Raw genomic sequence first — 57,057 nt, 5'->3', positions numbered from 1 at the left:
TACCACCCCCGTGGTCGGCCCCCGAACCGGCGACGACGAGACGACCGCTCCCCAGCTTCTCGGCTCATCGTGTGGCTGTGACGAGAACGGGATTCCCGACCTCGGACGGGTGAAACCCGAAAAATCCCGGCCACGTCGACAGGAGCGTCACACGGGACGGGCGGTCGCTCGCGTGCGGCGAGCGAGGCGACCCCGGTGTCACCGTGGATCATTGCGGCACAACGGGTCCGGTCACATCGAACCTCGTACGCCACAATTGCGTTGAGTGACCAGACGTGACGCTCGGTGAGAAGGGTTCGCTGATGACGACGACCGTGGCGGTCAAGGACGAGTTGGCGCGGGCCCGTGCGGCGGAGCCGGCCGCCCGGCTCGCGGAGGTGGTCACCGTGCTGCGGTTCGCCGGCACGGTGGACCGTGAGGCGTCGGCGGCCGGGATGCGCGTCGTCATCGAGGCCGAGCTGGACTCCGGGGCCGTCGCACGCCGTCTGTGCGGGGAGATCCGCGGGCTGTTCGGCATCGCCGCGCACGAGTCCACCCCGGTCGGTGTGCTGCGCCGCAGCCGGGGGTGTCTGGTCCGGGTCGTCGGTGACGGCAGCGAGCTGGCCCGCCGGGCCGGCCTGACCGACGGCCGGGGCCGCTGGCTGCGCGGGCTGCCGCCGACCGTCGTCGGGGGTGACCTGGGCGTCGTCGCGGCGGCCTGGCGCGGTGCGTTCCTGGCTCGAGGGGTGCTGGGAAACGGTGGCGGGCCGGCGCTGGAGCTGCTCTGTCCGAGCCCGGAGTCGGCGATGGCGATGGTCGGCCTGGCCCGGCGGCTGGGCGTGCGCGCCGTCGCCCGTGAGGTGGGCGGGGCGGACCGGGTGAGCATCCGGGACGCCGACGCGGCGGTGTCCCTGCTCGGCATGATCGGTGCGGCGGAGAGCGGGCCGGCCTGGGCGCGGCACCGCCCGCACGTCCGGGCCCGGGTGCACGGCAGCCGCTCGGCCGGGTTCGACGACGCCAACCAGCGCCGGTCGGCCGACGCGGCCGCGCAGGTGTCGGCGCGGGTGGAGCGTGCGCTGGAGATCCTGGGCGACCGCGTGCCGGAGAACCTGCGCGCGGCGGGGCGGCTGCGGGTGGACAACGCCGAGGTCTCGCTCGACGAGCTCGGTCGCCTCGCGGACCCGGTGATGACCAAGGACGCCGTGGCCGGGCGGATCCGCCGGCTGCTCTCCATGGCCGACCAGCTCGCCCGGCAGGAGGGCATCCCGACCACCGAGCACGCCCTGGTCGGGCAGTGACGTACGCCCCGATCGGGCGGTGAACCCGACCGGCCGGTAACTCCGGAGGGTGTCCGGGCGAGTACCGGTCATGCGGGACGAGACGGTGGCCGACGCGGTGCGTGCGCGGCGACGGTGCGAGGCGGGGCTGCTCCGGGCCGGAGGGCGCGAGCTGCTCTGCGACGCCCTCGTCGAGGCGACCTGGTACGCCGACCTGTTCCATCCCTGGGACGGCTGCGGCGCCGAACCGTGCGCCCGCGCCGCGGCGCGGCTGTCGATCCTCGAACGCCGGCTGGAGCGTGCCGCCCGCCCCGCCGTGCCGGCCGAGTGACGGGCGGCCTGGTCCGTTCCGATGTCCGCGAGATGGCCGGTTCCGCACCCGAGATCACATTGACGATCTGAACACTTGCGCAGATGATTCGCCGGGGTCGGCCGCGCGGCCGGCCGGGAGGCGGAGTGCACATGACGGGGCGTGGACGGGCCGGCGCGGGCCGGGTCGCGGCGGTACTGGCGGCTGTGACGGTGCTGCTCGCCGGCTGCGGCGGAGCGGCGACGGACCAGGGCGCGGCGCAGCCGGACGGTGAGCTGACCGTGGCCCTGCAGTTCCCGCCGCGTGCGGCCTACGCCTTCGACGCCGACGACGGCGCGCGGTTGCAGTCCCTCGGCGTCGCCGAGACGCTGACCTCGGTCGACGGGAACGTCGCGCCGGTGCCGTCGCTGGCGACGGCCTGGCAGCAGAGCGCCGACGGCCGCAGCTGGCGGTTCACGCTGCGCCCGGGCGTCCGGTTCCACGACGGTGCCCCGCTCGACCCGGCCGCCGTCGTCACCGCGCTGCGCTACGTCGCCGGGGTGAGCGCGCCGCCGCGGGCGATCCGCGGCATCGGGTTCGCCGTCGCCGCCGACGGCCCGGACGCGGTCCGGATCACCACCTCCGCGCCGGACCCGGTGATGCCGCTGCGGATGAGCAGCGGCAACCTCGGCATCCTGTCCCCGGCCGCCTACGCCGGCGGCGGGGCACCGGAGGTCGTGCGCACCGCGACCGGGCCCTACGTCCTGGACGCGGTGAACGGGACCGACTCCGCGGTCCTGGTCCGCAACGACGCCTACTGGGGCACCCGCGGTGGGGCGGGGCGCGTCACCGTCCGGTACGTGACCGACCCGCAGACCCGCGCACTGGCGGTGCAGTCCGGTGACGTCCAGTTCGCCGAGGGGCTGCCGAACGCCTCCCTGCCGCAGCTGCGTTCGTCGGGGGCCGAGGTCGTCGAGTACCCGAACGCGCGCACGGTGGAGCTGCTGCTCAACCAGTCCGCCGCGCCGTTCTCCGACCTGCGGGTGCGGCAGGCCGTCACGAAGGCGATCGACCGCCCGGTGCTCGCGGCGCAGGTGCTCGGCGGCGCCGCGGACCCGGCCGCGGACCTGTTCGGCGCCGCGGTGCCGTGGGGCGTCACCCAGCCCCCGCCCGCGGCCGACGTCGAGGGAGCGAAGACCCTGCTCGCGCAGGCCGGCTACGGGCCGGCGCGCCCGCTGACCGTGCGGCTGCAGACGTTCCCGAACCGTCCCGAGCTGCCGGTGCTGGCCACCGCGATCCAGGCCATGCTCGCCCGCGCCGGGGTCACCGTGCAGATCCAGGTCGGCAACTACGACGCCCAGGAGCCCGACGTGCTCGCCGGGCGGTTCGACATGTTCCTCAACTCGCGCAGCTACCTGTCCGACTACCCGGACGCCACCAGCACGCTGAGCTCGGACTACACCTGCGAGGGCAGCTACAACATCGACCACTTCTGCTCCCCGGCCTACGACGCGCTGATCGCCCGGCTGCCGACCGTCACCGACGTCGCGGCCCGCCAGCAGCTGTTCGCACAGGCGGCGCGGATGCTGACCGATCAGGCGGTCGGTGTGATGGTGGTGCACCCGAAGAACACCGCGGTGCTGAGCGGGGCCACCGGCTTCGTCCCGGACCCGCTCGGGGTGCGGCCGGTGCTGCCGCCGCTGCAGCGCACGGGGTGAGCGTCGGGGACCCCCGGTGACGGGGCTGGTGTGGCGACGGTTGCTCCCGCTGCCGCCGGCGCTGCTCGTCGCGTCCGTGCTGGTGTTCGCGCTGCCCCGGCTGACCGGGGTGGACGTGACGCGGGCGGTGCTGCGGGCGCGGGTGTCGGCCGACGTGCCGGACGCCGCGACGCAGGCCCGGGTGGCGGCCGAGTTCGGCCTCGACGCGAGCGCGACCGTGCAGTACCTGCGCTGGCTGGGCGCCGCGCTGCGCGGTGACCTGGGCCTGGGCTTCGTCAGCCGGGAGCCGGTGCTCGGGCAGGTCGGCGACGCGCTGGCGGTGTCCGGACTGCTGACCGCGCTCGCGCTCGGGCTGGCCGTGCTCGTCGGCGTCCCGGCCGGGGTGGTCGCGGCGGACCGGCCGGGCGGGCTGCTCGACCGGGCCGTCGGGGTGCTCGGGGTGGCCGGGGTCGCGGTGCCGGAGTTCGTGCTGGCACCGTGGCTGATCCTGGTGTTCGCGGTCGGCGCCGGTGCGCTGCCCGCGCTGGGCTGGGGCGGGCCGCAGCACGTCGTCCTGCCGGTGCTGACGCTCGCGGTGTACCCGGCGGCGCTGGCCGCGCAGCTGGTGCGCGCCGAGACCGCCGACGTGCTCACCCGGCCGCACGTCCCGGTCGCGCGGTCCAAGGGGCTGACCGCGCGCCGGGTGCTGTGGCGCCACGGCGCGCGCCTGGCGACGACGTCGGTGACGTCGCTGTCGGGCATGTTCGTCGCCGGGCTGCTGGGCGGGTCGGTGGTGGTCGAGGTCGTCTTCGGCGTCCCCGGCCTGGGGCGCCTGCTCTACGACGCCGTGCTCGCCCAGGACCTGCCGGTGATCCAGGCCGGGACGCTCGCGCTCGTCGCCGTCGCCCTCGCGGCCGGTGTCCTCGTGGAGCTGGCCGGGCTGGCCGCGGACCCGGTGGCGCGCTCGCGGGAGACGGCGTCGTGACGCGCTGGTGGGCCGTCGCCGCCGCACTGGTCGCGGCGGTGGTGGTGGTCGTGCCGCTGACCGGCGACCCGGACGCCCCCGACTTCGCCGCGATCCTCGCCGGACCGTCGCCCGCGCACCCGCTGGGCACCGACCAGCTCGGCCGCGACCTGCTGCTGCGCCTGCTGGCGGGCGCGCAGCTGACGCTCGGGATCAGCGTGGTGACGGTGCTGGTGACCGGCGCCGTCGGGATCGCGGCGGGCATGGTGGCCGGCTACCGGGGCGGGCCCGGCGCGCGGGTCCTGCTGCGCACCGTCGACGTCCTCGCCGCCCTGCCGGCCGTCCTGTTCGGACTGCTCGCGGCCGCGGTCCTCGGACCGGGGATCGGCTCGCTGCTCGTCGCGGTCTGGCTCGTCGGGTGGACGCCGTTCGCGCGCCAGGCCTACCAGCTCACCGTCGCCGAACGGGGTCGCGACTACGTCGAGGGCGCCGTCGCGCTGGGGGCGGACCCGATCCGCGTGCTGACCCGCCACGTCGCGCGCAACCTCGCCCCGCCGCTGCTCGCGCACGCGTGCGTCCGGTTCGCCGCGACGCTGCTGACGGTGTCCGGGTTGTCGTTCCTCGGCCTCGGGGTGGCGCCGCCGACGGCGGAGTGGGGCGCGATGGTCGCCGAGGGCCGTGAGTACCTGTTCGTCGCCCCGCACGTGGTGCTCGTACCGTCGGTCGCGGTGGTCGCGGTCGCGGTGCTGGTCACCGTGGCCGGGCGGCGGATCGTCACATCCGATCGGACACGGAGGTAGATGGTGGATCCCACGATCCGGGGCGACGGCTACGTCCTCGCCCCCGCGGCGTTCGACGGGGCCGAGGTGGCCGAGCTGCGATCCGGGCTGGAGGCGGCGGTCGAACGGGCCGTCGCGCTGACCGGCGACGTCACCGAGGCGTCGACGAGCGACCTCGGGCACCGCATCCAGACGGTGCACGACGGCGGCACGCCGACGTCGGTGCACTGGGAGCCCGGCACCGGGGTGCCGACGGTGCGCAACCTGCGCCCGGTCACCCACCTCGACGCGCGCCTGGAGCGGTACTGGAGCGACCCGCGGCTGACCGGGCCCGCCGCCGACCTGCTCGGCGTCGACGGCGTCGCGCCGCTGACCTCGAAGATCAGCGTCAAGCGGGCGCGGGTCGGCTCGGAGTACATCTGGCACCAGGACCACTCGTTCCTGTCCCGGTTCCTCGGCGGCCGCGCCGCGTCGGAGGTGGTGACCGCGATGGTGTTCCTCGACGACGCCGACGCGGGCAACGGCGCGCTGTCGCTGGTGCCCGGCAGCCACCGCGACGGGCCGCGCCCGGACGACGAGCCCCCGCGCGCCCACGACGCGGACCCGGTGACGGTGACCGCACCGGCGGGCTCGGTCGTGGTGTTCCCGACGCTGATGCTGCACAGCTCGCGGGCCAACCGTTCCGATCGGGACCGCCGCGCCCTGCTCTACCTGTTCCAGCCCGCCGGGCGCCCGCCGCTCGACGAGTCCACCCGGGCCTGAGGCGCGACCGCGCGGCCGTCGTGCAGGTGCACGACGCGGTCGGCGGCGCGCAGGACGTCGAGGTCGTGGCTGACGAGGACGACGACGGTCCCGTGCTCGCGGCGGTGCCGGTCCAGCTCGGTGAGCAGCGTGTCCCGGTGGCGCGTGTCCAGCGCCGACGTCGGCTCGTCGCAGACCAGCACGCCGGGCCGGGCCAGCAGCGCCCGGGCGACCCCCGCACGCTGCAGCTGACCGCCGGACAGCGTGCCCGGCCGGCGTGCCGCGACCGCCGCGGTGACGCCGAGGCGCTCCAGCACCGCCCGGGCCTCGGCGCGGGCGTCGGCGGGGGAGAGCCCGCGCAGCAGGACCGCGGGCCGGGCCACCTGCTCGTCGACCGCCCGGTGCTCCAGGAACGCCGGACGCGCGTCCTGGTGCACGTACTGCACGGCCCGTCGCTGCGCGCGGTCCCGGCCGGCGAGCGCCGCGGGCAGCCGTGCGCCGTCGACGGCGACGGTGCCGGTGACCGGGGTGACGAGCCCGGCCACGGCGCGCGCGAGCGTCGTCTTCCCCGCACCGGACGGCCCGGCGACGGCGACGCAGGTCCCGGGCCCGGCGCGCAGGTCCACCCCGTCGAGCAGGACGGCGCCGCCGGGGGCGACGACCCGCAGGCCGAGCGCCTCGAGCCCGTCACCGGAGGCGGGCCCGGCCGCGGCCGACGGGCGCTCGGGGTGGTCGGGGCCCAGGACGTCCTCGACGGAGCCGTGGCGCACGACCCGGCCGTCCGCCAGCGCCACGGCCCGGTCGGCGAGACGCCGGGCGACCGACCGGTCGTGGGTGAGCAGGACGAGCGCGGTCCCGGCACGGGCCAGGTCCGCGAGGTGGCCGAGGACCTCGTCGGTGGTCCCCGGGTCCAGCCCGGTGGTCGGTTCGTCGAGGACGATCACGTCGGGTGCGGTGACCAGGGTCTGCGCCAGGGCCATCCGCTGCTGCTGGCCGCCGGAGAGCTGGTGCGGGAACCGCTGCCCCAGACCGGGTGCGAGCCCGGCCCGGGTCAGCGCGGTCGCCACCGCGGCGGCGCGTGCGGCCCGGTCGCCGGGATGGACGAGCGCGGCGAGCTCGTCGAGGACCCGCCCGACGCGCCGGACCGGGTCCAGCACCGTCCCGGGGTGCTGCGGCAGGTGCCCCACCCGGCCGGCCCGCCGGCGTCGCCCGGCACCGAGGAGGTCGGCGCCGGCGACCCGCACCCGTCCGGTCAGCACGACGCCGGGTGCGGCCTCACCGAGGACGGCCAGGCCGAGCGTGCTCTTCCCGGCCCCGGACGGGCCGAGCACGGCCAGCACCCGGCCGGGGCCGAGCGTCACGTCGATCCCGTCGAGCAGGACGGCGTCCCCGGCCCGGGCGGTCAGGCCGTCGATCTCCAGGACGCTCACGCCGTCGCCCCCGTACGGTCGCAGAGCTGGTCCACGAGCAGGTTGACCCCGGCCGCGAGCGAGACGAGCAGCCCCGCCGGGACCAGCAGCGTCGCCGGGGCGAGGAACAGCGACGACGTGTTCTGCTCGATCACCACCGCCCAGTCCGAGGAGTCCGGCCCGAGCCCGATGCCGAGGAAGTTCGCCCCCGCCAGGAGCGTCAGGACCAGCACGAACCGGGTCCCGGCGTCGACCAGCACCGGTCCGGTGACGAACCGGGCCGTCTCCAGCAGGTGGACCCGCCACCACGGCTCGCCGTTCATCGTCATCGTCTCCAGCGCGACCCGGCGGGCCGGCGCGGACGCCGCGCTGCGCACCAGCCGTACGACGGCCGGCAGCTGCACGACCGCGGCCGCGAGCAGCAGCCACACCACGCCGCGACGGTCGGTGGCCGCGAGCACGAGCAGGATCAGCAGTGACGGCAGCACCAGCAGCACGTCGAGCACCCGCAGCACGGCCGCGGCCGCGCGACGGCGGGTGGTCGCGGCGAGCGCGAGCCCCAGCGGCGTCCCCACGGCGTAGGCGACGGCGAGCGCGCCGGCGGTGAGCAGCACGACGGAGGTGCCTCCGGTCAGCGCGAGCGCGAGCACGTCGCGGCCCAGCGCGTCGGTGCCGAGCATGCCGCCGTCGCCGGGGGGCAGCAGCGCGGAGGCGCCCGGCGGGGCGGCGATGCCGAGCACGGCGACCAGCGCCGGCCCGGCCAGCGCCGCGAGCAGCGGCACACCGGTCAGCACCACGGCGACCACCAGGACGACGGTGGACGCGCGGGACGGAGCGACAGCCGTGGTCACGGGGCGTCCTCCCGCACCGGGACCAGGCGGGCCGAGACGACGTCGAGGACGAGGTTCACCAGGATCGTCGTCGCGGCGAAGAGCAGTGCGTAGCCCTGCACCAGCGGCAGGTCGCGGGCCTGGACGGCGTCGACGAAGCCCGCCCCGACCCCGGGCAGCGCGAACAGGGCCTCCACCACGACCACCCCGCCGAGCAGTCCGTCGACGATCCGGGCCAGCTGCTGCAGTGACGGCAGCGCGCCGCCGGGCAGGACGTGGCGCAGCAGCACCACCCGCTCGGGCAGGCCGAGGCGGCGCAGGTGCGTCACGTGCGGGGCTCGGTCGGTCTCGACGACGCCGAGGCGGATCTGGCGGGCGAGGCGCCCGAGCTGGTTCGCGGCCAGGACGAGCACCGGCAGCACCAGGACGCCCGGGCTCAGCAGGCTCCCGCCGCCCGCCGTGGCCGGCAGCCAGCCCAGCTGCAACGAGAACAGCGCGACCAGCACCAGGCCGAGCGCGAACTCCGGCACGGCCTGCAGCGCGGAGACGGTCCCGGTCAGCGCGCGGTCGGTGCCCGAACCGGGCCGCCGTCCGGCGATCACGCCGAGCGCCACGGCCGCCGGGACCAGCAGGGCGAGCGCGAGCCCGCCCAGCAGCACGGTGCCGCCCAGTCGTGCGGCCAGCTCCCCGGCGACCGGCTGCCCGGTGACCAGCGACCGTCCCAGGTCGCCGGTCAGGAGCCCGCCGGCCCAGTCGAGGAACCGCTCGGTCGCCGGGCGGTCCAGGCCCAGCTCGGTCCGCAGCACGGTGACCTGGTCGTCGGTCGCATCCGGTCCGAGCACGACGTCGGCGGTGTCGCCGGGCAGCAGCGTCGTCAGCGCGAACACGATCACCGAGACGGCGGCGAACTGGGCCAGGGCCACCGCCACCCGGCGGGCGAGGAGACGGGCGGACCCGGGGCGACGGTCCGGCGCGGCGGTCGCAATGACCGGGAGGCCGGTCACCCGAGGCGTGCCTTGTCGAACCGCGCCCAGGCATGGCTGTTCGGACGGGCGTTCTCGACGCCGGAGAGCTCCGCGGCGATGCCGACGTTCCAGTTGCTCGTGCCCCAGACGAGGTTGCCGGAGTCGGCGCGGACCAGCTGCTGGGCCCGGACGAGCGCGGCGGTGCGGGCCTGCTCGTCCCGGGCGGCGGTCGCCGCGGCGTAGAGGCGGTCCACCTCCGGGTTCCGGTAGCCGGTGTAGTCGTTGCTCGTCGACGTGGTCAGCCGGCGGCGCCCGATGTAGTCCGGGATCGGCAGCGTGCCGGTGCGGCTGAACGCGGCGACGCCGCTGCGCCGGATCTCGGAGAAGTAGGTCTTCGAGTCCAGCACCCGCGGTGCCGCCGCCAGCCCGATCTCGCCGAGCTGCGCGGCGATGAGCGTGGCCGCGGGGGAGAAGTTCGGGTCGGTGCTGCTGGTCTGCAGCTCGACCCGGGTGCCGGTGGCACCCGCCTGCGCGACGAGGGCGCGGGCGCGGTCGACGTCACGGGCGACCCGGGGGACGTCGGCGGGGTAGTACTGCAGGCCCGGGCCGAACAGGTCGTCGCCGACCTGGCCCGACCCGAGCAGCACGACCCGGACCAGCGCCTCCCGGTCGATCCCCAGGCGGACGGCCTCCCGCAGGCGGGGGTCGGAGAACGGCGGCCGGTCGACCCGCAGGTTCAGGAACTGGCTGGTCGACTCCGGCGCGGACAGCACCCGCGCGGCGGAGTTGCCCTCGAGCTGGCGGGCGCTGGCCGGGCGCAGGTCGTGGGCGTAGGCGACCTGGCCGGACAGCAGCGCGCCCAGGCGGGCGTTCTCCTCGTCGATCGGCAGGAACTCCAGCTCGCGGCTCGCCGGAGCGCCGTCGAAGTACCCGTCGTGGGCGGCGTAGAGCGCCGGGCCGCCGGGGGTGAAGGAGACGAAGCGGAACGGCCCGGTGCCCACCGGCCGGGAGAACTCCGTGGTGCCCTGCGGCACGATCTCGGTGCCGGGAGCGCCCCAGGACAGCGGGAACAGGAAGTTCGGCGCCGAGAGCACGATCTCCAGCTCCCGGTCCGACACCGTCCGGCTCGCGGCGAAGTCGACGCCCTTGAACAGTGACGCGGCGGTCGCGGTGGTGGCCGGGTCGACGATCCGGCGGAACGTGTGGAGCACGTCCGCGCCGGTGAGCGGACGTCCGTCGTGGAAGCGTGTGTCGCGCAGCCGGATCCGCCAGCGGGTGCCGGTGGCGTCGGGCTCGTAGGACTCGGCCAGCCGCGGCGTTGCGGTCATCTCCTGCGACCAGCCGGTGAGCGTGTCGAAGCACGCCTTGGCCCGCGCCTGGTCGACGAACTGGGGCACCAGGTGCGGGTCCAGGTTCTCCGTCGACCCGCCGCCGGCAAAGGCCACCCGCAGCCGTTCGCCGCCGCCCCCGCCGGCGCCGCCGGAACAGGCCGCGAGGGGTACCGCGGCCGCGGCGGCGAGCACACCGCCCAGGACGGTGCGGCGGGACAGTGCGGGTCCCGGCCTGCCGGTGGGTCGCATCGGGGTGCCCTCCTCGGGGTCGTCAGGCGCTGGTGGATGTGCGGGGTTCGAGCAGCCCCCGCCGTTGCATCACGGCGATCACGGCGCCGCCGGCCGCACCGACGGCCAGCAGCACGGCGAACGGGAGCCAACGGGTGCTGTCGGTGCCGTGGTCGAGCAGCTCACCGATCCCGGTGTTGGTCAGGGCCACGACGGCGGCCGAGACCAGGTAGTAGAAGCCGTAGTAGGTGCCGGCCAGCGACTCGCTGCCCACGACCGGCAGCAGCGCCATCGAGAACGGGTTGGTCATCGCCATCCCCACGGTGAACACGACCGTCCCGAACAGCACCGGTACCGCGGCCAGCACCCCGGACACGGTCCACTGCCCGGGCGGGGCGGTGGCCAGGAACGGGGCGGCGATGCCGAGCGGGACGAAGCCCGCACCCATCACGACCAGGCCGACCGCCATCGACCGCCCGGCACTCCAGCGTGCCCGGCACCAGGCGGTGATCCGGACCTGGCCGACGATGCCGACGACGGTCGACACCACGAACACCGCGCTCACCGCGCCCGCGACGCCGGACACCCGCTGCGCCTCGACCGGCAGCACCAGGTAGAGCTGGTTGTAGAGCGCGAAGTACCCGGCACCGCCGAGGGCGAACACCAGGAACCGCCGGTTCGTGACGACCTCACCCCAGCTGCCCAGCACTCCGCGGTCCTGCGGCTCGATCGCCCGCGCGGGCAGCACGAACAGCTGGGCCACGGTCAGCAGCGTGAACACGATGCAGGCGACGCCGGCGACGAGCCGGAAGTCCACGGCCAGCAGCGCCGCACCGAGCAACGGCCCGACCAGCGCGCCGGCGTGGGCGAACACGTTGAACACCGAGAACACCTCGGCGCGACGGTCCCCGGCCTCGTGCATCAGGTAGGCCCGCACGGCGGGGTTGAAGAACGCCCCGGCCAGACCGGTCAGCACGGCCGCGACGATCAGGCCGGTCAGCGAGTCGACGAGGGTGAACAGCCCGAACGCGGCGATCCGCAGCGCGCACCCGAGAATGATCATCGGGCGGCAGCCGATCCGGTCCGCGGCCGAGCCGCCGACCAGGAACAGGCCCTGCTGGCTCAGGTTGCGCAGTGCCAGCACCAGCCCAATCGTCGCGGCCGCGTAGCCGAGGCTCCCCATGTAAGTGGCCAGGAACGGCAGCACCAGGTAGAAGCCCAGGTTGATGCCGAACTGGTTGACGACCAGCAGCCGGCTCGGTGCCGAGAGCATGCCGAACGAGCGCAGCATCAGGCGGCCTCCTTCCCGCAGACCCGGCAGGGTCCGGTCCGTGCGGGGTCGTGACGGGCGCTGTCGTGACGGGCGCTGTCGTGACGAGTGCCGGCGTGACGGGTGCCGGCGTGACGCGCCCGGCAGGGGTCGGCGACGCTGCGGCACCGGGTCCAGCCGGCCGGCACCCGACGGGGTGGCGACGCGACGTCCACCGGGGCCGTCGCGGGTGCGGCGAACAGCCCGTGCCGGTCGCAGAACGCGTCGTCGAAGATCGTGGACGCGTAGCGCTCCGGTCCGTCCGGGAAGACGGTCAGGACGCGGTCGTCGCCGCGGGTGCGGGCGACGTGGGCCGAGACCAGGGCGACCGCGCCGGTGCTCCACCCGCCGGTGACGAACGTGTGCCGGGCCAGGGCGCGGCAGGCCTGCGCCGCCTCGGCCGGGCCGACCCAGTGCACCTCGTCGAACACGGCGTAGTCGACGTTGTCGGGATGGATGCTCGAGCCGAGCCCGCGCATCACCCGGGGGCCGGGGTCGGGCCCGAACACCGAGGAGTTCGGCGCGTCCACGCCGACGACGCGCAGGTCCGGCCAGCGCCGTCGCAGCCCGGCGGCGAGCCCCGCGGAGTGCCCGCCGGTACCGACGCTGCAGACCAGCACCCGCGGCGTGCCGGGGCCGGAGGCGCACTGCCCGGCCAGCTCGGCGACCATCGGGGCGTAGCCGGCGGGGTTGTCCGGGTTGGAGTACTGGTCGGGCCAGTAGGCGCCCGGCTCGGTCGCGAGCACCCGGGCGACCCGGTCCAGGCGGGCCTGCTGCCACCCGCCGGTAGGGTGCGGGGTCTCGACGATCTCCAGCCGCACGCCGCGGGCGCGCAGCAGCGTGCGGGTGGGCCCGTCGAGCTCGCGGTCGGCGACGACGACGAGCGGGTGCCTGAGTGCGGTGCACGCCAGCGCCAGGCCGAGCCCGAGCGAGCCGCTGGTGGACTCCACCACCGGAGCGCCCGGAGCGAGGTCGCCGCGGCGGCGGGCGGCATCCAGCACGGACAGCGCGGCCCGGGCCTTCATCCCGGCCGGGCCGAGGCCCTCCAGCTTCGCCCAGAAGCCGGGGTGGGCGCCGGCGAGCGGACCCGTCACGCGCAGCAGCGGGGTGGCGCCGACGAGGTCGCGCGGCGAGGCGCAGACGCGGCCGTCGCGTGCCTCGTCCCCGGCGTCCGGGTCGGTGGCGAGCACGGTCATGCGCTCACCCGCTCCGTCGCGCCGGCTCGGCCCGGGCCGTAGGTCCAGATCGTTCCCGCGTCGCCGGTGAGCCAGAAGTACGGGAACGGCTCCGCGGACAGCGCGGCGAGCTCGTCGCGCAGCAGGTGGGCGAACACCGCGCTGCCGGTCTGGGCGAACACCGACGGGGCGATCCCGCGCGCCCGGCACCGGTCGCGCAGCTCCGGCCAGGTGCCGTTGGCCAGCACCATCCCGGTGGCCAGGACCGCATCCGCGGAGTCGACGGCGCGGGCCGTGTCGGTCAGGACCGGCTCGCCCCACTCGGTCTCCCCGCCGGCGAGGTCGCAGGGCACCGGCTGCAGGCCCCGTGCCCGCAGGGCCTCCAGCAGCGAGTTCACCACCCCGATCACCGCGACGCGGGAGCTCGGCGCGGCGTCGACGAGCCCGGCCACCGTGCGGGCGCGGCACCGCGACCGGGTCACCGTGTCGCCGGGGGGCAGGACGACCGCGCGGGCGGCCGGGTCCGTGCCGTGCGGTGCGCGGTCGAGCAGGAACGCGTCCAGCGCTGCGAGCCGCACGGCGGGGTCCGGGTGCTCCAGCAGGTCGGCGACCGACGTCCCGACGATCTCCTCGACCAGCCGGGGCGTCTCGGCGCCGGTGAGCGTGCCCGGTGCGACCGCCGCCGTCCCGGTACCGGAACCGACGCGGACGCACAGGACGGTGTTGGCGTAGCCGGTGGACCGTCCCGCGTGGCGCACGCCCTGGGTCACCACGAAGACCATCGACGCGGTGGCCGACCGGAGCTCGCCGGTGAACCGTTCCCGCCCGGCCTCGAGCCAGTCCCGCACCGCTCCTCCTCACCACGACATCTGCCGACCCGCTCAGATGAACACACTTTCGGCACAATGATCAAGCTCCGCAGGTCGGGAACCCTCGGGTCGTCGTGGCCGACCGCGCGAGCACGTGACCTGCGCCTCGACGCGACCGGCCGTGGTGCTGCCGGAGCCGTCCTGCGTCTAGCCTGGTCGACGATGTGCATCACACATGAACAGGCGTGCAGGTGACGGGCGGGGCGGCCGGTGGGGCGGTCCCGCGCGTGACGGCCTGCCGGGGCTGTTGCTGCGGGACGGCGCGCAAGCACCCCGGCGTCGACCACGACCGGCTGCTCGACCGTCTGGTCGACGAGGTCGGCGACCGCGGCCTGGTCCGGACGACCGACTGCCTCGGTCCCTGCGCCGAGTCGAACGTCGTGATCGTGACCCCGTCGCCGGACGCGCGCCGCCGGGGCGCGCGTCCGGTCTGGGTCCGGGCGGTCCTGGACGAGGTCACCGTCCGCGGGATCGGTGAATGGGTACGCGACGGCGGACCGGGCGCGGCGGAGATACCGCTCGAGCTGGCCGGACGCGTCTTCCCGCGCCCGGGCGGCTGAGAACGGCCGCGCGGGCGGCGGAGGACGCCGTCAGTCCATCTTCACCTCGCCCATCGGCGACCAGCCGTCGCCCGGGAGCTCCTGGTAGACGATCTTCGGGACCTCCACGACGACCGACGGCAGCCAGCCGAAGAACCACTGCGCGTGCTCCGACGCGACGTGCGCCGCGCCGGCGTCGTCGTCGGCGTAGGAGGCGAGGATCGCGAACTCGTTGGCCCGTTCCACGCTCTCGTAGCAGCTGAACGTGAGGTTGCCGGGCTCGCTCCGCACCTCGTTCGAGTAGCGGACGACACCGGCGAGCCAGTCCTCCCGCTTCTCCGGACGGATGTCGGCCCTGATCGAGACGAAGATCATTCTGTGCTCCTGGCGGTGGACGGATGGGGTGACCCGGGGCGAGACGGGTCCGTCTCAGGTCGTGGTTCCGTGGCCGTTGTGGCGTACCGGTGTGCGGCGGCGGCGATCCCGGCGACGATCTCGGACTCGGCGTCGTCACGCGGTCCGGGGACGAGCACCGCCCCGGAGCCCACCCGGATCCCGGCCAGCGGGTGCGCGACGGCCCAGCCCTTGGCCAGGGCGTCGTAGGCCAGCTCGTCGGGCAGCGCGAGGTGCAGGCTGCCGTGGGCCGCGGGGTGCAGGTGGGCGAACCCGCCCCCGGCGGGGTCCACGAACGCCGCGTCCGGGCCCGTCGCGACGGCGCGGTCGAGCCGCAGCACGACGGTGCCCCCGGCGCCGGGCGTCGCCGACACGCCCGGCAACGTGCCGAGCCGGGTCCGCAGCGTCTCCTGCAGGGTGGCGGGTGCGACGTCGGTGACCTGGTGCTGCGGGGTCCCCTCGCTCACCCGCGGCGCCCCGCCGGCACGGTCCGGGAGCCGTCCGCCGGGCACCGCCGGCCAGTCCGGCTCGTCGCCGTCGGGCAGCGGGTTCTCGCCGTGGGTGCGCAGGAAGTCCAGGCGGTCTTCGAGCCACGCGCCGAGCTGCCCGACCACCTCACCCGCCAGCTGCGCCCCTTCCGCCTGCTCGGCCAGCACCGGTGCTCCGCTCTCGACCGCCAGCCACTCGCGGGTCCGGGCCAGCAGGTGCGCCGGGGTGCGGGTGTCCGACGAGCTCTGGCCGAGGAACACCGGCATCCCGCGCAGGCCGCCGCGCACCATCGGCGGCCCCGCTTCGAACGGGAGCGCGCCGTAGAGCAGGGCGACGCCGGCGAACCGCTCCGGCGCGGCGAGCATCAGGGCACCGACGACGGTCACGCCCTCGCGGAACCCGACCAGGAGCACCGGGCGCGCGGGGTCGCCCTCGTCGTCGAGCCAGCGCAGGAACCAGTCGCAGGTGGTGCGCAGGCTCTCCGGGTCCGGAGTGCCGTCGTCGGCGTCGAGGTACCAGCGGTACCCGGCGCCGAGCTCGATCGGCGCCCGCACCGCGCCGTAGCCGACGGGGCCGTGCGGCAACCAGGGCGACATCTCGATCACCGAGTGCTCGCTGGTCCCGTTGCCGTGCAACACCGCCACCAGCGGGGCCGACGGGTGTTCGGTGCCCCAGCGGGCGACGACGGGGAGGTCCCCGACGTCGGTGGAGCGTCGGTCGTCCGCCACCCTGGCCTCCCTGCGATCGGTGCGCTGCGTGCACGATAGGGCTCCGGGGCTCGGATGCGGTCTCAGATCGAGATCCCGATCGACGGCGACGGGTCCCCTCGCTGGATGCGGGTCGAGGCGCTGATGCCGCCACTGCCGACGCTCGAGTACCACTGGGCGGTCCGGGCCGGCCACGCTTCTCGGCGAACGAATCCGGTCGAATATCAGTAGATGCGGCGTTGATCGTTGATTGTTTCCGCAGTTTCGGATGTGATGGCAACGGTCGACGAAACGCTTGTCGGCCGCAAGTCCGCTGTAATAGGTTTGCACAGGCTAGCCTAAGTTGCCCCGGCCGGCTCCGTCCACGGTGCCGATCGGGCCGACGTGAAGACATCCCACAGCCGGGAGGCACCGTGACCGTCACCGCCGACGCACGCACAGAACTGGACCGCACCCGCTTCTTCATCAACGGTGAATGGGTCGAGCCGCGGGGCACCGAGACCCACAACGCCCTGGAGGCCGCCACCGGCGAGTCGCTGGGCACCGCGGCGCTGGGCACCGACGCCGACATCGACGCCGCCGTGGGCGCCGCCCGCAACGCGCTGGACCACGGCCCGTGGAGCCGTACGACCCCGGCCGAGCGCGCCGAGGTCATGCTCCGTTTCGCCGAGGCCCTCGAGTCCCGTTCCGAGGCCACCAGCAAGCTGGTGAGCCAGGAGAACGGCATGCCGATCACGCTGTCCTCGGCGTTCAACGGCGCCGCGCCGGCGGGCCTGTTGCGCATGTACGCCGACGTCATCTCGAACACCGAGCTCGAGACCGTGCGCCCGAGCGCGCAGGGCGCGACGATCGTCCGGCGCGAGCCGGTCGGCGTCGTCGGGGCCATCACGCCGTGGAACTACCCGCAGGCGCTGGCCATGTTCAAGCTGGCCCCGGCACTGGCGGCCGGCTGCACCATGGTGCTCAAGCCGTCCCCGGAGACGGCGCTGGACACCTACGTCTTCGCCGACGCCGCCCAGGAGGCGGGCCTGCCGCCGGGCGTGCTAAACATCGTGCTCGCCGGCCGTGAGGCGGGGGCGTCGCTGGTCTCGCACCCGGGCGTCGACAAGGTCGCCTTCACCGGCTCCACCGCCGCCGGCCGGATCATCGGCGCCGAGTGCGGCCGCCTGATCCGCCGCTGCACCCTGGAGCTGGGCGGCAAGTCGGCCTCGATCGTCCTCGACGACGCCGACCTGGACACGTTCCTCGCGGCGATGCCCACCTCGTCGTTCATGAACAACGCCCAGACCTGCACCACCGCCTCCCGCATCCTCGCCTCGCGTGCCCGCTACGACGAGGTCGTCGAGGCCGTCGCGGAGTTCTCCCGCAGGCAGGTCGTCGGCAACCCGCTGGACTCGTCGACCACCCTCGGCCCGATGGCGTCGCAGACCCACCTCGAGCGGGTCATGGGCTACATCGACGTCGGCCGCAACTCCTCGGCCCGCCTGGTCACCGGCGGCGGCCGTCCCTCCGACCAGGACCGCGGCTGGTTCGTCGAGCCGACCGTCTTCGCCGACGTCGACAACAACGACCAGCTCGCCCGCGAGGAGGTCTTCGGCCCGGTGTTCGCGGTGATCCCGTTCGACTCCGACGACGACGCCGTGCGGATCGCCAACGACAGCAACTACGGCCTCGGCGGCTCGGTGTACTCCGCCGACGAGGAGCGTGCGCTGGGCGTCGCCCGCCGCGTGCGGACCGGCACGATCGGCGTCAACCGTTACGACATCGACCTCGGCGCGCCGTTCGGCGGCATGAAGGACAGCGGCATCGGCCGCGAGCTCGGACCCGAGGGCATCAACAACTACCTCGAGTACAAGTCGATCTACGCCCCCGCCAACCGGCTGGGCTGATCATCTCCTCCGGGGCGGCCCGGTTCCGGCGACGCCGGGGCCGGGCCGTTCCGACGTTCAGACGCGCGGCTCGGCGTAGTCCTCGACGACGACCTCGACCGGGGTCCCCGCGACGGCGGTGACCGGCGATGTCTGCAGCGCGGTGCGGATCTGGCGTGCGATGTCGGGCACCGGTACCGGGTAGCGGCCCACGACGTGCACCTCGACCAGGTCCGGGCGAACCCGGACCCCGGTGACCTGGCGGCCGGGCAGGTACGTGGCGACCTCGCCCCAGCGGCCCCCGTGCAGCGCGGCCACCGCCGGGCAGCCGGCGACGACGGCCGCGACGAGGTCGGCGTCGGTGACGGTCGTCAGCGGGTCGGTCGTCAGGGGGTCGGTCGTCATGACGCGCTCACCGGGCATCCGAGCCGGCGGCGCAGCGTGACGACGGTGCCGCTCTCACCCTTGTCGAGCGCGAGGTGGTCGACGGCCGCCTCGGCCATCATCAGGCCGCGTCCCCGGTGGCCGGGGTCGGCGGCGGGGGGCCGCCAGCGGCCGTTGTCGCTGACCTCGATGCAGACCTCGAAGGCTCCGCAGGGTCCGGCGCCGTCGGGCCGCCGCTCCGGGGCCGTGTGCTCGATCCGGCCACACACGGTGACCACGCCGTCTTCGTCGGCGTAGGCGTGCTCGATACCGTTGCTGACGGCCTCGTTCACCGCGAGGACGATGTCCTGCCCGATGTCGCAGGAGCTCGCGTACCCGCACACCGAGGCGAGCCACTCCGTCGTCGCCCGTCGGGAACGGGCCGCCGAGCGCGGCTCGGCGGCGAGTTCGACGTTCAACGCGGGTGCCATGGAAGCGGACTACCCGCGCGCCGTCGTCGCGAAGCGTGACGGCCGGAACTTCCGTGAAGTCAGCTCCGGACCGAGGAGTCCCACCGCCACGCACCGACCGGCCCGTGCCCGTCGAGGGGACCGCGCCCGGTCGCCCACAGCAGCGTCGCCGCGGCGTCCTCGGGGTCGGCCGGCACGTCCGGGAACAGCCTCGTCAGGACGGTGCGGCAGGTGTCCTCGGGCAGGGAGAACCCGATCCCGAGCCCGCGGGCGATGTCGTGGGTGTGCAGCAGGACCTCAACCACGCCCATCGCGGCGAACCCGCCCGGGTCGGCGACGCCGTCCGGGTGCCAGCCGCGGGCGCCCGGGTGCGCCGTGCGCACGGTGCTGGCCAGCAGTGCCCCACCGGCGTCGACGACGCGCAGCACCTCCTCCGGCCCGGCGTCGTCGGGGACGGAGACGCCGAAGGAGAGGTAGTCGGTCTCGGCCTCGGCGGCGAGCTGGGCGGAGTAGACGATCAGGTCGTCGGCGACGTGGATCGCGGTGTCGCGGCAGGACCAGGTGAGATCACCGGCCGGGGCGGACCAGTCGAGGTCGGCGTGGCCGCGCAGGGTCCGGACCATCTCGTCGGTGACGGCCTCGATGTCGTGGGCGCGCATGTCGGCATCGTCCCAGGTACGGGCCGTCGGCGGGCGGGGGATAGGTTCGACCCCGGACGCAACCGGCGAACAGGGAGTCCACACCGTGGCCAACGAGGACGAACGCATCGCACTGTTGCTCGACTACGAGAACCTGGCCATCGGGGCCCGGGACGGGCTGGGCGTGGCCCCGTTCGACTTCGGGCCGCTGGCCGACGCGCTGGCCGAGCGGGGCCGGGTCGTGGTCCGCCGCGCCTACGCCGACTGGTCCGCCTTCGACGAGGACCGCCGCCTGATGGCCCGGGCCCAGGTGGAGCTGATCGAGATCCCGCAGCGGATCGGCGGGTCGCGCAAGAACGCCGCCGACATCAAGCTGGCCGTCGACGCGATCGAGCTGGCCTACGAGCGCGGGTTCGTCACCACGTTCGCGATCGGTACCGGCGACTCCGACTTCACCCCGCTCATGCACAAGCTGCGTGAGCTGGACAAGCGCGTGATCGGGATCGGGGTGCAGGACTCGACGTCGGCGCTGCTGCCCCCGGCGTGCGACGAGTTCCTGTTCTACGACCGCCTGCCCGGTGTGGAGCCGACGATCGAGCCGCGCCCGCGCAACCGACGCCGCGGTGCCGCGAAGCCCGCACCCGCGACCACGACGCCCGCCGTACCCTCCGGCCAGGGGGCCCCGCCCGCGACGCCGGAGCCGGTCGCCGCCCCGGCGCCGGTCGAGGACCCGGTGGACGAGCCGGTCGTCGCGAACAGCGAGGAGCGCGACGTCGCCGCACTCGTCGGCAGTACGCTGACCGGCCTGCTGCGGCACTCCGACGGACCGGTGCTGGCGTCCCGGCTCAAGCGGGCGATCCTGCGCAAGGACCCCACGTTCGACGAGTCCGACCACGGCTTCCGGGGATTCGGCGAGCTGCTGCGCCACCTGGACAACCAGGGCGTGCTGATCCTGACCTCCGGCTCCGCGCAGGGCGACCCGGAGGTCGGGTTCCCGGAGGACTCCCCGGCCGACGCGGACGCGTTCGCGCTGCTGGTCGACGTCGTCCGCGAGCTCGCCGCGTCCGGTGCCTCACCGCAGCTGAGCCGGCTGAAGAACCAGCTCCGCAAGCGGATGCCGGACTTCGACGAGAAGCGCTTCGGCTTCGGCAGCTTCCTGTCCTTCGCCAAGGCCGCCCGCGCCCGCGATCTGCTGTCGATGGAGTGGAACGACGACGCGGGCGACTACCTCCTGCGCCTGCCCGGCTGAGCCGGACGCCCACGGCCCCGCACGCCCCGCACACGCCTCGGGCCCGCCCGGCAGATGCCGGACGGGCCCGTGACGTGGGTGGATCAGCGCTTGCCGGCGGCCTTGCGGGTGCCGACCTGCAGCAGCTTCCCGGTGCGCGAGACGACGGCGCCGGAGACGCCGAACGCGGTCGCGACGGTGCCGGCCACGACCCGGCCCGCGACGCGGATCGGGTTCAGCGGACGGACCGCGCGGGTCAGGCGCTCGACGGCCTCGTCGACCTGCTCGGCGGCGCGCTCGCTGCTCAGGTGCACGCGCTCGGCGATCCGGACCCCGGTGGAGTCCAGCTCGTTCTCGACGTTCGAGGAGACCGCGTTCGCGCGGTCCGCAGCGGAGACCGCCTGCTCGGCACCCTCGCGGGCGGTCTGGGCGACGGTCTCGGCGGAGCGGCGCCCGGAGGCGGCGGCCTCGCCGGCGACCTGACGACCGGTGCGCGCGGCCTGGCCGGCGAGCTGGTCGCCGGTACGGCGCGCGGCGTCCGCGGCGGCCTTGCCCGCCTCCACGGTGTCCTTGGAGCCGTTACGGGCCTTCTTGGCCTCGGCGGCGACCTTGTCCGCGCCGGCCTCGGCGGTCGCGGCGGCGGACTTCGCGCCGGTGCGGGTCTCGCTCGCGACCTTCTTGCCGGTCGTGGCGGTGTCCTTCGCGACGGCGTCGGCGGTCTTCGCGGTCTTGTCCGCGGCGGCGCCGGTCTTCTCTGCGGCCCCGTTCGCGGTGGCGCTCGCGGTCGCCCGCACGGCGGTCTCGGTGGTGTTGTCGGCGTCGGCCGCGATGGCGCGGGTCTCGCGGACGTTGCCGTCGGCGCCGTGCACGACCAGGTTGCCGCCGCCGTCGTTGGCGATGATCTCGACCGCCCGCGTCACGGCCTCGGCCTGGGTCGCGACCTTCGCGCTCGCGCGCTGGGCCTTCTCCTTCTCCACGTGCCAGCCGCCTTCGGCCGGAACGACATGACGATCCGCCATGGGGTCCTCCTGTCTCGTCGTCGTGCGTTCTCAGAGGCCGGCCGGACGGGAGCCCGTCGCATCCACAGTCGACTGCGGAACGACGGGAGACGGCGTGTGGGCCGTGCAGTGCACCCGGGGTCCGACCACGCCTTCTACTGCCTCGAGGGTGCCCGAAGATCGCTAAACCGAAACGCCGGAAATGGGGCGAACGGGTTACGACCGGGTCACATGTGGGCAGGAACACCCCCGTGCGGACCTGCGGAGACGGGCCTCGCGGCCGTTCAGCCGCCGACGGCGGCGGCCAGCCGGTCCAGGGTGTCGAGCAGCTGCGCCTCGGACACGCGCGGCATCCGCGCGACGATCTCCGGGGCGGTCACCGCGCTCCAGTCGTAGACCTGCGTGACGGTGGTGGTGCCGTCGCCGTTCTCGCTCAGCTCGTAGGTGTAGGTCTGGCCGCGCGGGCCGTGACCGCCCATCTCCGGAGCGGACTCGGGGGCCCGGTCCATGCGGGGCTGCCAGCCGATCAGCCGGTCGCGCTCGAAGGCGACGATCTTGTTCGCCATCCGGTAGTCACCGAGCGCGTCCTGGTGCATGTCCATGAAGAACTCGTCGCCCACACCGGTCATCGGGCCGGTGCCGCCGGCCACCCCGCGCAGCATCCCGGAGCCGTCGATCTCGGTGTGCCGGGACGGGTCGGACAGCAGGTCGAAGATCCGCCGGGCCGGTGCCTCGACGCTCCGGCTCACCCGTAGCTGCGTCGCGCTCATGCTCTCTCCTGGGTCGATCACCGTGGACGCGTGCAGGCTGCCGCATCCGTGGTGATGCGGCAGCCCGGGATCACGCGGACGGTGGTCGCTCAGCCGAGCAGACCGCGGATCTCGCCCCGTCGTGCCCAGGCGATGACGCCGACGATCACGCCGATGACGATCGGGGTCAGCACCAGCAGTCCGCCGTGCAGCACGAACGCCTGGGTGAACGCGGCGCCGATCATCAGCCCGACCAGCCCGAGCGCGGCCGCCCCGGCGGAGCGGCGAATGAGCAGGCCGACGCCGCCGAGCAGCTCCAGGACGCCGACGAGGTAGCGGAACCACTGTCCGATGCCGATCTGGGTGAAGATCTCCACCGCGCTCGTCTCGCCGAACAGCTTCGGCCCGGCCGAGGCGACGATCAGGAACAGCCCGAGAAGGATCTGCGCCGTCCACAGTGCGCGGGTCGCGGTGGTCGAGCGGGCGGGGCGGGTGGTGGTGACGGACATGGCTTCCTCCGGCGGGCTGGCGGACCGCTGCGGGCGTGCCGCGGTCGTTGTCCACTACGACCGGTGTCTCGTCCCGAACTCGTCGTCCGCCACCACCCGGCCTCGGGATTCACCCGCTCGGAGCAGCCCCGCGGCCGGTCCATCGGCCGAGCGACGCGCCATCGCCGTCGAACTGCTCGGCGGCAGCCATCGTGCGTCGCTCGATGGTCGGGGAAGGCCCGCACGGGATCCGGCGGGGCACGAGGGACGCGCCGTCGCTGTGGAGCCGCTCGGCGGCAGCCACTGTGCGTCGCTCGATGGTCGGGGAGGCCCTACACAGCGGTCCAGCGGAGTACCCGAGCGTCACGTCGTGGTCGGCTCGATCGCCATGTTGTGGCGCTCGACATGCCCCGGCGTCGGCTCGACCCGGTGAGCGTCACGAAACGGTCGTGGCGACCGCCGGTATGTGACGCTCGATGCGGCGCGCCGGCCCGGCACGCCGCACCTGCCGGCGCGCGCCCAGCCTGCCGCCGCCGCGAGCCTGTCGACTCGCGCCGCCGCGCGCCGAACACGGCGACACGCGCGCCGAACATGTTGATGCGCGCCGGGCCGCGGTCGCGGCGGCGAGCCGAGCGCGCGTCGGCAGACCGACTGCGCGGTGGCGAGCGAGCGCGCGTCGGCGAGTCGTGTGCGCGGTGGTGAGCCGAGTGCGTGTCGTCGAGCGAGCTCGGGTGGTGGGGGACCGGGTGTGGTGCCGGCCTCCCGGTGTCCGACGGGTGGGGGTGCAGGATCGCGGCGTGGACGACTGCGTGTTCTGCCGGATCGTGGCCGGTACCGCTACGGCCGATCTCGTCGCCGAGACCGCACGGGTGGTCGCGTTCTGCGACATCGCGCCGATCACGCCGGGACACCTGCTCGTCGTGCCGAGGGCACACGGCTCGGGGCTGGCCGACGTCTCCGACGACGACGCCGCGGCAATGACCGTGCTCGCCCGCCGTCTCGCGGTCGCCCTGCGCGACACCGGCCTGCGCCTACCCGGCCCGGAGCGCCGTCCCGGCCCGACCGGGAGATGGCGCCGTCTCCGCGGACATCGTCGCACCGGCACCGGCGGCGGCAGGCACGGCGGCCGTAACAGCGACATCGGCGGCGGCAGCATGACCGGGAGCAGCGCCACCGGCGGCGGCAGGGACCGGGAGGGCGCACCGATCACGGGGACGAACCTGTTCCTGGCCGACGGCGTCTCCGCCGGTCAGGAGGTCTTCCACGCCCACCTGCACGTCATCCCGCGCTACGCCGGCGACGGCGTGCGGTTGCGGACGGGGGAGCGCACCTCGACCCCGGACGAGCGCGCGGAGGTCGCGGAACGGGTCCGGGCCGCCCTCGGCGACGGGTGAGACCGCTCCCGGCCGGGCGGGGAACGCCCGTCCGGGCGAGCCGACCGCTCACCGACCGTGCGGCGTCGCGAGGCCGATCTTGTTCGGGATCCGGGGGCCGGCGGGGCAGTATCGGGGGAACGCCCCCGTCACATCGCGGTGACCGTCTGCGAGTGTGGGGGTGTCCCGGGCGCCTGACGGGGAGACGACGACACCGGAAGGGGCCGCGTGGACCTGTTCGCGTTCTTCCACACGGTGCTGCACAGCGTATGGCTGTTGCCGGTACTGGTGCTCATGATCGCCGTCGACGGTCCGGTGCCGATGCTTCCCAGCGAGACGTTGCTGATGTCGGCCGCGGCCGCCGCCTTCGGGGCGCACAGCACGTGGGCCGTGGCCGGTCTCTTCTTCGCCGCGCTGGTCGGCTCCGTGCTGGGTGACCTGGCGGTGTTCGGTCTGGGCCGGTCGTCGAACAAGATCCTTCCGCGCGCGGCGGACGGCGACAGCGGGATCGCGTCCTGGGTCCGCGCCAACATCTTCCGACGGCCCGTGGTGGCCCTGGTCGGGGCCCGTTTCGTACCGGGCGGCCGGCTCGTCAGCACCGCTGCCGCCGGACGGCTCGGCCTGCCGGTGCGCCACTTCCTGCTGGGGTCGGTGCTCAGCTCTGCGGTGTGGGCGGTCTACATGCTCGTCATCGGGCTGGCCCTGGGGCCGATGACCGGCGGGAACCCGCTGTTGTGCGTCCTGGCCGGCGGGGTGATGGCCGTTCTCACGGCGGGGATCTTCGCCGTCGGCGCCCGTGTCCGGGCCGCGGTCCACCGCCGGCGCGCGGTCGTCGTGCCGCACGGGAAGCGCTCCGGAACGCCTGCACTCGCCTCGCGCTGACCGGGTTCTCGTCTGCGCGATGAGCCTGCGCCGCAACAGAAGAGTGGGCTGCGGCGGGTAACACCACCGGGAATCGGAGCCGTGGACGAGTCCACGACCCCGATGTCCCGATGGTGCCCGGCACCAGCAGGGGCTCCCGGTTCCGCAGGTGCCGGCAGTGGGTCAACGCGTGAGACGCCGTCGAGTTGTGCACCGATACAGCTCGACAGTGAGCGGTGCACGACGGGCGACGGGTGGGCGTCCAGTCGCGGTGGGTGTCCGGGTGGTCACGATCGGTACGACCGCTGGCATGATCAACACGGCGAGCGGAGGACGTGCCGATCTCCGGGGCCGGTCCTAGTCTCTTCCGATGGCGGACAACAGCAGCGGTGGAGAGAGCACGTTCACGGTGCTGCTGGCGCTCGGCGCGAACGCGGCGATCGGTGTGCTCAAGCTCGTGGCGGGCCTGCTCACCGGATCGGCGGCGATGCTCGCCGAGGCGGCGCACTCGGCCGCGGACACCACGACCGAGGGGCTGCTGCTCGCGGCGCTGCGCCGCTCCGGCAAGCGGGCCGACCGGCAGCACCCGTTCGGCTACGGCAAGGAACGCTTCTTCTGGGCGCTGATCGCCGCGGTCAGCATCTTCGTCTCCGGCGGCGCGTTCGCGATCATCGAGGGGATCCGCACGGTGCTCGGCGAGGAGGCCGAGCAGACGCTGGCCTGGGTCGCCTACGCCGTGCTGGGCGTGTCCTTCCTGCTGGAGGGGACGTCCTGGCTGCAGGCCGTGCGCCAGGTCCGCAAGGAGTCCGCGGCGGAGGACCTCGGGTTCTTCGCCTGGCTGCGCCGGACCGATGACCCGACCGTCGTCACCGTCTGCTGCGAGGACAGCGCGGCGCTGATCGGCCTGCTGCTGGCCTTCGCCGGGGTGGGGCTGCATCAGCTGACCGGCTCCGGGATCTGGGACGGCATCGCGTCGCTGCTGATCGGGGTGCTGCTGACGTTCGTGGCCTACGTCCTCGGGCGGATCAACAAGGGCCTGCTGATCGGACGTCAGGCCGACGTGCGCCTCGTCCGCTCGATCCGGCAGCGTCTCGACGGCCACGAGGGGATCAGCGGCGTGGTGGACCTGCTGACGATGATGGTGGGCACCGACCAGGTCCTGCTCTGCGCCCGCCTGGACTTCGACGACGCCCTCGGCGCCGCCGACGTCGAGCGGCTGTGCGTTCGGTTGGAGAACGAGCTGCGCGAGGAGTTCTCCGACCTCGACGAGATCTTCCTGGAGCCGGTGCCACGCGAGGACCCGGACATCCGGGCCCGCGTGCTGGAGCGCTACGGCGAGAACCCGCTGAGCACCCGGTCCGCTCCGGGCGGAGCGACTCGATCTGAGACGCCGTCCGGGGAGTGATCGCTGTCATACTCTCCTGATGCGTAGCGATGTGTGGCGGGTGAGGGTCGGCGAGGACAACGCGGTCTGGCTGTCCACCGAGTGCCGGACGGCCCGTCTGGCCAAGGAGTACCGGCCGATCGACGTCGGGGACGGCGTCGTCGAGTTCAACCACCTGGCCCTGGGCTCGATCCGCGAGCTCGGTGAGGAGGAGGACGGCTACATCACCGACGACGCGGAGGGGCTCCGCGTCTGGATCGGTGACGACGCCTTCGAGCTGGAGCTCTACGAGCCCGCCGGCACCTGACGCCTCACCCGTGCATCCCCGGATGCCCGCCGGCCCCGACTCGGTCGTGCTGGTCCGGCCGGACCAGCACGAACTGCGCCATCATCCCCCGGTCCTCGTGGTCGAGCATGTGGCAGTGGATCATGAACGGGACGTCCGGGTCCGGATGCTGCCCGAACGCGACGGCGAGCCGGACCCACTCGCCCTGCGGCAGGTGGATCGTGTCCTGGCGGCCGCGCAGCTCCGGCGGGGGCGGCGCGCCGCCGACGTCGAGGACCCGGAACGCGGCGTCGTGCACGTGGAAGCTGTGCGGGATCGCGGCGTCGGTGCGCACGTTCCAGACCTCGACCCGCCCGGTGGGGACGACGGCGTCGATCCTGTTCATGTCCATCTCCCGGCCGTTGATCTGAGAGTTGCCGTCGAGGCGGAACTCGCGGGGCGGCACACCCGGGGTCGGCTCGATCGCCGGCGTCGTGGCCAGGCGGGTCGGTAGCGGCGGGCTCGGCTCGAGCACCGGCGCGGCCCGCAGCGCCATCAGGTCGAACGTGTCGTCGCCCCCGCCCAGGCGTGACCCGATCGCGTTCGTGTCCAGGTCCGGCGGGAGGCTGCGCAGCAGCGCCGTCTCGCCCGGCCGCACCGGCACCACGATCTCGGCCCGGTCGCCGGGGGCGACCTGCCAGTGGGTGGCCGGCACCGGGGCGTCGAGGAGCCCGCTGTCGGTGCCGACCACGGAGTATCCGCGGCCGTCGTCGAGGGCCAGGTCGTAGACCCGGGCGGCGGAGGCGTTGACCACCCGCAGGCGCACGGTCGACGTCCAGACGTCGAGGACGGGCCCGTGGGTGCCGTTGACCAGGATCTCGTCGCCCAGCATCCCGGCCGAGGAGTTGGCCTGCGCCGGCATCGCGCCGTCGGCGTCGAACACCCTGTCCTGCAGGATCACCGGGATGTCGTCGACGCCGTAACGGTGCGGCAGGGGCAGTGCGGCGGACCCGGCGTCGTCGACCCAGAACATGCCGGCCAGCCCGCGGTGGACGTGTTCGGCGGTGCGCCCGTGCGGGTGCGGGTGGTACCAGAGCGTGGACGCCGGCTGGTCGATCGTCCAGGACGGCGACCACGTCGTCCCGGGGGCGATCGGGGAGTGCGGGCCGCCGTCGGCCCGTGCCGGCAGCTCAATCCCGTGCCAGTGCATCGACGTCGCCTCGGGCAGCCTGTTGTGCAGGTCGATCGCGACCCTCTCGCCGCGGGCGGCCCGCAGGGTCGGGCCGAGGTAGGCACCGTCGATGCCCCAGGTGTCGGTGCGGGTGCCGGGCAGCAGCTCGGCCCGGCCCGGCGCCATGGTCAGGTCGAAGCGCCGGACCCCCTGCGCGTCGACGGTGGACGGGGCGAGCGGCGGGATCGCCAGCGGCCGGTCGAACGTCACCCGTCCGACGTTGGTGGACGAGGCGGCGTTCCAGCCCCAGAGTGCGAGGCCGGCGACGGCCAGGACCACGGCCACGACGAGAACGGCCAGGGCGCGGAGGATGCGTGCGCCGGCGCTGCGGCGTCGTCGGGTTCCCATGTGACGAGCCTCGGGCGCGGGCGCCGTCCGCGGATCCGGTTCCACCCGGAGCTCGGCGCCGGGCCGACCCCGGAACCTCTCGGGGGAGAGTGCCGATGACAAATCAGAGCAGTGCTCTTGCTTTCGACGGGCGCCGGGTGTCTACTGGTCCTGCACAGAGAGCGGTGCTCTCGCCGACGAGGAGGACCTCATGACCACGACCGAGACCCGCCAGCTCCGCCCCGGCCGCATCGACCGGATCGGCAACCGCCTGGTCAACGCCCTGATGCGCCTCGGCGTCAGCGTCGCCGACAGCCGTGAGCTGGCCGTGCGCGGCCGGACGAGCGGCGAGTGGCGCACGACCCCGGTGAACCTGCTGACCGTCGACGGCGAGCGCTACCTCGTCGCCCCGCGTGGGCACGTCCAGTGGGTCCGGAACCTGCTGGCCGCCGGGGGAGGGGAGCTGCGCCTCGGGCGCCGGACCGAGACGTTCACCGCCACCGAGCTCGCCGACGACGCGAAGCCGGCGCTGCTGCGCGTCTACCTGCGCCGCTGGGCCTGGGAGGTCGGCCGGTTCTTCGAGAACGTCGACGCGGACTCGCCCGACGAGCGGATCCGCGAGATCGCCCCCGGGATGCCGGTGTTCCGGATCGACCGGGGCTGACGTCCCGGGGGAGGCCCGACACACGGGAGCCCGGACGCCACACGGCGTCCGGGCTCCCGGTGCGGCAGGTGCCTCAGGCGAGCTGGCGGTCCGTCGGCGCGATCGGGCGGGGCAGCACGTCCCGGCCGGTCAGGTAGGCGTCCACGCCGGCGGCCGCGGCACGGCCCTCGGCGATGGCCCACACGATCAGCGACTGGCCGCGGCCCATGTCGCCGGCCACGAACACGCCGTCGACGCTGGACATGTAGTCGTCGTCGCGCGAGACGTTGCCGCGGTCGTCGAGGTCGACGCCGAGGCCCTCGATCAGGGCGCCCTTCTCCGGGCCGACGAAGCCCATCGCGAGCAGCACCAGCTGGGCCGGGAGCTCCTGCTCGGTGCCGGAGACCGGCTCGAACCCGTTGTCGCCGCGCTTGACCTCGCAGACCCGGATGCCGGCGAGCTTGCCGTCGGCGTCCTTCACGAACTCGGTGGTGTTGACCGAGAACATCCGGTCGCCACCCTCCTCGTGCGCGGAGGACACCCGGTAGACCATCGGGTAGGTCGGCCAGGGCATGCCCTCGGTGCGGTGCTCCGGGGGCGTCGGCATGATCTCGAGCTGCGTCACCGACCGGGCACCCTGACGGTGCGAGGTGCCCAGGCAGTCGGCGCCGGTGTCACCGCCGCCGATGATCACGACGTCCTTGCCCTCGGCCGTGATCTCCGGTGCGTCGATGTCGCCCTGCTGCACGTGGTTGGCCCACGGCAGGAACTCCATCGCCTGGTAGACGCCCTCGGCGTCGCGGCCGTCGGCCGGGATGTCGCGCCAGGCCGTCGCCCCACCGGAGAGCACGACGGCGTCGAAGTCGCTGCGCAGCTGCTCGACGGTGATGTCGGTGCCGACGTCGACCGAGGCCCGGAACAGGACGCCCTCGGCGACCATCTGCTCGAGGCGCCGGTCGAGGCGCTTCTTCTCCATCTTGAACTCGGGGATGCCGTAGCGCATCAGCCCGCCGATGCGGTCGGCCCGCTCGAACACGACGACGTCGTGCCCGACCCGCGCGAGCTGCTGCGCGGTGGCCAGGCCGGCCGGTCCGGACCCGACGACGGCGACCTTCTTGCCGGTCTTCGTCTCGGCCGGCTGCGGGGAGACCCATCCCTCGTCCCAGGCGCGGTCGATGATCTCGACCTCGACCTGCTTGATGGTGACGGCGTCGTTGTTGATCGCCAGCACGCACGCGGCCTCGCACGGGGCGGGGCACAACGTCCCGGTGAACTCCGGGAAGTTGTTCGTCGCGTGCAGGCGCTCGATCGCCTCACGCCAGTCCCCACGCCAGACGAGGTCGTTCCACTCCGGGATGAGGTTGCCCAGCGGGCAGCCCTGGTGGCAGAACGGGATGCCGCAGTTCATGCATCGGCCGGCCTGCTTCTCCAGCTTCTGCTGCGGGAAGTCCTCGTAGACCTCGCGCCAGTCCATCAGGCGCAGGTCGACCGGGCGCCGCGTCGGGTTCTCCCGCGGCGTGGTCATGAAACCTCTCGGGTCAGCCATGTGCGGCCTCCATGATCGCCTGGTTGACGTCGCGCCCCTCACGCTCGGCGGCCTCCTGGGCCTGGAGCACGCGCTTGTAGTCCTTGGGCATGACCTTGCCGAACCGCTCCACCGCGGTGTCCCAGTCGGTGAGCAGCGCGTGCGCCACGGCCGAACCGGTCTCGGCGTGGTGCCGCTCGACGGCGGACTGCAGGATCGCGCGGTCCTCGGAATCGAGCGGGTCGAGGTCGACCATCTCCGGGTTGACCCGGCCCCTGTCGAGGTCGAGCACGTACGCGGTGCCGCCGGACATGCCGGCCGCGAAGTTGCGCCCGATCCGTCCCAGGACGACGACCTGCCCACCGGTCATGTACTCGCAGCCGTGGTCGCCCACGCCCTCGACGACGGCCAGCACACCGGAGTTCCGGACGCAGAACCGCTCGCCGACGATGCCGCGCACGAACATCTCGCCCGACGTCGCGCCGTAGCCGATCACGTTGCCCGCGATGATGTTGTCCTCGGCGGTGAACGGCGCCGACGGGTCCGGGCGCAGCGTCAGACGCCCGCCGGAGAGACCCTTGCCGAAGTAGTCGTTCGTGTCGCCGACGAGGCGCAGCGTGATGCCCTTCGGCACGAACGCGCCGAAGCTCTGGCCGGCCGAGCCGGTGAGCGTGACGTCGATCGTGTTGTCCGGCAGGCCCTTGCCACCGTGGGCCTTGGTCAGCTCGCTGCCGAGCATCGTGCCCACGGTCCGGTTCACGTTGCGGACCGGCAGGTCCAGGGTGACCTGGTCGCCGGAGCGCAGCGCGCCCTCGGCCAGCTGGATCATCGTGTTGTCCAGCGCCTTGTCCAGGCCGTGGTCCTGCTCCCGGACCCGGTAGCGCGGCACGTCGTCGGGGTAGTCGCCCACCTGGAAGATCGGCGAGAGGTCGAGCCCCTTCGTCTTCCAGTGCTGGGCGGCGGCCGCGGTGTCGAGCACGTCGGCGTGCCCGATCGCCTCGGCGATGCTGCGGAATCCCAGCTGGGCCAGGTACTCCCGCACCTCCTCGGCGACGAACCGCATGAAGTTGACGACGTACTCGGCCTTGCCGTCGAACTTCTTGCGCAGCTCCGGGTTCTGCGTCGCGACGCCGACCGGACAGGTGTCGAGGTGACACACGCGCATCATGATGCAGCCCGAGACCACCAGCGGGGCGGTCGCGAAGCCGAACTCCTCGGCCCCGAGCAACGCCGCGACGACGACGTCACGACCGGTCTTGAGCTGGCCGTCGGCCTGCACCGTGATCCGGTCGCGCAACCCGTTGGCCAGCAGCGTCTGCTGGGTCTCGGCCAGGCCGAGCTCCCAGGGACCGCCCGCGTGCTTGATCGAGGACAGCGGCGAGGCACCGGTGCCGCCGTCGTGGCCCGAGATGAGCACGACGTCGGAGTGCGCCTTCGACACGCCCGCCGCGACCGTCCCGACGCCGACCTGGCTGACCAGCTTCACGTGGATGCGGGCCCGCGGGTTGGCGTTCTTCAGGTCGTGGATGAGCTGCTTGATGTCCTCGATCGAGTAGATGTCGTGGTGCGGCGGCGGCGAGATCAGGCCGACGCCCGGTGTGGAGTACCGGGTGGTGGCGATCCACGGGTAGACCTTGCCGCCGGGCAGCTGACCGCCCTCGCCGGGCTTGGCGCCCTGCGCGATCTTGATCTGGATGTCGTCGGCGTTGACCAGGTACTCGCTGGTGACGCCGAACCGGCCGGACGCGACCTGCTTGACCGCGCTGCGCCGGGAGTCCCCGTTCGGGTCCGCGGTGAAGCGGTCCGGGTCCTCGCCGCCCTCACCGGTGTTCGACCGGCCGCCGAGGCGGTTCATCGCGATCGCCAGCGTCTCGTGCATCTCCTGGGAGATGGAGCCGTAGGAGATCGCGCCGGTGGCGAACCGGGTGACGATCGACTCGACCGGCTCGACCTCGTCGATCGGGACGGGCTCGCGGACGCCCTCCTTGAAGGAGAACAGCCCGCGCAGCGTCATCAGCCGGTGCGCCTGGTCGTCGACGGCCTTCGTGTACTCCTTGAACACCGAGTACTGCCCGGAGCGCGTGGAGTGCTGCAGCTTGAACACCGTCTGCGGGTTGAACAGGTGCAGCTCGCCCTCGCGGCGCCACTGGTACTCCCCGCCCACGGCCAGCGCACGGTGGCTGGCGCGGACGTCGTCGGACGGGAACGCCCGGCGGTGGTGCTTGAGGACCTCCTCGGCGAGGACGTCGAAGCCGACGCCGCCCAGACGGGAGGTGGTGCCGGCGAAGCAGGACTCGACGACGTCCGGGCCGAGCCCGATCGCCTCGAAGATCTGCGCGCCGGTGTAGGACGCGACGGTCGAGACGCCCATCTTCGACATGGTCTTGCGGACGCCCTTGCCGAGCGCCTTGACCAGGTTCGTGGCCGCGGTCTTCGCGTCGACGCCCGGGATGTCGCCGCGCTCGGCGAGGTCCTCCACCGTGGCCATGGCCAGGTAGGGGTTCACCGCCGACGCGCCGTAGCCGAGCAGCAGCGCGATGTGGTGCACCTCGCGCGCGTCGGCCGACTCCACGATCAGCCCGACCCGGGTGCGCGAGCGCTCCCGGACCAGGTGGTGGTGCACGGCACCGGTGAGCAGCAGCGACGGGATCGCCGCGTTGTCGGCGTCCACCCCGCGCTGGGACAGCACGATCAGGCGCGCGCCGCCGTTCTCGATCGCGTCGGTGACCTCGGCACGGATCTCGTCGAGCCGGTCGGTCAGGCCCTTGCCGCCCTCGGCCGCGCGGAACGTGCCGCGGACGGTGTGCGAGGCGAAGCCGGGGAAGTCCCCGTCGTCGTTGATGTGGACGATCTTGGCCAGGTCGTCGTTGGACAACACCGGGAACGGCACCACGATCGTCCGGCAGTGCGCCGGGGTGGCGTCGAGCAGGTTCTGCTCCGGGCCGAGCTGGCTGTGCAGGGAGGTGACGAGCTCCTCCCGGATCGCGTCCAGCGGCGGGTTCGTGACCTGCGCGAAGAGCTGGATGAAGTAGTCGTAGAGCTGGCGCGGACGCTCCGAGATGGCCGCGATCGGCGCGTCGTTGCCCATCGAGCCGATCGGCTCGGCACCGGAGACCGCCATCGGGCGCAGGAGGATGTTGAGCTCCTCCTCGGTGTAGCCGAACGACTGCTGGCGCAGCGTCAGCGCCTCGTGCGTCGGGATCTCACGCTGGCGGTCGGGCAGCCCGTCGAGCTTGATCAGGCCGGCGTGCAGCCAGTCCTCGTACGGGTGCAGCGACGCCAGCTCGCCCTTGATCTCGTCGTCGTCGACCATCCGGCCGCGCTCGGTGTCGATCAGGAACATGCGGCCCGGCTCGAGCCGGCCCTTGCGCACGATCTGCGAGGGCTCGACGTCCAGGACACCGACCTCGGAGGCGAGCACGACCAGGCCGTCCTCGGTGATCCAGTAGCGCGCCGGGCGCAGGCCGTTGCGGTCGAGCACCGCGCCGATCTGGGTGCCGTCGGTGAACGAGACCAGAGCCGGTCCGTCCCAGGGCTCCATCAGCGTGGAGTGGTACTCGTAGAACGCGCGGCGTGCCGGGTCCATCTCGGCGTGGTTCTCCCACGCCTCCGGGATCATCATCAGCACCGCGTGCGGCAGGCTGCGCCCGCCCAGGTGCAGCAGCTCCAGGACCTCGTCGAACGTCGCCGAGTCCGACGCGTCCGGGGTCACCACGGGGGTGAGCCGGTCCAGGTCGCCGGGCAGCAGCGCCGACTCCAGCATCGACTCGCGGGCGGCCATCCAGTTCCGGTTGCCGCGCAAGGTGTTGATCTCACCGTTGTGCGCGACGTAGCGGTACGGGTGGGCCAGCGGCCAGGCCGGGAACGTGTTCGTGGAGAACCGCGAGTGCACGATGGCCAGCGCCGACGTCACGCGCTCGTCGGTGAGGTCGGTGTAGAACACCGGCAGCTGCGGCTCGGTGAGCATGCCCTTGTAGACCACGGTCCGCGGGGACAGGCTCGCGAAGTAGGTGCCGGTGGAGTGCTCGGCGCGCTTGCGCAGGCAGAACGTGCGGCGCTCCAGCTCGATGCCGGTCAGGGCGTCGTCACCGGTCTCGGTGCTCGCGACGAACAGCTGCCGGAACACCGGCATCGCGGCCAGGGCGGACGGGCCCAGGTCGGCGGTCTCCGGATCGGTCGGAAGGTCACGCCAGCCCAGGACCCGCAGGTCCTCCTCGGCGGCGATCGCGTCGATCGCGGCGACGGCGGTGTCGGCCTCACCCGGACCGGCCGGCAGGAAGGCGGTGCCGACCGCGTACGCGCCGGCCTCGGGCAGCTCGAAGCCCGCCACCTCGCGGTAGAAGGCGTCCGGGACCTGGATCAGGATCCCGGCGCCGTCGCCGGTGTTGGGCTCCGAACCTCGCGCGCCACGGTGCTCCAGCCGGAGCAGGGCCGTGATGGCCTTCTGCACGACGGCGTGGTCCCGACGGCCCTGCATGTCGGCCAACATGGCCACTCCGCAGGCGTCGTGCTCGTGGTCGGCGGCATACAGACCACCGGGCGCGGGGCGGCGCGTGTGGTCACTGATCGCGGCCAACTGCTCCTCCTGTCGTCTCGGTGCACCCCGACACTCGCATCGGGACGACTCGGACCTCATTGGTCCGAACAGAGTGTTCAGACTACAACGATGCTCCGTAGGGGCCGTCCTGCTTGCGCCGTTCGGGTGCACCGTGCCGTGGGAGTGGGTCGAATCGGAAAAGTTCTTCCGGGCGCGACTAGCGGCCGGGCACTGTTCGGACCCGGCCTACTCCCGCGGCACGGTTCGACCGCACACCCCGGCGAGTGCGGTCTGGGAGGTGAAAGGGTCGCACGCAGCCGCCCACCTGCGCCACCGATGATCGCTGCACACGGTTGTGATGTGGAGCGCCCGCCATCGCAGCACATCCGGGTTGCGGGACCGTGTCCCGGCGGTGAGCTGTGGACGACCCGCAGCAGGTGGGCACGGATGTAGCCGGAGCCGGACACGGTGGGTGAGGGCCGGACGCGGCGACGGAGGTCCGAACGGGCGAGGATGGTGGCGTGACCGCCCGACCCACCACCGCACCCTCCGGCCGCGCGCCCGTCGACGTGACCGCCGCCCTCGACGACGTGGCGGCGGTCGGCCCGTTCTTCGCGCTGCCGGTCCTCGACGGCGGCGGCGCCGAGCCGTTCGCCCGGCTGCACGCCGACCCCCGGCCGCTCTCCGACCGGATCGCCCGGGTGCGGCAGAGCCTCGGCTCGGACGAGCGGGTCGCGGCGTCGATCGGCTTTCAGGGCCTGGTCGCGCGGCTGGTCTCGGCGCCGCTGGCCGCGGTCGTCCTGCACGCGGTGCTCCCGGATCTCGCCGGTCTGAGCCGGCGTCCGGGCGGCGACGACCCGTGGGCCCCGGGACTCACCGGCGCCGGCGGCGCGAGCACCCCGGACCCGGCCGAGGACCCGGGCGGTGCGGCCGCCGTCCTCGGCGCCGAGCTGGTGGACGCGCAGCTGGCCCCGCTCGTGGAGGCGGTGCGCGGGCTGGTCGCGGTGTCCGGCCACGTGCTGTGGGGCAACGTCGCGTCGGCCCTGGCGGGGTCGGCGCGGGTGCTCGACTCCGCCCGTCCGGGATCGCGACCGGCCCTGCTGGGCGTGCTGGGGGCGTTGCTGGAGCACCCGTCGCTGTCCGGGACCGGGAGGCTGCTGGTGCTGGAGCCCGGGGTGGCCGACACCGAGTGGGGGTTCCGGCGGCGCTCCTGCTGTCTGTACTACCGGGTGCCCGGCGGCGGGAAGTGCGGGGACTGCGTACTCAACAGGCCCTGAGTCCCGACAGGGCCTCAGTCCCGACGGCGCCGAGTCCAGGCGCCCCGAGCGGGCCCTCCGGCGTCAGGGCAGCTCGATGTCGGCGATCGTGACGCGGACGTCGGCGTCCAGCCCGGTCGTCTCGCGGACCGCGGCGCCGACCTCGTGCTGCACCGTGGCGGCCAGGTCACGACAGTTGTGCCCGAGCTCGGTGACGACCGTGACCCGCACGTCGGCCCGGTCCCCGCGCACCGCCACGGCGACGCCCTCGGCGCGCAGCTCCGCCGGCACCGGGTCCGGGCTCAGCCAGGTCCCGGCCAGTCCGAGCAGCGTCTGCGACAGGTCGGCCCGCAGCGTCACGACCCCGGGGACGGTCCGGGCGCGGCGGGCCGCGATCCGGGCCACCGCGAGGTCGCCGACGTGGTAGCGGACCGGCGGGGCGGCGCTCCCGCCCTCGGGCTCTCTCACGCGTCCTCCCGCTCGTCCCAGACGTCCTCGACGTGGATGTCCACCCGGGCCACCGGCACGCCGAGCGCCCGGTCCCCGGCCGAGATCATCATCTGCCGGACCCGCGCGGTCACCGACGCCAGGTCCACCCCGAACCGCGCGGTGACGGTGACGGCGACCCGCAGGGGGAGTGCCGCGTCCGGGCCGCTGCTCTGCTCGATCCGGCAGCTGCGGGCCCGGAGACCGCCCATCGAGTCGACGACGTGGCGCAGTGCGGCCGCGGCGGCGGGCCGGCTCAGCCACGCGCCGTCGCCCAGGGACAGCAGGTCGTGCGGGCGTAAGTCGGCCACGACCGCGCCCATCACCTGTTCGAGGACGTTCGGGGGAGGGCGCAGACGCTGCTGCGCCATCCGCCCGACCAGCCCGCCCAGGCTCTCCCGGTCGGAGACGGTCGAGCGGCAGTGCGGGCAGGTGCGCTCGTGCTCGTCGAGCTCGCCGTCCTCGGCGTGGTCCCAGACCAGCGCCGCGTCCCGGCCGCACGCCAGCGGCTCGGCCGCCGCCGATCCGGGATCGGTCCCGGGGACCTCGGCGGGGCTGCCGCCGTCCGGGACGAGCCCCGCGGGGTCCGTGCACTTCATCGCCATTCCCGCATCCCCTCGGCCAGTGCCGTCCGGGCCCGGTGGATCCGGCCGCGGACGGCGGTCTCCCCGGCGCCGGTGATCTCGGCGATCTCCGCGTAGCCCAGTCCCTCCAGCTCACGCAGCACCCAGCACGTCCGCTGGTCGTCGGGCAGGCGCCCGAGCACGCGTGAGAGTGCCGCCATCTCGGCGTCGACCTCGGCGGCGCGCTCGGGGGAGCGCGACCCGGTCGAGGCCAGCACGTCCTCGCCGACCTCCGAGACCGGCACGGTCGGGCGGCTGCGGCGCAGCAGGGCGGTGCAGCGGTTGGTCACGATCCGGTACATCCAGGTGGAGAACGCCGCCTCGCCCCGGAACGAGCCGATCTTCTTCCAGGCGTCGAGCAGTGCCTCCTGCAGCGCGTCCTCGGCGTCGGTGCGGTTGCCCAGCACGCGGACCGCGACCCGGAAGAGCGCGTCCTGGTGGCGGCGCGCGAGCTCCTCGAACGCGTGCACGTCGCCCTCCTGCGCCCGGACGACGAGCGTCGTCTCGTCCAGCGCGGCGCGGGCGGCCGGGGCGGCGCGCGGGGCGGGCGGGGGCGCGGTCGCGGCGGGACCCGGCGACGCGTCGTCGCGTACGAAGTCCGTCGTGGCGTGCAACCGGGTCCCGTCCGTCGTCGGGGTGAAACCCCGGAGCATGGTGACGCCCGTCACAAAGGCGTGAGCATCCACCGGGGACGGGTATCGAAGTAGAGGTAAGACGGTAGACGTCCGCGCTCGCGGGTGCCCGTCGAACGCTCGAAGGAGGCGACCGGCATGGGCGCAGACGACAAGGCCGACCACAAGAAGGAAGAGCTGGGCGGCAAGCTCAAGGAAGGCGTCGGCAAGCTCACCGGCGACGAGGGCCTCGAGGCCCAGGGCAAGAACGACCAGGCCAAGAGCAGCCTCAAGCAGGCCGGCGAGAAGATCAAGGACGCCTTCAAGAAGTAAGGCCTTTCTTCTCGACCCCCGAACGGCACCCCGGTCACGGCCGGGGTGCCGTTCGCATGTCCGGGCTGCGTGTCCGGGCTAGAGTCCGTCCCCGTGACCGACGAGCCCGTGCACGCGTCCATCCGCCCGGTCGACGGGCCGGACGCACACGCCGCCGACGTGGCGGCCGCGGTCCTCGGCCACCCCGCCGTCATCCGGCTCGACGGCGGCCCGTTCGGCAGCATCGCCTCCTATCTCCCCGGCCACCATCTGGCCGGCGTGCGCGTCGGCCTCGCCGACGAGCCGACGGAGGTCGCCGTCGTGGTCCGGCTGGGGCACCCGTTCCCGGGCCTGGCCGACGAGATCGCCGGCCGGGTGCGCTCGGTACTCGGGCCGGTCGCGGTCGAGGTGACGTTCTCCGACGTGGGCGCCGCCGACGCCGTCTCGGTCCCCGCGCGGCAGGAGCCGTGGGCCGGCCGGCGTGCTCTGTGGCACCGGGGGACCGGCGCCGACGGACCGGCCTGAACGCCCGGCCCGACCCGCCCGCACCGCTCTCGCCTAGACTCGCGCGAGCCCCTGACGTTCGTCGTCGCGTCTACCGCGACGGGCGGTGAAGACACCGCGACGTCATCGGGGCGTCAGGGTCGCCGCGGCGCGACCTGTACCTGAAGTCAGCACCGTCAAGGAGTCCCACCGTGAAGAGCACCGTCGAGCACCTCAGCCCGACGCGCGTCAGGATCAACGTCGAGGTGCCGTTCGACGAGCTCAAGCCCGACTTCGACCGCGCGTACAAGAACATCGCCAAGCAGGTCAAGATCCCGGGCTTCCGCCCGGGCAAGGTCCCGGCGCGGGTCATCGAGGCCCGGCTCGGCCGTGGTGTCGTGCTCGACGAGGTCGTCAACGCCGCGATCCCGAACAAGTACTCGGAGGCCGTCAGCGGCGCCGACGACGTGACGCCGATCGGCCGCCCCGACATCGAGGTCACCGAGATCGCCGACAACGAGCGGCTCACGTTCACCGCCGAGGTCGACGTCCGCCCGGAGATCGCGCTGCCCGACCTGGACTCGCTGAAGGTCGAGGTCGACGAGGTCGAGGTCACCGACGACGCCGTCACCGAGCAGCTCGACCAGCTCCGTGCCCGGTTCGGCACGCTGACCGGCGTCGAGCGCGCCGCGGCCGCGGGCGACTTCGTCCAGATCGACCTGTCGGCCTCGGTCGACGGCAAGGAGATCGAGGAGGCGGCCACCACCGGCTTCTCCTACGAGGTCGGCCAGGGCGGTCTCATCGACGGCATCGACGAGGCCATCACCGGTATGAAGGCCGACGAGGAGAAGACCTTCCCCTCCACGCTGGTCGCCGGCGAGTACGCCGACCAGGAGGCGCAGGTGACCGTCAAGGTCACCGCCGTCAAGGAGCGTGAGCTCCCCGAGGCCGACGACGAGTTCGCCCAGCTGGCGAGCGAGTTCGACACGCTCGACGAGCTGGTCGAGAACCTGCGCGAGCGTCTCGGCTCGGCCAAGCGGATGGAGCAGGCCACGCAGGCCCGCGACCGGCTGCTCGACCAGATCGTCGAGGGCACCGAGGTCCCGCTGCCGGAGAGCGTCGTCGCCGCCGAGGTCGACTCGCGCACGCACGACGCCGTGCACGCGTTCGACCACGACGAGGACCGCTTCGCCGAGTTCCTCACCCAGCAGGGCAAGACCCGCGAGGAGTTCGACACCGAGGCGAAGGACGAGGCCGAGAAGGCCGTCCGCTACCGCCTGGTGCTCGACGCGCTGGCCGACAAGGAAGAGGTCTCGGTCGGCGACCAGGAGCTCACCGAGCGGATCATGTACCAGGCCCAGCAGTACGGCATGGCGCCCGAGCAGTTCGTCCAGCAGATCCAGCAGGCCGGCCAGCTCGGCGCGATCTACCAGGACGTGCGCCGCAGCAAGGCGCTGATCACCGCCGTGCGCGCGGCCACCGTCACGCTGCCCTCGGGTGACGTGGTGGACCTGTCCGACCTCCTCGGCTCCGACGACGACGTCGAGGTCACCGACCCGACCGCCGACGAGGCCCCCTCCACCGTGGAGGGCGAGGTCGTGGACTCCACCGACGACACGGCCGACGCCGCGGGGGACAAGGACGACGACAAGGCCGGGGACGCCGCGGCGGCGAAGGCCTGAGCTGGGCGTTCGCCGGATCGGTGCGCTCTCGGCGAACATCGCGGGTTGATCCCTACGCGGGCCTCCGGGTCCGCGTAGGGTCGGCCCCGAACCGGCCCCCCACGGGGCCGTACGCGGGTCCGGCGCCCGGCGTGTCGATCACCGGCAACGGGCCCGGACCCGACAGGCCCCAGGACTTTGTAGAAAGCAGGGTGAAGTGAGCCAGCAGGACATCGGCCCGCTCATGCGGGCCTCGAGCGGCAGCATGTCGTTGTCCGACTCGGTGTACGAGCGGCTGCTGCAGCAGCGCATCATCGTGCTCGGGCAGCAGGTGGACTCGGAGATCTCGAACCGGATCGCGGCGCAGATGCTGTTGCTCGCGGCCGAGGACCCCGAGCGGGACATCCAGCTCTACATCAACTCGCCGGGTGGTTCGGTCAACGACGGCATGGCCGTCTTCGACACCATGAACCTCGTGCCGTGCGACGTGGCCACGACCGTGATGGGCATGGCCGCCTCGATGGGGCAGTTCCTGCTCTCCGCGGGCACCCCGGGCAAGCGCTCGGCGCTGCCGCACGCGAAGATCATGATGCACCAGCCCTCCGGCGGCATCGGCGGTACGGAGGCCGACATCACGATCCTGGCCGACCAGCTCCGCAAGACCAAGCACGAGATGGCCGAGCTGATCGCGCAGCACACCGGGCAGTCGGTGGAGACCATCACGCGCGACTCGGACCGTGACCGCTGGTTCTCCGCCGAGGAGGCCAAGGACTACGGCTTCGTCGACCACGTGGTGACCCACGCCGGCCGGATCTCCACCACCTCGCCGAACGGGAGCGCCTGATGAGCAACTTCGATCCGCGCCGCCCGGTCTCGGGCGCCGACGCGTTCGGTCCCGGTGGCCACGCGCCGGAGCAGGCACGGTCGCGTTACGTGCTGCCCTCCTACGTGGAGCGCACCAGCTACGGGGTCAAGGAGTCGAACCCGTACAACAAGCTCTTCGAGGAGCGCATCATCTTCCTCGGCGAGCAGATCAACGACACCTCGGCCAACGACACGATCGCCCAGCTGATGGTGCTCGAGTCGCTGGACCCGGACCGTGAGATCAGCGTCTACATCAACTCGCCCGGCGGGTCGTTCACGTCGCTGATGGCCATCTACGACACGATGCAGTTCATCCGGCCCGACATCCAGACCGTCTGCCTCGGGCAGGCGGCGTCGGCCGCGGCCGTGCTGCTCGCCGCCGGGACCGCCGGTCGGCGGATGGCGGTCGAGAACGCCCGCATCCTGATCCACCAGCCGGCCACCGACGGTGTCTACGGCCAGGCGTCGGACCTGGAGATCCAGGCCGCCGAGATCTCGCGCATCCGTCGCCGGATGGAGGAGATCCTGGCCCGGCACACCAACCGCTCCTTCGAGCAGGTGCACGAGGACATCGACCGGGACAAGATCCTCACGGCCGAGGAGGCCAAGGAGTACGGCCTCATCGACGAGATCGTGCAGAGCCGGAAGCTGTCCGCGACCGGATAGATAGTCGACCGCCCGCCGACCCGTCGCCGTCCGGGACTCCCACGGGGTCCCCGGCGACGGGTCCGGGCAGGTACCGTCACACAGACTCACCTCGGTGGGTACCGCTCAGGCACTGCGCCGAACTCGGACTTGGGGATTCACACCTATGGCACGCATCGGTGACGGCGGAGACCTGCTGAAGTGCTCGTTCTGCGGGAAGAGCCAGAAGCAGGTCAAGAAGCTGATCGCCGGTCCCGGCGTGTACATCTGCGACGAGTGCATCGACCTCTGCAACGAGATCATCGAGGAAGAGCTCGCCGAGGCCGGTGAGGTCAAGCTCGACGAGCTGCCCAAGCCCGCCGAGATCCACGAGTTCCTCGACCAGTACGTCGTGGGCCAGTCGACCACCAAGCGCACGCTGTCGGTGGCCGTCTACAACCACTACAAGCGGATCCAGGCCGGTGACCGCGGCCGTGGCGCCGACGGCGACGGCATCGAGATCGCCAAGTCGAACATCCTGATGCTCGGCCCCACCGGCTGCGGTAAGACCTACCTCGCGCAGACCCTGGCCAAACTCCTCAACGTCCCGTTCGCGATCGCGGATGCCACGGCGCTGACCGAGGCCGGCTACGTGGGCGAGGACGTCGAGAACATCCTGCTCAAGCTGATCCAGGCCGCGGACTACGACGTGAAGCGCGCCGAGACCGGGATCATCTACATCGACGAGGTCGACAAGATCGCCCGCAAGTCGGAGAACCCGTCGATCACCCGGGACGTCTCCGGCGAGGGTGTGCAGCAGGCACTGCTCAAGATCCTGGAGGGCACCACCGCGAGCGTGCCCCCGCAGGGCGGGCGCAAGCACCCGCACCAGGAGTTCATCCAGATCGACACGACGAACGTGCTGTTCATCGTGGCCGGGGCGTTCTCCGGCCTGGAGCGCATCATCGGCGACCGGGTCGGCAAGAGCGGCATCGGCTTCAGCGGAGTGATCCGCTCGAAGAAGGACATGGACAACGCCGAGAGCTTCGGCGAGACGCTCCCCGAGGACCTGATCAAGTTCGGTCTGATCCCCGAGTTCATCGGTCGGCTCCCGATCGTCGCGTCGGTGACCTCGCTGGACAAGGAAGCCCTCGTCAAGATCCTCACCGAGCCGCGGAACGCGCTGATCAAGCAGTACCGCAAGCTCTTCGAGATGGACGGCGTCGAGCTCGAGTTCTCCGACGAGGCCCTCGAGGCCGTCGCCGACCAGGCGATCCTGCGCGGCACCGGTGCCCGTGGCCTGCGCGCCATCATGGAGGAGGTCCTCCTCCCGGTGATGTACGACATCCCGAGCCGCGACGACGTGGCGAAGGTCGTCGTCACCGACCAGACGGTGCGCGACAACGTCAACCCGACGATCGTCCCGCGTCAGCCCCCGCGCCGGGAGCGCCGCGACCGCTCGGCCTGACCCGCCGGGACCTCGATCGAATCGTTACGCCGCGACACGGCCCGGAGCCCCGGGCCGTGTTGCCGCATTCCGCCACGGAACTTAGGTTTCTCCCGACACTGAACCAATCGGGAGGGGCGCCATGGCGGCCAGTGCTGGATTCCTGTCGCGGGAGCGCATCGTCGCCCCGCCCGGCTGGAGTCGCTGGCTGATACCGCCGGCGGCACTGTCGATCCACCTCGCGATCGGCCAGGCCTACGCCTGGAGCGCGTTCAAGGCCCCGCTCGAGGCGGGCCTCGACGTCTCCGGCGTCGCGAGCGCGCTGCCGTTCACGCTCGGCATCATCATGCTGGGCCTGTCCGCGGCGCTGTTCGGCACGAAGGTCGACGCGAACGGGCCGCGCTGGGCGATGGTCGTGGCGACGTCCTGCTTCGTCGCCGGCTTCCTGATCTCCGGTGTGGGTCTCTACCTCGGCCAGTTCTGGCTGGTCGTCGTCGGGTACGGGTTCGTCGGCGGCATCGGCCTGGGCATCGGCTACATCTCGCCGGTCTCGACGCTGATCAAGTGGTTCCCGGACCGTCCCGGCCTGTCCACCGGCATCGCGATCATGGGCTTCGGTGGTGGCGCGCTGATCGCCTCGCCGCTGACCGCCTCGCTGCTGAGCACGTTCGGCGCCTCCGGCGAGAACCCGTCGGTCTCCGGGATCGGCACCACGTTCATCGTGATGGGCCTGATCTACCTGGTCTTCATGTCGCTGGGCTGGATCCTGATCCGGGTGCCGGCGGAGGGCTGGACCCCGCCCGGCTGGAACCCGGCCGAGGCCAAGCAGGGCACGATGATCAGCCGCGGGCAGGTGTCGGCGCGCAACGCGATCCGGACGCCGCAGTTCTGGCTGCTCTGGGTGGTGCTCTGCTTCAACGTCACCGCCGGCATCGGCATCCTGGAGCGGGCCAACCCGATCTTCAAGGACTTCTTCCAGGACGCGACGCCGGCCCAGACGATCGCCGCCGCGGCCGTCGGATTCGTCTCGATCCTGTCGCTGGCGAACTCGGCCGGGCGCCTGGCCTGGTCGTCGCTGTCGGACGTGCTCGGCCGCAAGAACATGTACCGCATCTACCTCGGTGTCGGCGCGCTGCTCTACCTCGCCGTCACCCTGCTGACGAACACGAACCGCTTCGTGTTCCTGATCTGCGCGATCCTGATCCTGTCGTTCTACGGGGCCGGGTTCGCGACCGTGCCGGCGTACCTGCGCGACCTGTTCGGGACCTACCAGGTCGGCGCCATCCACGGCCGTCTGCTCACCGCGTGGTCCACGGCCGGAGTGCTCGGGCCGCTGATCGTCAACGCGCTCGCGGACAACCGGATCGAGGCCGGTGTCACCGGCCCGGCGCGCTACACCACGGCGTTCACGATCATGATCGTGCTGCTGGCGATCGGCTTCGTGTGCAACGAGCTGATCCGCCCGGTGAACGAGCGCTTCCACGAGCCGAAGTCCGAGACCGCCACGACCACGGAAGGGGCGCAGGCATGAGCAGCACCGCCGCACAGGAGAACACCTGGTCGCCCCTGCAGTGGGTGGGTGCCGTCGTCGCGTGGCTGTGGGTGGTCGTGCCCTTCGGATACGGCCTCTACCAGCTGCTGATCAAGATCCCGGCGCTGTTCGGATGAGCGACGACGCGGCCGCGATGACCCCCTGGGTCCAGGCCGTCACCAAGGAGCTCGGGCTGCACGACGTGGACACGGTCGCGGCCGTCGACACGATCCTGGACCTGACCTCGGACGTCGCCCACAGCGTCTCCCGCCCGGGCGCGCCGGTCACGGCGTTCCTGCTCGGCATCGCCGCGGGTCGCGCCGACGAGCCGGACGAAGCCGTCAAGGAGCTGTCGACCAGGCTCTCCGACCTCGCCGAGAACTGGGACGGCTGACCCTTCGGGCACCGGTCGCGACCCGGGTGTCCCGAGGGGTCCCCTCGCTCACGGGGACGCCCCGGAGGTTCCTCTCGGGGCGCCCCTCGGACCTTCGTAGAGGCGCGTCAGTGTCGCGCAGTGTTCACCGGGGCGTCGCCCGATTCGTCCGGACCGGGGTCGCCCGTCCGGGTTACAAGGGTGGGGTGCGCTCCCCGCTGACTCGTCGTTCCCTGTTCCGCTCCGCCGCCGTGGCCGGTCTCGCCGTCCCGGCCGTCGCCGCCACGGCCTCCCCGGCATCCGCGTCCGCAGGACCGGCGCTGCTGCGCCCGGACCGGCCGTCGCTGACGCACGGGGTGCAGTCCGGTGACGTCCTGCCCGGCTCCGGCCTGGTGTGGACGCGCGCCGACCGTCCGTCGCGGATGGTGGTGGAGGTCGCCGACAATCCGGAGTTCCGCCGGGCCCGCCGGCTGCGCGGCCCGGTGCTCACCCCGGCCACGGACCTGACCGGGCGGCTGCGGGTGCCCGCCACCTCGCGCGAGGTGCACTACCGCGTCGTCGCGGAGTCGCTGGACGGGCGCGGTGCGAGCGAGCCGGTGACGGGGATGTTCCGGTCCACGCCCGGCCCGCGCGACGGTGCCCGGATCCAGTGGTCCGGCGACGTCGTCGGGCAGGGCTGGGGGATCAACCCGGACGTCGGCGGGATGCGGATCTTCTCGGCGATGGCCGACCGCGACCCGGACCTGTTCCTGCACAGCGGCGACACCGTCTACGCCGACGGCCCGCTGACCGAGACGGTGACGCTGCCCGACGGCCGGACCTGGCGCAACGTCGTCACGCCGGAGAAGCGCAAGGTCGCCGAGACGCTCGCCGAGTACCGCGGGCAGTACGCCTACAACCTTCTCGACGAGAACGTCCGCCGCTTCAACGCGGCCGTCCCGCAGATCAACCAGTGGGACGACCACGAGGTCACCAACAACTGGTACCCCGGCGAGGTCCTGACGGATCCGAAGTACACCGAGAAGCGCGTCGACGTGCTGGCCCCGCGCGCGTTCCGGGCGTTCCACGAGTGGGTGCCGCTGGACCCGCGCCGCGCCGTCGACGGGCGGGTGTACCGGCGGATCCCGTACGGGCCGCACGTCGAGGTGTTCGTGCTGGACATGCGCCACTACCGCGACGCCAACGGGCCGAACACCGGGCCGCGCGGACGGATCCTCGGCGAGCGCCAGGCCCGCTGGCTCGTGGACGCGCTGAGCTCGAGCCGGGCGACCTGGAAGATCGTGCAGTCGGACATGCCGATCGGGATCCTCGTCCCCGACGGCGACACGGCGTGGGAGGCCGTCGCGAACGGCGAGCCGAGCGCGCCGACCGGGCGCGAGTCCGAGATCGCCGGGGTGCTGACGGCGCTGGCCCGGAAGAAGGTGCGCGGCGTGGTCTGGGTGACCGCGGACGTCCACTACACCGCGGCGCACCACTACTCGCCGGACCGCGCGGCGTTCGACGGCTTCGACCCGTTCTGGGAGTTCGTCTCCGGGCCGCTGCACGCGGGGGCGTTCGGTCCGAGCGAGCTGGACCCGACGTTCGGGCCGGAGGCGGTGTTCACCCGCGGCCCGTCGCGTCAGGGCGCGTCGCCGCTGGAGGGTTTCCAGCACTTCGGCGAGCTCGAGGTCGCGCCCGGCGGCCGGGAGATGCGGGTGACGCTGCGCGGGCAGCAGGGCGAGGAGCTGTGGGGGACCACCCTCACCCCGTGAGCGCCGGCCGTTCCGAGGGACCGGTGAGGGTCGGGGTGACCCGGCCGAACACGCCGTTCGCGCCGATCGGGATCCGGTCGAGGGTGATCTGGCGGTGGGTGCCGTCGCCGCCGGGGATCGTGAAGCGGTGGTACGCCATGAACCATTCGTCGGTCCCGGGGATCTGCAGCACCGAGTCGTGCCCGGTGCCGCGGATCCCCTTCGCCGCGTCTTTGGAGAGGATCACGCCGCGGTCGGTGAACGGCCCGGTCGGGCTCGTCGCGGTGGCGTAGCCGACGCGGTAGTCCTCGCTGGTGAACACACCGATCGACCACGTCAGGTGGTAGGTGCCGCCGCGCCGCGCCATGTGCAGGCCCTCGCCGAAGCCGTCCAGACCGTCGATCCGGCGGACCTTCCCCGGGTCGAACGAGACCATGTCGGCGTTGAGCGGGACCACGAACGCCTCGCCGTTTCCCCAGTACAGGTACGTGGTGCCGTCGGGGGCGGTGAACGTCGCCGGGTCGATCGACTGTCCCCGCCCGCTCGTGTTCGCCTCCACCAGGGGACGTCCGATGTCGGTGAACGGGCCGGTGGGGGAGTCGCCGACCGCGACGCCGATCCGCATGTCGGCGGTGTAGTAGAAGAAGTAGCGCCCGTCCCTGCGGGCGACCGCCGGGGCCCACGCGTTGCGCTCGGCCCAGTCGACGTCCGGGCCGAGCCCGAGCACCTCCCCGCGGTCGCGCCAGGTCACGAGGTCCTTCGACGAGAAGACGCGGAACGACGCGTCGGCCGCTCCGGCGCCGTCGGTGGTCGGGTAGAGGTAGTAGGTGCCGTCGAACGCGACGATCGTCGGGTCGGCGTAGTTACCGGGGATCGTCGCGGCGCCGGCGGGACGCTCGGCCCTCGGCGGTTCCGGCGGGGGCGGCTCGGCCGCGGCGGTGCCCGGTAACAGGACGCCGGGCAGAAGGGCGCCGGGGAGAAGGGCCAGGACGGCGGCGGTCGCGGCGGCCGGCAGCCGCGCGAGGGAGCGGGGAAGCACCCGGGCACCGTCTCCCGGGTCGCGACGCAGAGCGACCTCCGACCCGCCGTGGGACCCGTTCGTGCGACCTGACGCCCCCGGGACGGGTGACTACGCGGTCATGTCCAGGTGAGCGTTGACCTTCGTCGGGCGGATCCGGACCACGAGCTCGCCCGGCACCCCGTTGCGGCGGCCGAACTCCTCGGCGCGGTCGGCGCCCATGTAGCGCCCGCCGAGGTCGGTGGCGGTGCGGAGCAGGTCCTGCGGGTCGGTGCTCGTCCGGGCCTCGCCCTGGACCTGCACGAACGCGAACGGCGGCTCCGGCAGGTCCACGGTGAGCACGAGCCGCGGGTCGCGGGCGATGGCGCGGCCCTTGGCGGTGTCGGCGCCGGTGTTGAACACGATCTCGCCGTCCTCGACCAGGAACCAGACCGGGGCCACCAGCGGACGGCCGTCCTGCGCGACCCAGCCGAGCATGCCGGTGCGGGTGCCGTGGCGGAGGAAGTCCACGACGTCCGGGGTCAGTGTCGCTGTCTCGCTCATGACGCCGACCCTAGGGCCCGGCCCCGGCGCCGGCCCTCCACACCCGGCCCCGACGTTCCCCTCCGGCCCCGGCCTCCACGCCCGGCAGCGGCTTCCACGATCGTCGAAATCCGGAAGATCGGGGACGGCCGGGGTGGTTGTCCCTGTGGCGGGTGATCACGGCCGGGCGATACGGCGTCCCGCGAGTACGGAAGGCAGTGCGATGTCGACGACCGCGCCGGGGACCACCGCGACGCCGCGCGAGCGGGTGCCCCGGATCGTGCCGGTGCTGGCCGCGAGCATCTTCGTCTTGGGCACCAGCGAGTTTCTGATCACCGGGCTGCTCCCGGACATGGCCGTCGACCTGGGCGTGTCGATCCCGCAGGTCGGTTACCTGATCTCCGCCTTCGCCGTCGGCATGATCGTCGGGGCGCCGGCGATGGCCGTGCTGACCCTGCGGCTGCCGCGGCGCACCACGCTCGTCACGATGCTGCTGGTGGTGATCGCGACGCACGCGGTCGGCGCGCTGGCCGCCAGCTACGGGCTGCTGCTGGTCCTGGGCACGACCTCGCTCTACCAGGCCGGGATGGTCGGCATGCTGGCCTACGTCGCGCCGTTGCTGACCGAGGTCACCGGGCTCGCCCCGGGCTGGGTACCGGTGGTGCAGCTCGGGTTCGGTCTGGGCAGCTTCGTCGGCGTGACGATCGGTGGCCGGGTCGCCGACGCGCACCCGTGGACGACGCTGTTCTCCGCCCTCGTCGCGGCCGCCGTCCTGCTCGGGGTGCTCGGTCTGACGGCCGGGACGCCCGCCGCCGCGGTGCCACTGATCGTCGCGCTCGGCCTGATCGCGTTCGTGGCCGCGGCGCCGTTGAACAGCCGGGTGTTCGCCCTCGCCGGATCGGCGCCGACGCTGGCCAGCGCCACGAACACGTCGGCGTTCAACGTCGGCAACTCCCTCGGCCCGGCCCTGGGCGGGCTCGCCATCTCCGCCGGGTGGGGGTTCACGGCGCCGTCGCTGATCGGGGTGGGTCTGATAGCAGGAGCCGTCGCCCTGGGCACGGTCTCCTGGTCGGTCGACCGCCGCCGCGGCGCCGTCGGCTGACCGTCCCTGCCCGCCCGTCGGGTGCGCCCTGCGACTGTGGACGCGCACCCCACAGGTGGACGCGCACCTCAACGGTGGACGCGCACTCCGCGGGGGGCGCGTCGACCGGTTCGGTGCGCGACGGCGGGGTGGGTGCGCGTCGACGAGGTGCTCTCGGCCGGACGCGCGCCGCACGTCGTGCCGCGACCGCGGCCGCGCGCGCATCGCACCGTTCGGTGCGCAGCCGGACGGTCAGCGCGCGTCTCGGATCAGTCCGGGTGCGCCGGAGCCCGGGGCGATCGGGTCCGCCGGGATGAGGACCGCCCTACGCGGACGATCGCGCGCTGTGCCCGCCGAAGCGCACCCGACCGGCGGGTGCGCACCTGACCCGCGGGTGCGCCCGACCCGTGGACGCGCACCCGACCGGCGATCGCGCACCCGACCGGCGATCGCGCACCCGACCGACGGGCGCGCACCTGACCCGTGGGCGCCCACCCGACCGGCGGACGCGCACTCCGCGGGGGTCGCGTCGAGCGGCTCGGTGCGCGACGGCGGGGTGGGTGCGCGTCGACGAGGTGCTCTCGGCCGGACGCGCGCCGCACGTCGTGCCGCGACCGCGGCCGCGCGCGCATCGCACCGTTCGGTGCGCAGCCGGACGGTCAGCGCGCGTCTCGGATCAGTCCGGGTGCGCCGGAGCCCGGGGCGATCGGGTCCGCCGGGATGAGGACCGCCCTACGCGGACGATCGCGCGCTGTGCCCGCCGAAGCGCACCCGACCGGCGGGTGCGCACCTGACCCGCGGGTGCGCCCGACCCGTGGACGCGCACCCGACCGGCGATCGCGCACCCGACCGGCGATCGCGCACCCGACCGACGGGCGCGCACCTGACCCGTGGGCGCCCACCCGACCGGCGGACGCGCACTCCGCGGGGGTCGCGTCGAGCGGCTCGGTGCGCGACGGCGGGGTGGGTGCGCGTCGACGAGGTGCTCTCGGCCGGACGCGCGCCGCACGTCGTGACGCGACCGCGGCCGCGTGCGCATCGCATCGCCCGTCGCGCGTCCGGACGGCGAGCGCGCGTCCGGGCCGCTCGGCTTCGGCCGGTGCCCAGAACCCGGGTGATCGATGTCGGCCGGGCCGTGACGCGCGCAGAATGGTGCTCGCGCGCGTCCCGGCGCACGCGGTGGGTAGTTCTGCGCGCGTTGCGGACGAGAGGAGCGGCCGTGCTGACGGTCGGAGGTGTGGCGGCCCGTCTCACGGGGTGGGGCCGCCGTCCAGCTCGTGGAGCGAGCGCCCGTGCGGGGCTCGCTGGCTCGCGGCCGCCGTTCGGGGCGTCGCCGACGGGGCAGCCGTCGACCGGACCGTCGTCCACCTTGCTGCCGCCGACCGGACCGCCCTCCACCGTGCCGCCGACCGGACCGTCGTCCACCGTGCCGTCGCCGACCGGACGGCCGACCGGGCATTCGTCCGGGTCCCCGCCGACGGGGCGGTCGTTCGGCGTCCGGCCCTCCGGCGTCGACGCCGAACGCGGTGGCGCTCACCCCGTGCTGCCGGGCCTTCTCACCGGCGGCACCGGGCCGCAGTGGCGTGACGGCGTCCTGCTGCGCCAGGTCGACGGGACGACGTGTGGGCCCACCGTGCTCACGGTGCTGGCCGCCGCGACCGAGCCGGGATGGTTCGACACCGGCCCGGACGGCACGGGCGAGCGATTCGGCGACCGCTTCGGAGCGGCGCAGAAGCTGGTACACCGCCAGGCCAATCGGTGGTGGCCACGCTTCGTCGGCACCACGCCGTTCGGGCTCCTGCAGTGGTTGCACCGCCACGCTCCGGCGGCCGGGCGGTACCGCCTCAGCTGGGTGGACGACACCTCGTCGGCCGACCTCACCGGCGCGTTCGACGCCGTCACCACGGCGGTGCGGGCCGGGAGGCCGGTGCCGGTGATGGTCGGGACGTGGCTGCCGCGGCACTGGGTGCTGGCGATCGGCGAGGCCGGACCGGGCTGGCGGGTCTACGAGCCGTCGTCGGGGGAGGTGCGGGTGCTCGACCCGGAGCTGCTGCGCGAACGACGTGCCGGTCCGGTCCTCGGGTGGCCCCGGCTGCACGCCGCGCTGCTCCCCGACCCCGCGGGGTGAGGGACGGATCGGGGCGCGCAATTCCTGTCGGGGTGGCCTCGTAGACTTGACAGCGTGACCGAAACCCTCCCACCGCGCCCTGCTCATGGAGCCGCAGACCTCCCCGCCAAGTGGAACCCGGGCGAGGTAGAAGGCGACATGTACCAGCGGTGGGTCGATCGCGGGTACTTCGAGGCCGACCCGTCGTCGGGCAAGCCGCCGTTCTGCATCGTCATCCCGCCGCCGAACGTGACCGGCAGCCTGCACCTCGGGCACGCGATGGACCACACCCTGATCGACGCGCTGACCCGTCGTCGCCGCATGCAGGGCTACGACGCGCTGTGGCTGCCCGGCATGGACCACGCCGGCATCGCGACCCAGTCCGTCGTCGAACGCCAGATCGCCGTCGACGGCAAGACCCGCCACGACTTCGGCCGCGAGCTGTTCGTGGAGAAGGTCTGGGACTGGAAGCGCGAGTCCGGCGGCTCGATCCTGGGCCAGATGCGGCGCCTCGGTGACGGCGTCGACTGGTCGCGCGAGCGCTTCACCCTCGACGACGGCCTGTCCCGTGCGGTGCAGACCGTCTTCAAGAAGATGTTCGACGACGGCCTGATCTACCGCGCGGAGCGCCTGGTCAACTGGTCGCCGTCGCTGCAGAGCGCGATCAGCGACATCGAGGTGGACCACAAGGAGGTCGAGGGCGAGCTCGTCTCCATGCGCTACGGCGACGGGGACCGCGAGATCGTCGTGGCCACCACCCGCGTCGAGACGATGCTCGGCGACACCGCCGTGGCCGTGCACCCCGACGACGAGCGCTACACCCACCTGCACGGCACCACGATCACGATGCCGATCACCGGCCGAGAGATCCCGGTCGTCGCCGACGACTACGTCGACCCGTCGTTCGGCTCCGGCGCCGTCAAGATCACCCCGGCGCACGACCCGAACGACTTCGAGATGGGCCGCCGGCACGACCTGCCGATGCCGACGATCATGGACGAGGCCGGCGTCATCGCCGGGACCGGAACCCGGTTCGACGGCATGGACCGGTTCGAGGCGCGGGTCGCGATCCGCGAGGAGCTCGCCGGGCAGGGCCGGATCGTCGCCGAGAAGCGCCCCTACGTACACAGCGTCGGGCACGACTCGCGCACCGGCGTCGTCATCGAGCCGCGGCTGAGCCTGCAGTGGTTCGTCCGCGTCGAGCGGCTGGCGAAGGCCTCCGGCGACGCGGTGCGTTCCGGCGAGACCACGATCCACCCGAAGGAGCAGGCCAAGCGCTTCTTCGACTGGGTCGACGGCATGCACGACTGGTGCATCTCGCGCCAGCTGTGGTGGGGCCACCGCATCCCGGTCTGGTACGGCCCGGACGGCGAGACCGTGTGTCTCGGCCCGGACGACGAGGCCCCGACCGGTGAGGGCTGGCGTCGCGACGAGGACGTCCTCGACACCTGGTTCTCCTCGGGTCTGTGGCCGTTCTCCACCCTCGGCTGGCCGGACTCGACGGCCGACCTGCAGCACTACTACCCGACGTCGGTGCTGGTCACGGGCTACGACATCCTGTTCTTCTGGGTCGTCCGGATGATGATGTTCGGCACCTACGCCATGGAGAAGGCGCCGTTCGAGCACGTGTACCTGCACGGGCTGATCCGCGACGAGCACGGCAAGAAGATGTCCAAGTCCAAGGGCAACGTGATCGACCCGCTGGAGATGATCGACGAGTTCGGCGCCGACGCGCTGCGCTTCACGATCGCCCGCGGCTCGAACCCGGGCACGGACATGTCGCTGTCCACGGAGTGGGTCGCGGCGTCGCGGAACTTCACCACCAAGCTCTGGAACATCACGCGGTTCGCGCTCTCCAAGGGCGCGTCGGCGGACCTGGAGCTGCCCGCGCCGGCCGACCGCACCGACGCCGACCGCTGGATCCTCGGCCGGTTGCGCGAGGTCCGGGAAGAGATCGACGAGCTGCTGGAGTCCTTCCAGTTCGCCAAGGCCACCGAGGGGCTCTACCACTTCACCTGGGACGAGGTCGCCGACTGGTACGTCGAGCTGGCCAAGCCGCAGCTGGAGCAGGGCGGAGCGGTCGCCGAGGGCACGCAGGCGGTGCTCGGGCACGTCCTCGACGCGCTGCTGCGGATGCTGCACCCGATCGTCCCGTTCGTCACCGAGGCGCTGTGGACGGCGCTGACCGGCCGGGAGACGGTCGTGACCGCGGCCTGGCCCGTCGACGCCGGCGCGCCCGTCGAGCCGGACGCCGTCGCCCGCGTGCAGGCCGTCCAGAAGCTGATCACCGAGGTCCGCCGGTTCCGGACCGAGCAGGGGCTGCCGGACCGCCGGTCGGTCGCCGCGAAGCTGGAGAACCTGGCCGCGGCCGACCTGACCGGTCACGAGGCCGCGGTGCGGTTCCTGACCCGCCTCGACGCCCCCGGCGACGACTTCGCCGCCACCGCGACGATCGAGGTCCCGGTCAGCGGGTCCACGGCTGTCCACGTCGAGCTGGACACCTCCGGGGCGATCGACGTCGCCGCGGAGCGGGCCCGCCTCGGCCGTGACCTGGCCGCCGCCGAGAAGGAGCGGGACCAGGCGGACAAGAAGCTCAACAACCCGAAGTTCACCGAGAAGGCCCCGGCCGACGTGGTGGACGGCATCCGGGCCCGGCAGGAGACCGCCCTGTCGGAGATCGAGCGGATCGGCGCCCGCCTCGCCGCGCTGCCGGAGTCATGAGCGACCGGGGGAGCGGCCCGCGCGACGGCCACGACGGCGACCCGTCCGAGGGCGGTACCGGGGACGAGGTGGGCGCGTACGACCGCAGCGCCTACGACGACTTCGGCGGTGACCGCGACGGCGGCGGCGGCCGGCAGGACGGCATCACCTACGGAGGCGACCGCTGGGCCGAGGGCGGGTTCGGCGACGCCGAGCGCGCCGACGACGAGCCCGGCGACACCGACGGCGACGGCGACGACGCCGATCCGGACGGCGCCCCGGACCGCTCCGACGAGCGGCCCGAGGGCGAGGGGGAGATCCACTCCCCGGAGGACACCGCGCAGGACGCGGTGCTCGCGCACGTCCTGAACGAGATCCGGGGCGGCGAGACCCCGGACGTCGTCCCGGCGCAGTCGACCGTGGCCGGGTTCGCCGAGTTCCTGGCCGTCGACGCGGCACTGGACCGGCGCTGGCCGGAGTCGGTCATGGAGCCCTCCCTCGACCGGATCCAGGCCCTCTGTGACGCCCTCGGCGACCCGCAGCGCGCCTACCCGGTCGTGCACCTGACCGGCACCAACGGCAAGACCTCCACCGCCCGGATGGTCGACGCGCTGCTCACCGAGATCGGGCTGCGCACCGGCCGCTACACCAGCCCGCACCTGCAGCGCGCCACCGAGCGGATCAACCTGGACAACCGGCCGATCACCGCCGAGCGCTTCGTCGAGGTCTACCGAGAGGTGGAGCCGTTCGTCGAGCTGATCGACGCGAAGGCCGCCGAGGGCGAACCGGCGATGAGCAAGTTCGAGGTGCTCACCGCCATGGGGTTCGCCGCGTTCGCCGACGCCCCGGTCGAGGCCGCCGTCGTCGAGGTCGGCCTGGGCGGTCGCTGGGACGCCACGAACATCGCCGACGCGCACGTCGCCGTCATCCTGCCGATCGGTCTCGACCACGCCGAGTACCTCGGCGACGACGTGCTCGACATCGCGAAGGAGAAGGCCGGGATCATCAAGCCCGGCTCGATCGCCGTGCTCGCCGCGCAGGACAAGGCCGTCGCCGAGATCCTGATCGAGCGCTGCGCCGAGGTCGGGGCGGAGGTCGCCCGCGAGGGGGCCGAGTTCGGTGTCCGGGAGCGTGAGCTCGCCGTCGGCGGGCAACGCCTGGAGCTGCAGGGCCTGTCCGGGCGCTTCGACGAGGTCTTCCTGCCGCTGCACGGCGAGCACCAGGCGTCGAACGCGGCGGTGGCGCTGGCCGCGGCCGAGGCCATGGTCGGCGCGAGCACCGCGCACCCGCTGGACCCGGACGCGGTCCGCGCGGCGTTCGCCTCCGTCGCCGCCCCGGGCCGGCTGGAGCCGGTCCAGGGCGGGCAGGGCGTGCCGACGGTGCTGATCGACGCGGCGCACAACCCGGCCGGGGCCAAGGCGCTGGCGCGGGCACTGCAGTCGGAGTTCCGCTTCACCCGCCTGGTCGGGGTCATCGGCGTGCTGCAGGGCAAGGACGCCCGCGGCATCCTCACCGAGCTGGAGCCGGTGCTGCACGAGGTCGTCGTCACCACGAACGGCTCGCCCCGGGCGATGAACCCGGACGACCTGGGCGCCCTGGCCACCGAGGTGTTCAGCGCCGACCGGGTCAGTGTCGAGCCGCTGCTGCGCGCGGCGATCGAGGAGGCGGGGGAGCTGGCCGAGGAGGCCGGTGACTCGGGCGTCGGCGTGATCGTCACCGGATCCGTGGTCACCGCGGGCGAGGCCCGTGCCCTGTTCGGCAAGGAACCTGCGTGATCGCGCCCGCGGGCGCACCATGGGGGAGCGCAGCCGCGCACACGACCACCAGCGAGGAGGACTCGTGAGCGAGTCCGCGAACGACGAGCACGACCCGGCCGGCCCGGACGACGGCGCCGGTGGCGTGCGGCCCCCGGCGACCGACCCGATGAAGGGCATCCGCGGCATTTTCGCGGCCACCCTGATCCTCGAGTCGATCGTGGTGCTGCTGGCCCTGCTGGTGCTGCCGAAGTTCGGCGAGGGCGCCACCGCGGTCGGGGTCACCACGATGCTGCTGATCGCGCTGGCGATGATCCTGGCCAGCGGGCTGCAGCGGAAGTCCTACGGGCTCAACGTCGCCCTCGCGCTCCAGGTGATCACGATCGTCGCGGGGTTCTGGCTGGTCACGGGCCTGGGCATCATGGGCGTGGTGTTCGCGATCGTCTGGGGCATCCTGCTCTGGATGCGCTGGGACGTCCGTCGCAAGATGGAGCGCGGGCTCCTGCCGTCGCAGCAGTCCTGACGGGGACGGGCCCGGTGCGGAGAGCGACGACGACCCGTCGCTACCCTGCTCCGCGTGACTGAACGCACTCTCGTCCTGGTCAAGCCCGACGGTGTCGAGCGCAAGCTCGTCGGAGAGGTGATCTCCCGGATCGAGCGCAAGGGCCTGGGCCTCGTCGCCCTCGACCTGCGCGTCGTCGACCGTGAGCTGGCCGCCCAGCACTACGCCGAGCACGACGGCAAGCCGTTCTTCGAGTCCCTGCTCGAGTTCATCACCTCCGGACCGGTGTTGGCCGCCGTCGTCGAGGGCCCGCGCGCGATCGCGGCCTGGCGTCAGGTGGCCGGGGGCACCGACCCGGTGGAGAAGGCGACGCCGGGCAGCATCCGCGGCGACCTCGCCCTCGAGACCGGCTCCAACCTGGTGCACGGCTCGGACTCCCCGGAGTCGGCCGCCC

54 protein-coding genes (1 of these 54 running past the window's edge) are annotated in these 57,057 nt (G+C 73.3%); 31 read left to right on the top strand and 23 right to left on the bottom strand.

Going from position 1 to position 57,057, the window contains the following annotated elements:
* Positions 1–302 precede the first annotated feature (302 nt).
* The 6 genes from whiA to EV383_RS23105 all read left to right on the top strand — a co-directional run bounded on the left by whiA (position 303) and on the right by EV383_RS23105 (position 5,747).
* Positions 303–1,277 carry a DNA-binding protein WhiA gene (gene whiA / locus EV383_RS23130; protein WP_130291877.1) on the top strand — a complete coding sequence of 325 codons (975 nt, stop codon included), beginning with the start codon at positions 303–305 and terminating at the stop codon, positions 1,275–1,277.
* Positions 1,278–1,347: 70 nt separating this feature from the next.
* Complete coding sequence (locus tag EV383_RS23125) at positions 1,348–1,587, top strand: hypothetical protein (protein ID WP_130291876.1); 240 nt, start codon at positions 1,348–1,350, stop codon at positions 1,585–1,587.
* 131 nt (positions 1,588–1,718) lie between these two features.
* The gene (locus tag EV383_RS23120; RefSeq protein WP_130291875.1) at positions 1,719–3,263 is read left to right on the top strand and encodes an ABC transporter substrate-binding protein; all 1,545 of its coding nucleotides are present in this window, start codon (positions 1,719–1,721) and stop codon (positions 3,261–3,263) included.
* Between the two features lie 16 nt (positions 3,264–3,279).
* On the top strand, positions 3,280–4,227 hold the full coding sequence (locus EV383_RS23115) for an ABC transporter permease (RefSeq protein ID WP_130291874.1): 948 nt from the start codon (positions 3,280–3,282) through the stop codon (positions 4,225–4,227).
* Entirely contained in the window at positions 4,224–5,006 is a 783-nt protein-coding gene (locus EV383_RS23110; RefSeq protein ID WP_130291873.1) for an ABC transporter permease, read from the top strand. The genes EV383_RS23115 and EV383_RS23110 overlap by 4 nt, the downstream gene beginning before the upstream one ends.
* Entirely contained in the window at positions 5,007–5,747 is a 741-nt protein-coding gene (locus EV383_RS23105; protein ID WP_130291872.1) for a phytanoyl-CoA dioxygenase family protein, read from the top strand. It abuts the gene before it with no gap.
* Here EV383_RS23105 and EV383_RS23100 read toward each other — a convergent pair.
* From EV383_RS23100 to EV383_RS23070, 7 genes are read right to left on the bottom strand one after another with little or no spacing between them, the layout of a single operon-like run.
* Positions 5,693–7,156 (bottom strand): ABC transporter ATP-binding protein, encoded by a 1,464-nt coding sequence (locus EV383_RS23100; protein WP_130291871.1) that lies wholly within the window; start codon positions 7,154–7,156, stop codon positions 5,693–5,695. The genes EV383_RS23105 and EV383_RS23100 overlap by 55 nt on opposite strands.
* The gene (locus tag EV383_RS23095) at positions 7,153–7,986 is read right to left on the bottom strand and encodes an ABC transporter permease subunit (protein WP_242623262.1); all 834 of its coding nucleotides are present in this window, start codon (positions 7,984–7,986) and stop codon (positions 7,153–7,155) included. Before EV383_RS23095 ends, EV383_RS23100 begins: the two co-directional genes overlap by 4 nt.
* Complete coding sequence (locus EV383_RS23090) at positions 7,983–8,969, bottom strand: ABC transporter permease (protein ID WP_242623261.1); 987 nt, start codon at positions 8,967–8,969, stop codon at positions 7,983–7,985. Before EV383_RS23090 ends, EV383_RS23095 begins: the two co-directional genes overlap by 4 nt.
* A complete protein-coding gene (locus EV383_RS23085; protein ID WP_130291870.1) occupies positions 8,966–10,510 on the bottom strand; it encodes an ABC transporter substrate-binding protein in 1,545 nt (514 codons plus the stop codon). The genes EV383_RS23090 and EV383_RS23085 overlap by 4 nt, the downstream gene beginning before the upstream one ends.
* 22 nt (positions 10,511–10,532) lie before the next feature.
* Positions 10,533–11,780 carry an MFS transporter gene (locus EV383_RS23080; protein ID WP_207223632.1) on the bottom strand — a complete coding sequence of 416 codons (1,248 nt, stop codon included), beginning with the start codon at positions 11,778–11,780 and terminating at the stop codon, positions 10,533–10,535.
* A complete protein-coding gene (locus tag EV383_RS23075) occupies positions 11,780–12,994 on the bottom strand; it encodes a PLP-dependent cysteine synthase family protein (protein WP_130291869.1) in 1,215 nt (404 codons plus the stop codon). Before EV383_RS23075 ends, EV383_RS23080 begins: the two co-directional genes overlap by 1 nt.
* The gene (locus EV383_RS23070) at positions 12,991–13,821 is read right to left on the bottom strand and encodes a Rossmann-like domain-containing protein (RefSeq protein ID WP_130291868.1); all 831 of its coding nucleotides are present in this window, start codon (positions 13,819–13,821) and stop codon (positions 12,991–12,993) included. Before EV383_RS23070 ends, EV383_RS23075 begins: the two co-directional genes overlap by 4 nt.
* 206 nt (positions 13,822–14,027) lie before the next feature.
* Between EV383_RS23070 and EV383_RS23065 the strand changes: the two genes are divergently transcribed.
* Positions 14,028–14,402: a hypothetical protein gene (locus EV383_RS23065; RefSeq protein WP_242623260.1), complete on the top strand. Its 375-nt coding sequence runs from the start codon at positions 14,028–14,030 to the stop codon at positions 14,400–14,402.
* 30 nt (positions 14,403–14,432) lie between these two features.
* On the opposite strand, the gene EV383_RS23060 is transcribed toward EV383_RS23065, so the two are convergent.
* The gene (locus tag EV383_RS23060; protein ID WP_130291867.1) at positions 14,433–14,756 is read right to left on the bottom strand and encodes a putative quinol monooxygenase; all 324 of its coding nucleotides are present in this window, start codon (positions 14,754–14,756) and stop codon (positions 14,433–14,435) included.
* Complete coding sequence (locus EV383_RS23055) at positions 14,753–15,991, bottom strand: luciferase domain-containing protein (protein WP_207223631.1); 1,239 nt, start codon at positions 15,989–15,991, stop codon at positions 14,753–14,755. The genes EV383_RS23060 and EV383_RS23055 overlap by 4 nt, the downstream gene beginning before the upstream one ends.
* A gap of 392 nt (positions 15,992–16,383) precedes the next feature.
* On the opposite strand from EV383_RS23055, the gene EV383_RS23050 reads away from it, so the two are divergent.
* Positions 16,384–17,859: an aldehyde dehydrogenase gene (locus EV383_RS23050; protein ID WP_130291866.1), complete on the top strand. Its 1,476-nt coding sequence runs from the start codon at positions 16,384–16,386 to the stop codon at positions 17,857–17,859.
* 57 nt (positions 17,860–17,916) lie between these two features.
* On the opposite strand, the gene EV383_RS23045 is transcribed toward EV383_RS23050, so the two are convergent.
* The 3 genes from EV383_RS23045 to EV383_RS23035 are packed head-to-tail and all read right to left on the bottom strand — an operon-like array spanning position 17,917 to position 19,330.
* Positions 17,917–18,243: an Asp23/Gls24 family envelope stress response protein gene (locus tag EV383_RS23045; RefSeq protein WP_130291865.1), complete on the bottom strand. Its 327-nt coding sequence runs from the start codon at positions 18,241–18,243 to the stop codon at positions 17,917–17,919.
* Positions 18,240–18,692, bottom strand: coding sequence for an ATP-binding protein (locus EV383_RS23040; RefSeq protein ID WP_130291864.1), 453 nt, complete (start codon positions 18,690–18,692; stop codon positions 18,240–18,242). Before EV383_RS23040 ends, EV383_RS23045 begins: the two co-directional genes overlap by 4 nt.
* Positions 18,693–18,751: 59 nt before the next feature.
* Complete coding sequence (locus EV383_RS23035; RefSeq protein WP_165438469.1) at positions 18,752–19,330, bottom strand: maleylpyruvate isomerase N-terminal domain-containing protein; 579 nt, start codon at positions 19,328–19,330, stop codon at positions 18,752–18,754.
* A gap of 85 nt (positions 19,331–19,415) precedes the next feature.
* Between EV383_RS23035 and EV383_RS23030 the strand changes: the two genes are divergently transcribed.
* Positions 19,416–20,558 carry an NYN domain-containing protein gene (locus EV383_RS23030; RefSeq protein WP_242623259.1) on the top strand — a complete coding sequence of 381 codons (1,143 nt, stop codon included), beginning with the start codon at positions 19,416–19,418 and terminating at the stop codon, positions 20,556–20,558.
* 83 nt (positions 20,559–20,641) lie between these two features.
* Here EV383_RS23030 and EV383_RS23025 read toward each other — a convergent pair whose 3' ends face one another.
* From EV383_RS23025 to EV383_RS23015, 3 genes are all read right to left on the bottom strand, one after another.
* Positions 20,642–21,556 carry a DUF2188 domain-containing protein gene (locus tag EV383_RS23025; RefSeq protein ID WP_130291861.1) on the bottom strand — a complete coding sequence of 305 codons (915 nt, stop codon included), beginning with the start codon at positions 21,554–21,556 and terminating at the stop codon, positions 20,642–20,644.
* A 263-nt stretch (positions 21,557–21,819) separates the two neighbouring features.
* Positions 21,820–22,305: an SRPBCC family protein gene (locus EV383_RS31400; RefSeq protein WP_165438468.1), complete on the bottom strand. Its 486-nt coding sequence runs from the start codon at positions 22,303–22,305 to the stop codon at positions 21,820–21,822.
* Positions 22,306–22,394: 89 nt separating this feature from the next.
* A complete protein-coding gene (locus EV383_RS23015; protein ID WP_130291859.1) occupies positions 22,395–22,793 on the bottom strand; it encodes a DoxX family protein in 399 nt (132 codons plus the stop codon).
* A gap of 776 nt (positions 22,794–23,569) precedes the next feature.
* On the opposite strand from EV383_RS23015, the gene EV383_RS23010 reads away from it, so the two are divergent.
* The 4 genes from EV383_RS23010 (at position 23,570) to EV383_RS22995 (ending at position 26,697) form a co-directional block, all read left to right on the top strand.
* On the top strand, positions 23,570–24,166 hold the full coding sequence (locus EV383_RS23010) for an HIT family protein (protein WP_130291858.1): 597 nt from the start codon (positions 23,570–23,572) through the stop codon (positions 24,164–24,166).
* 207 nt (positions 24,167–24,373) lie between these two features.
* Positions 24,374–25,027: a DedA family protein gene (locus EV383_RS23005; RefSeq protein ID WP_130291857.1), complete on the top strand. Its 654-nt coding sequence runs from the start codon at positions 24,374–24,376 to the stop codon at positions 25,025–25,027.
* Between the two features lie 349 nt (positions 25,028–25,376).
* A complete protein-coding gene (locus EV383_RS23000; protein WP_130291856.1) occupies positions 25,377–26,411 on the top strand; it encodes a cation diffusion facilitator family transporter in 1,035 nt (344 codons plus the stop codon).
* Between the two features lie 19 nt (positions 26,412–26,430).
* The gene (locus EV383_RS22995; protein ID WP_130291855.1) at positions 26,431–26,697 is read left to right on the top strand and encodes a hypothetical protein; all 267 of its coding nucleotides are present in this window, start codon (positions 26,431–26,433) and stop codon (positions 26,695–26,697) included.
* Between the two features lie 4 nt (positions 26,698–26,701).
* Here the strand turns inward: EV383_RS22995 and EV383_RS22990 are convergent, their stop codons facing one another.
* A complete protein-coding gene (locus EV383_RS22990) occupies positions 26,702–28,234 on the bottom strand; it encodes a multicopper oxidase family protein (RefSeq protein ID WP_130291854.1) in 1,533 nt (510 codons plus the stop codon).
* A 190-nt stretch (positions 28,235–28,424) separates the two neighbouring features.
* Here EV383_RS22990 and EV383_RS22985 point away from each other — a divergent pair, with 190 nt between their 5' ends.
* Complete coding sequence (locus EV383_RS22985) at positions 28,425–28,877, top strand: nitroreductase family deazaflavin-dependent oxidoreductase (RefSeq protein ID WP_130291853.1); 453 nt, start codon at positions 28,425–28,427, stop codon at positions 28,875–28,877.
* 73 nt (positions 28,878–28,950) lie between these two features.
* On the opposite strand, the gene EV383_RS22980 is transcribed toward EV383_RS22985, so the two are convergent.
* Together EV383_RS22980 and gltB are read right to left on the bottom strand one after the other, a co-directional pair.
* The gene (locus tag EV383_RS22980) at positions 28,951–30,402 is read right to left on the bottom strand and encodes a glutamate synthase subunit beta (RefSeq protein ID WP_130291852.1); all 1,452 of its coding nucleotides are present in this window, start codon (positions 30,400–30,402) and stop codon (positions 28,951–28,953) included.
* Positions 30,395–34,957 carry a glutamate synthase large subunit gene (gltB, locus tag EV383_RS22975; RefSeq protein ID WP_242623258.1) on the bottom strand — a complete coding sequence of 1,521 codons (4,563 nt, stop codon included), beginning with the start codon at positions 34,955–34,957 and terminating at the stop codon, positions 30,395–30,397. The genes EV383_RS22980 and gltB overlap by 8 nt, the downstream gene beginning before the upstream one ends.
* Before the next feature lie 482 nt (positions 34,958–35,439).
* Between gltB and EV383_RS22970 the strand changes: the two genes are divergently transcribed.
* On the top strand, positions 35,440–36,195 hold the full coding sequence (locus tag EV383_RS22970; RefSeq protein ID WP_130291850.1) for a (2Fe-2S)-binding protein: 756 nt from the start codon (positions 35,440–35,442) through the stop codon (positions 36,193–36,195).
* A gap of 63 nt (positions 36,196–36,258) precedes the next feature.
* Here the strand turns inward: EV383_RS22970 and EV383_RS31395 are convergent, their stop codons facing one another.
* Genes EV383_RS31395 through EV383_RS22955 form a run of 3 tightly spaced genes read right to left on the bottom strand, consistent with a single transcriptional unit; the run spans position 36,259 to position 37,897 of the window.
* On the bottom strand, positions 36,259–36,642 hold the full coding sequence (locus EV383_RS31395; RefSeq protein WP_165438467.1) for an Asp23/Gls24 family envelope stress response protein: 384 nt from the start codon (positions 36,640–36,642) through the stop codon (positions 36,259–36,261).
* Entirely contained in the window at positions 36,639–37,259 is a 621-nt protein-coding gene (locus EV383_RS22960; protein WP_242623257.1) for an Asp23/Gls24 family envelope stress response protein, read from the bottom strand. The genes EV383_RS31395 and EV383_RS22960 overlap by 4 nt, the downstream gene beginning before the upstream one ends.
* On the bottom strand, positions 37,256–37,897 hold the full coding sequence (locus tag EV383_RS22955) for an RNA polymerase sigma factor (protein ID WP_242623256.1): 642 nt from the start codon (positions 37,895–37,897) through the stop codon (positions 37,256–37,258). Before EV383_RS22955 ends, EV383_RS22960 begins: the two co-directional genes overlap by 4 nt.
* A gap of 156 nt (positions 37,898–38,053) precedes the next feature.
* Between EV383_RS22955 and EV383_RS22950 the strand changes: the two genes are divergently transcribed.
* The 10 genes from EV383_RS22950 to EV383_RS22910 all read left to right on the top strand — a co-directional run bounded on the left by EV383_RS22950 (position 38,054) and on the right by EV383_RS22910 (position 46,940).
* A complete protein-coding gene (locus tag EV383_RS22950) occupies positions 38,054–38,227 on the top strand; it encodes a CsbD family protein (RefSeq protein WP_130291847.1) in 174 nt (57 codons plus the stop codon).
* Between the two features lie 93 nt (positions 38,228–38,320).
* A complete protein-coding gene (locus tag EV383_RS22945; RefSeq protein ID WP_207223629.1) occupies positions 38,321–38,731 on the top strand; it encodes a hypothetical protein in 411 nt (136 codons plus the stop codon).
* Between the two features lie 170 nt (positions 38,732–38,901).
* Entirely contained in the window at positions 38,902–40,371 is a 1,470-nt protein-coding gene (tig, locus tag EV383_RS22940) for a trigger factor (RefSeq protein WP_130291846.1), read from the top strand.
* A gap of 223 nt (positions 40,372–40,594) precedes the next feature.
* Positions 40,595–41,194 carry a ClpP family protease gene (locus tag EV383_RS22935; RefSeq protein ID WP_130294864.1) on the top strand — a complete coding sequence of 200 codons (600 nt, stop codon included), beginning with the start codon at positions 40,595–40,597 and terminating at the stop codon, positions 41,192–41,194.
* On the top strand, positions 41,194–41,880 hold the full coding sequence (locus tag EV383_RS22930; protein WP_130291845.1) for an ATP-dependent Clp protease proteolytic subunit: 687 nt from the start codon (positions 41,194–41,196) through the stop codon (positions 41,878–41,880). Before EV383_RS22935 ends, EV383_RS22930 begins: the two co-directional genes overlap by 1 nt.
* A gap of 145 nt (positions 41,881–42,025) precedes the next feature.
* On the top strand, positions 42,026–43,306 hold the full coding sequence (gene clpX, locus EV383_RS22925; protein ID WP_130291844.1) for an ATP-dependent Clp protease ATP-binding subunit ClpX: 1,281 nt from the start codon (positions 42,026–42,028) through the stop codon (positions 43,304–43,306).
* 121 nt (positions 43,307–43,427) lie between these two features.
* Entirely contained in the window at positions 43,428–44,816 is a 1,389-nt protein-coding gene (locus EV383_RS22920; protein ID WP_130291843.1) for an OFA family MFS transporter, read from the top strand.
* Positions 44,813–44,953 carry an MFS transporter small subunit gene (locus tag EV383_RS31390; RefSeq protein WP_165438466.1) on the top strand — a complete coding sequence of 47 codons (141 nt, stop codon included), beginning with the start codon at positions 44,813–44,815 and terminating at the stop codon, positions 44,951–44,953. The genes EV383_RS22920 and EV383_RS31390 overlap by 4 nt, the downstream gene beginning before the upstream one ends.
* The gene (locus tag EV383_RS22915; protein ID WP_130291842.1) at positions 44,950–45,210 is read left to right on the top strand and encodes a DUF6457 domain-containing protein; all 261 of its coding nucleotides are present in this window, start codon (positions 44,950–44,952) and stop codon (positions 45,208–45,210) included. Before EV383_RS31390 ends, EV383_RS22915 begins: the two co-directional genes overlap by 4 nt.
* A gap of 185 nt (positions 45,211–45,395) precedes the next feature.
* Positions 45,396–46,940: an alkaline phosphatase D family protein gene (locus EV383_RS22910; protein ID WP_130291841.1), complete on the top strand. Its 1,545-nt coding sequence runs from the start codon at positions 45,396–45,398 to the stop codon at positions 46,938–46,940.
* On the opposite strand, the gene EV383_RS22905 is transcribed toward EV383_RS22910, so the two are convergent.
* Both EV383_RS22905 and EV383_RS22900 read right to left on the bottom strand, forming a co-directional pair.
* A complete protein-coding gene (locus EV383_RS22905) occupies positions 46,930–47,958 on the bottom strand; it encodes a family 43 glycosylhydrolase (protein WP_242623255.1) in 1,029 nt (342 codons plus the stop codon). The two genes, EV383_RS22910 and EV383_RS22905, sit on opposite strands and share 11 nt — an antisense overlap.
* 90 nt (positions 47,959–48,048) lie before the next feature.
* The gene (locus tag EV383_RS22900; RefSeq protein WP_130291839.1) at positions 48,049–48,480 is read right to left on the bottom strand and encodes a PPOX class F420-dependent oxidoreductase; all 432 of its coding nucleotides are present in this window, start codon (positions 48,478–48,480) and stop codon (positions 48,049–48,051) included.
* 202 nt (positions 48,481–48,682) lie between these two features.
* Between EV383_RS22900 and EV383_RS22895 the strand changes: the two genes are divergently transcribed.
* The 6 genes from EV383_RS22895 to ndk all read left to right on the top strand — a co-directional run.
* Complete coding sequence (locus EV383_RS22895; RefSeq protein WP_130291838.1) at positions 48,683–49,561, top strand: MFS transporter; 879 nt, start codon at positions 48,683–48,685, stop codon at positions 49,559–49,561.
* Between the two features lie 1,405 nt (positions 49,562–50,966).
* Positions 50,967–51,668: a hypothetical protein gene (locus EV383_RS22890; protein WP_130291837.1), complete on the top strand. Its 702-nt coding sequence runs from the start codon at positions 50,967–50,969 to the stop codon at positions 51,666–51,668.
* A gap of 54 nt (positions 51,669–51,722) precedes the next feature.
* Positions 51,723–54,368, top strand: a complete 2,646-nt coding sequence (locus EV383_RS22885; protein ID WP_130291836.1) for a valine--tRNA ligase — start codon at positions 51,723–51,725, stop codon at positions 54,366–54,368.
* A 143-nt stretch (positions 54,369–54,511) separates the two neighbouring features.
* A complete protein-coding gene (locus EV383_RS22880) occupies positions 54,512–56,122 on the top strand; it encodes a bifunctional folylpolyglutamate synthase/dihydrofolate synthase (RefSeq protein WP_423213699.1) in 1,611 nt (536 codons plus the stop codon).
* 64 nt (positions 56,123–56,186) lie between these two features.
* On the top strand, positions 56,187–56,624 hold the full coding sequence (locus EV383_RS22875; RefSeq protein ID WP_242623254.1) for a DUF4233 domain-containing protein: 438 nt from the start codon (positions 56,187–56,189) through the stop codon (positions 56,622–56,624).
* Positions 56,625–56,678: 54 nt separating this feature from the next.
* Positions 56,679–57,057, top strand: partial view of a nucleoside-diphosphate kinase gene (gene ndk, locus EV383_RS22870; RefSeq protein WP_130291833.1) — the 5' portion only. 32 nt of this gene lie beyond the right edge of the window; the window shows 379 of its 411 coding nt (coding positions 1–379); the start codon lies at positions 56,679–56,681; its stop codon lies off the right edge, out of view.

The sequence above is a fragment of the Pseudonocardia sediminis genome (assembly GCF_004217185.1).
Classification (GTDB): domain Bacteria; phylum Actinomycetota; class Actinomycetes; order Mycobacteriales; family Pseudonocardiaceae; genus Pseudonocardia; species Pseudonocardia sediminis.
The sequence above is the reverse complement of the archived record's forward strand: the minus strand, read 5'-3'. Positions and strand labels throughout refer to the sequence as shown.

Coding starts and splice junctions, on each gene's coding strand:
- whiA (WP_130291877.1), top strand. CDS start 303: ATGACGACGACCGTGGCGGTCAAGGACGAGTTGGCGCGGGCCCGTGCG.
- EV383_RS23125 (WP_130291876.1), top strand. CDS start 1,348: ATGCGGGACGAGACGGTGGCCGACGCGGTGCGTGCGCGGCGACGGTGC.
- EV383_RS23120 (WP_130291875.1), top strand. CDS start 1,719: ATGACGGGGCGTGGACGGGCCGGCGCGGGCCGGGTCGCGGCGGTACTG.
- EV383_RS23105 (WP_130291872.1), top strand. CDS start 5,007: ATGGTGGATCCCACGATCCGGGGCGACGGCTACGTCCTCGCCCCCGCG.
- EV383_RS23085 (WP_130291870.1), bottom strand. CDS start 10,510: ATGCGACCCACCGGCAGGCCGGGACCCGCACTGTCCCGCCGCACCGTC.
- EV383_RS23080 (WP_207223632.1), bottom strand. CDS start 11,780: ATGCTGCGCTCGTTCGGCATGCTCTCGGCACCGAGCCGGCTGCTGGTC.
- EV383_RS23075 (WP_130291869.1), bottom strand. CDS start 12,994: ATGACCGTGCTCGCCACCGACCCGGACGCCGGGGACGAGGCACGCGAC.
- EV383_RS23060 (WP_130291867.1), bottom strand. CDS start 14,756: ATGATCTTCGTCTCGATCAGGGCCGACATCCGTCCGGAGAAGCGGGAG.
- EV383_RS23045 (WP_130291865.1), bottom strand. CDS start 18,243: ATGACGACCGACCCCCTGACGACCGACCCGCTGACGACCGTCACCGAC.
- EV383_RS23040 (WP_130291864.1), bottom strand. CDS start 18,692: ATGGCACCCGCGTTGAACGTCGAACTCGCCGCCGAGCCGCGCTCGGCG.
- EV383_RS23035 (WP_165438469.1), bottom strand. CDS start 19,330: ATGCGCGCCCACGACATCGAGGCCGTCACCGACGAGATGGTCCGGACC.
- EV383_RS23025 (WP_130291861.1), bottom strand. CDS start 21,556: ATGGCGGATCGTCATGTCGTTCCGGCCGAAGGCGGCTGGCACGTGGAG.
- EV383_RS31400 (WP_165438468.1), bottom strand. CDS start 22,305: ATGAGCGCGACGCAGCTACGGGTGAGCCGGAGCGTCGAGGCACCGGCC.
- EV383_RS23015 (WP_130291859.1), bottom strand. CDS start 22,793: ATGTCCGTCACCACCACCCGCCCCGCCCGCTCGACCACCGCGACCCGC.
- EV383_RS23000 (WP_130291856.1), top strand. CDS start 25,377: ATGGCGGACAACAGCAGCGGTGGAGAGAGCACGTTCACGGTGCTGCTG.
- EV383_RS22995 (WP_130291855.1), top strand. CDS start 26,431: ATGCGTAGCGATGTGTGGCGGGTGAGGGTCGGCGAGGACAACGCGGTC.
- EV383_RS22990 (WP_130291854.1), bottom strand. CDS start 28,234: ATGGGAACCCGACGACGCCGCAGCGCCGGCGCACGCATCCTCCGCGCC.
- EV383_RS22985 (WP_130291853.1), top strand. CDS start 28,425: ATGACCACGACCGAGACCCGCCAGCTCCGCCCCGGCCGCATCGACCGG.
- EV383_RS22980 (WP_130291852.1), bottom strand. CDS start 30,402: ATGGCTGACCCGAGAGGTTTCATGACCACGCCGCGGGAGAACCCGACG.
- EV383_RS22960 (WP_242623257.1), bottom strand. CDS start 37,259: ATGAAGTGCACGGACCCCGCGGGGCTCGTCCCGGACGGCGGCAGCCCC.
- EV383_RS22950 (WP_130291847.1), top strand. CDS start 38,054: ATGGGCGCAGACGACAAGGCCGACCACAAGAAGGAAGAGCTGGGCGGC.
- EV383_RS22935 (WP_130294864.1), top strand. CDS start 40,595: ATGCGGGCCTCGAGCGGCAGCATGTCGTTGTCCGACTCGGTGTACGAG.
- EV383_RS22930 (WP_130291845.1), top strand. CDS start 41,194: ATGAGCAACTTCGATCCGCGCCGCCCGGTCTCGGGCGCCGACGCGTTC.
- clpX (WP_130291844.1), top strand. CDS start 42,026: ATGGCACGCATCGGTGACGGCGGAGACCTGCTGAAGTGCTCGTTCTGC.
- EV383_RS22920 (WP_130291843.1), top strand. CDS start 43,428: ATGGCGGCCAGTGCTGGATTCCTGTCGCGGGAGCGCATCGTCGCCCCG.
- EV383_RS31390 (WP_165438466.1), top strand. CDS start 44,813: ATGAGCAGCACCGCCGCACAGGAGAACACCTGGTCGCCCCTGCAGTGG.
- EV383_RS22915 (WP_130291842.1), top strand. CDS start 44,950: ATGAGCGACGACGCGGCCGCGATGACCCCCTGGGTCCAGGCCGTCACC.
- EV383_RS22900 (WP_130291839.1), bottom strand. CDS start 48,480: ATGAGCGAGACAGCGACACTGACCCCGGACGTCGTGGACTTCCTCCGC.
- EV383_RS22895 (WP_130291838.1), top strand. CDS start 48,683: ATGTCGACGACCGCGCCGGGGACCACCGCGACGCCGCGCGAGCGGGTG.